Consider the following 57,671-nt stretch of genomic DNA (forward strand, 5'->3'; position numbering starts at 1 on the left):
TGGCGACCGGCCGGAAGTCGCTGATCCGGCCCACGCACGAGGTGACCCGTACCGGTGAGGAGCTGGTACTCGACGGCGTGCGGTTCGTCTTCCAGTACGTGCCCGACACCGAGGCGCCCGCCGAGATGAACTTCCACCTGCCCGAGCGCCGGGCGCTGTGCATGGCCGAGCTGATCAACCACCACATGCACAACCTGTACACCCTGCGCGGCGCCCCGGTGCGGAACGCCGTCGCGTGGAGCGCCGCGATCGACGAGGCGCTGCGCCTGTATGGGGATGCCTCGGACGTCATGTTCATCGGCCACGGCTGGCCGGTCTGGGGGCAGCAGCAGATCGCCGAGCTGCTGGGCATGCACCGAGACCTGTACCGCTACCTCCACGACGAGACGCTCCGCCTGGCCAATCACGGCTACACGCCCAACGAGATCGCCGAGCTGATCGAGCTGCCCGAACCGCTGGACGCCTATTGGGCCAATCGCGGCACCTACGGCGCCACCAGCCACAACGTCAAGGCCGTCTACCAGCACTACCTCGGCTGGTTCGACGGCAACCCGGCCAACCTGGACCCGCTGCCGCCCGCCCAGGCCGGCCGCCGCTACGTCGAGCTGATGGGCGGCATCGACACCGTCGTCGACCATGCGCGCACCGCCCACGAGACGGGCGAGGACCGGTGGGCCGCCGAGCTGCTGGGGCACGCCCTCGCCGCCGACCCCGACCACCGACCCGCACGCCTCCTCCAGGCCGATGTCTTCGAACAGCTCGGCTACCAGGCCGAGGCGGCGCCCTGGCGCAACTTCTACCTCGTCGGCGCCCAGGAACTGCGCCACGGCACCCCGAGCGGGCGGCCCGCCGGCGGCGCCAGCCCTGACCTCGTGGCCGGCATGACTCCCGAGATGCTCCTCGACTACCTGGCCATCCGCCTCAACGGCCCGCGCGCCGCGGCCGCCCGGCTCCGCCTCGAACTCGTGATCAGCGGCGACCGGCCCGGCCAGGCCGAAGACCGGTACCTGCTGATCGTCGAGAACGGCATCCTGCGGTACGCGCGGCCGCCGTTCACCGAGACGCCGACCGGCAGCCTGCGTATCCGCCACGCCGCGCTCGCCGACCTGGCGTACGGCGCGGCCACCCTCGACGAGTTGCTCGCGAAGGACACCGCACGGGTGGACGGCGACCGGACGGACCTCGACACCCTGCTCGGCCTGCTCGACACGTTCACCGGCGCGTTCGAGGTCGTCCTCCCGAACCTCCGATGAACCGGAGCGTCAGGAGGAGAGGAAGGCGCCCGCCACGCGAGCACCGCCAGAGCCCGGGCCTGGGGCGGAGGCAGTGTGTCGATCCGGTCCGAGACGGGCCACAGCAACTGGTGAGCCAGATCGGTCTGGTGGGCGGCCTGATCGGTGAACTCGTCGAGCAGGCCGGCAGCCTTCCGGCCGGCGTGCTCAACGTCTTCACCGAGTCCGGCAACGAGGGCGCCCCGCTGCTGGTCTCGTCCCCCGATGTCGACGTCCTCAGTTACACGGGCTCCACGGTGGTCGGCCGGAAGATCATGGAGTCTGCCGCGGCCACCCTCAAGCCGCTCTCCCTGGAACTCGGCGGCAAGAGCCCGATGCTCGTCTTCGACGACGCGGACCTCGACGCCACGGTGCCCGTCCTCGTCAAGGCGATCACCACCTTCGCCGGCCAGTTCTGCATGACGGGCAGCCGAGTCCTGGCCCAGCGCGGCATCGCGGACGAGCTCCGCCGACGGCTCGCCCAGGCCCTGGAGGCGGTCAAGGTCGGCCCGGGCGACGATCCGGCCAGCGATATGGGCGCGATGATCGACGAACGCAACGCGGAGCGCGTCGAGCGCATGGTCGCGGACGCCGCCGCCTACGCCGACATCGTCGTCCGGGGCGAGCGTGACAGGGCCTTCCTGCGACCCTCCCTGGTCGAGGTCACCGACCTCAGCACGCCGATCGTGCAGCAGGCCTCGCCGCGTCGGTCTGGACGCGCGATGTGGACCGCCCGCTGCGCGTCGGCCGGGAGATCAAGGCCGGCACGGTGTGGACCAACACCTGGGCCGTGGTGCACGACCAGTTCGAGGAGGGCGGCTTCAAGCAGTCCGGCCTGGGCCGCCTGAACGGCCTGCGGGGCCTGGAGGAGTTCCAGGAGACCAAGCACTTCGTCCACCCGGCTCCGCGCGCCTGATCCGACTCGTGCGACCGATACCTCGACCGATTCCGACGACGCCTCGCGCCCGTGGCGTCGCTGCCGTTCGCCGGCGGACCGGCCCCAGGCCCGGCTCCCACGGGGGATCCGCGAGGACGACACAACATCACTAAGGAGCACCCCCCATGTCCACCACCAGCGGTTTCGACACCATCATCGTCGGCGGAGGCTCGGCAGGCGCCGTGCTGGCCGCCCGGCTCAGCGAGAACGGCGCACGGCGCGTCCTGCTGCTGGAGGCCGGCCCGTCGTACGAGCCCGACGGATACCCGGCTCCGGTCCGGGACCGGAGCCTGCTCGGCGCCTTCACCGGGCACGACTGGGGCTATCAGAGCGAGCCCGGCTACATCGGCCACCCGGTCGCCGCGTACCGGGGCAAGGTGCTGGGCGGCAGCTCCGCCGTCAACGGCTCGTGCACGCTGCGTGCCCTGCCCTCGGACTTCGCCCGCTGGACGGCACACGGCCTCAAGGGATGGTCGTACGAGGACCTGCTCCCCGTCTACAAGGCCGTGGAGAGCACGGACGCGGGCGACGACGCCCTGCACGGGCGCACCGGCCCGCTGCCGATCAAGCAGCTCGGCCGCGACGACATCAGCGCCATGCAGCGCGCGTTCGTCGACGCTGCCGTCGCGCACGGCATCCCGTTCGTCGAGGACTTCAACGGCCCCGGCCCTCAAGGCGTGGGCATGTACCCGATGAACGTGAACGGCGGCGTGCGGATCAACACCGGCATGGCCTACCTGACCAAGGACGTCCGCGCCCGCGCCGAACTGGAGATCCGCGCCGAGACGCTGGTCGACCGCGTGGTCTTCGACGGGTCCCGGGCGGCGGGCGTGGTGCTGGCCGACGGCACCGAGCTGCGGGCGGGCGAGGTCATCCTCTCGGCGGGCTCGTACGGCAGCGCGGCGATCCTGCTGCGCTCGGGCATCGGTCCCGCCGACGACCTCGGCGCGCTCGGCATCCCGGTCGTCTCCGACCTGCCTGTGGGCCTGCGGCTGCAGGACCATCCCTTCTACTACAACGCCTACGCGGCCGACCCGGAGCGGATCGGCGAGGGCCTCCCGGTCATCGGCGCCAAGGTGTGGACCGCCAGCTCCCTGGCCGGCGCCGGGGAACTCGACCTCCACGTCACCGCCACCCACCTCTTCGACCACTCCACCAGCCCCACCGGCGTCGGCTTCGTCCTCGCCGTCGGCCTGGTGCGCCCCGCCTCGCAGGGCACCCTTACCCTGGTCAGCCGGGACCCGGCGGCGGCGCCCCGCATCGACCTCAACTTCCTGGCCGAGCCCGAGGACCGCCGACGCATGCTGGAGGGGATCAGGCTCGCCCGCCGCATCGGCGCCACCGCACCGCTGTCCGGCCTGATCGGCCAGGAGCTCAACCCGGGCACGGAGGCGGACACGGACGAGTCGATCGAGCGGACGATGCTCGCCACACTGGACACCTACCACCACCCCACCTCGACCGCTCCGATGGGCGCCGACGACGACCCGACCGCCGTCACCGACCACCTCGGCGCGGTACGCGGCGTGGAAGCCCTCCGTGTCGTGGACGCGTCGATCTTCCCGGACGTGCCCTCGGTGGCCACCAACCTGACGGTCATCGCCGCGGCCGAACACATCGCACGCCGGATCTGAGGCGGTCGGCCGGGCGACCGCAGCAGGTCGCCCGGCCGACCGGAGCCCTTGAGGATCAGGACTTCTGCGGCTCGATGTCGGGCAGGGACCAGGAGCGCTCGAAGTACGGCTCCAGCGGGCCGAAGAGCCGGAAATAGGTGAACCAGGACTTCCCGGGCCGGGTCGGAATCCAGTTCTGCTCCAGACCCTCGGGAGCCTTCGGACCCATCACGATGTCGATGGAGCCGTCGGCGTTCTTCTTCAGGTCCTGACGCGACGTCCGGTCCACGATCTGCTGCTCGTTCTGGATCAGGCCGCGCGTGTCGGTCTCGTACAGGGTGACCGACCAGAACAGCTTGGCCGGCACGCCGGACGGAACCCGAAGGCGATAGGTCTTCCCTCCGTCGAACGCTGCCCCCGTCTTGTCGTAGTACGCGGCGAGATAGGCGGACCCGGAGCCGGGCTCCTTGCTCAGTACGGCCGCCGACGTCCCCGTGATCTCGTAGAAGAACGCCGTCCGCTCCTCGAACATCGTGCCCCCGGGAACGTCCTGCTCGTTCGAGTACGACTGCGGGATGAGGTACTCCCAGTGCGAGTCGTCGCGGTAGCGCATGTCCGGGACGCGCTTGCGGAACGCGCCGGCCTTCGCCGTCGCCTCACCGACGACGGCGGCCTTCTCCAGGATCTTCCGCTGCCGGGCGTCAGGTTCGAAGGACTTTCCGAACCCGAGGCCGAGCGGCTGCAGCATCGCCGCGAAGAACCGGTCCCGGTCCTCGACGGACTCTCCCTCCAGCGCGCTCGCGAGCCGCTGCCAGTAGGCGAAGCCGTGTGGATGCTCCATGCTGGTGAGCCGGCCCTCGGCCTTGAACCGGAGCAGGCGGGTGCGCCCCCCGTCCGGGGTCTGGCCGACGGGGTAGATCTTCGCCGTCTCGAAGACCGCACGGACCTTCTCCGGGTCGGGGTCGAGGCCACGGGTGAACAGCAGTGCCCGCTGGGTACGGGACCGCAGCACCCGAGCGCCGGCGGGAAGATCGTCCGGCACCTTCTGCCCCGGCCCCACGAGGACGAAGACGGCACCCTCTCCCTTGTCGGGTGCGGGCGCCCCGACATCGGTGAGCGGACGGTCCCACCAGTCGATCAGCGAACCGGCCGTCGCGCCCTTCGGATACTCGAACACAAGGGGCCGGTCGGTGAGGTCGAAGTGGGCGAAGACATAAGGGGTCGTGACGTTCGAGCCCATCATCACGCTGACATCGCGGTATCCGGTGACCAGCACGAGGTCGCCGCTGCGGGCGCCGGCGTTGTCGATGAGTGTCTGCCGCGCGCTTTCCATGCCGACGATGGGGATGGCCCACAGATAGCACTGCACCGCCCGTTGGAAATCCATCGAGTCGTAGAGCCTCTGCACCGTGTCCTGCGTGGGCATTCCGAGATCGAAGCGCAGAGAACCGATCTCGGTCTCGATGACATCACCTTGCGGCTCGGCCCCGGTCTGATTCGTACAGGCGACCCCTGAACCCAGCGCCGCGGCCGACGCCGCCAGTTTGAACGTCTGCCTTCTGCTGTACGCCATGCCATGACCTCCCGGTTGTGCTGACCCCGGTCGACGCTCCGCCGCCGACAGACTCGGGGGGTTCTGCCGCGCCCTGGCTGTCGCCGACCAGAAGCCTCGAAGCGAGGTATGTCGAACGCAACCAACCTAACACCACGTTTCGAGGTAATGCGCCTCGGTCGACGCCCTCGCAGAGGTGCGCTGCGAGGCGCCGCACGTGGGCGGAGAGGTGGGCGATGCGGGCGTTTGTGGCCGCCAGGTCGGCTCGGAGCAAGGCTCGGCGGGCCCGCGGCTGCCGGGGCGTGTATCTGGCAGGGCATATCGCGGTGGCGGTAGATGCCATCCTTCATTGACGCTCGGCGCCAACCACCCAGGCAGTCATCGTCGCCACTGCAGATCAGCACCTACACGCAGTGTCACCCGTCACTGAATCCCATCTACGGACACTTTCTTGGGCCGCCGACGCAGCCGCCCGGCCCTTTCACCGCCTTCCCCGGATGGCACGGATCCCGGATGGGTGGGGTGGGTGTCGAGGCGGACGTGCGCGTCGATGGAGGGGGGCGTCGAGGAGGGGTGCACGATTCGGCCCGTGGCCGGGCCGAAGGGCCTGGCCGCAGACGGTCGCGGCCGGCGGGAGATGCGCGAATGTGATGCGGGGATGGATCGTGGAGCGCTTCAGCGACTGAGGGCGGCGGCGGGATGGTGAGTCCCGGCAGCCGAGTAACGTACGAAGCTTTCGCGATCGCGCCTGCGTCTGAGCGATCAGATGCTGACTTTTGCTGACTTTGCGGGGCTCAAATGCTGCTCGCAGGAGGAGATCGAGCAGGCGCGGCGGGACTGGATGGAAGGGACGCGGTTCGGGCACGTGAAGGGATACGACGGCGATCCGCTGCCTGCCCCCGAGCTGCCGGCGGTGCCGCTGAAACCGCGTGGAAGGGTCCGTTGACCTGCGGACATGCTGCCTGAATGCGGGTGGTTGCTGAGCGGGAGGCGGCCAGGCCCCGCCTCCTGCGCTGGTCCGTGGTGCGCGGCCGTGTTCACAGGCTCGCTTGTGGTCGGACCGATGCCGACCCCGCAGTCAGTTGCGCCACGCGTCGTCGGGGGAAAGCGCTGCTCTGCCGATCGTCTCGTGGAGAGTCGACGAGTTGCGAGGGCGCAGCCGTCGGCCCGTGGGAGTGTCGGCCCGTCGAGTGCTACATCGAGGTGGGCAGATGCGGGCTGCGGAGCACGAGCAGGGTGATCTCGCTGGGGGCGAAGACGCGGAACGGCGGGCCCCAGAAGCCGGTGCCGCGGCTGGTGTAGAGGAGGGTGCGGGTGCCGTGGTGGCTGAGGCCGGCGAGGGCGGGCTGGTCGAGGCGGACCAGGTGGTGGAAGGGCCAGATCTGGCCGCCGTGGGTGTGGCCGGAGAGCTGGAGGTCGATGCCGTCGGCTGCCGCCCGGTCGACGAACTTGGGCTGGTGGGCCAGGAGCAGGACGGGTAGGCCGGGGTCGGCGCCGTCCAGGGCTCCGGCGAGGTGGGCGCGGTGGCCTGCCAGGCCGGAGGACTCGGCGGTGACGTCGTCGACGCCGGCGACCACGAGGGTGTCGCCTCCGCGTTCCAGCAGCAGATGGCGGTTGCGCAGCGGCTCCCAGCCCAGCTCGCCCATCAGGTCGACCCAGCCCTGGGCCTCGCTGTAGTACTCGTGGTTGCCGGTGACGTACACCCGGGCCCGGGTGGCCCGCACGGTACCGAGGGGGACGGCCTGGGCGCGGCGGCGTTCGGCCGTGCCGTCCGCGATGTCGCCGGTGTGGCAGACCAGGTCGGCTTCGAGAGTGTTCACCGTCTCGCACACCCGCGCCGACCAGCGAGTGCGATCGAGCGGGCCGTAGTGGGTGTCGGTGATGAGGACGACACGCAGGCCGTCCAACCCGGCGCCCAGCCGCGGGAGTCGCACGTCGAGTCGGCGCACGCGCGGCACGCGGCGGGCTTCGGCGTACCCCCAGGCGAGCAGTACGGCGGTGGTGCCGAGGACGGCCCACGTGACGATGCGGGCCCGGTCCTGACTCTCGCCGACGCCGGCCACGGTCAGGGCGAGCCGCAGCAGGACGCCGAGCAGAACGGACCAGGTGAACAGAACCCAGCTGGTGCCCAGCAGGGTGTCACCGACGATCGCCGCCCGGTCCTGCTGGCGCCGGCCGTGGCCGCGCCCCATCGCGAGCGGCATACCGACGAGGCCGAGGGCGAACAGGGCGGTGCCGACCAGGACGACGGGCAGCGGCCAGTGCTGGCCGGTGTGCAGGAGCACCCAGCAGGGCACGACCCACAGCAGGACGGGGGCGATCAGGGGCAGGTAGCGCATCAGGCGGTGCAGTCGGCTCTGCCGCGGAGCTTGCGTCTCGCCGTCGGCGGGTCGGGTGTTGCTGGTGTCGGCCACGCTTCCCCTCCCTGACCAGGCTGCCGTCTCGCGCACTGTATCCGGTCGCCCTCGGGCCGGCCGGACCGGCAGTGCCTGGGCGCGGTCCCTCGGGGCTGAGGCTTCTCCGCGGGATGGCAGGACTCCGCTGCGGACACCTCCCTTGACATGGGCCGGGAGCAGGTTGCCACCGCCTTCCTCGGCTTCGTACCGCCGCCAGTGGCCGCGCCCCCGCGGGGGATGGGCCCACCACTTGAGGAGGGCCCGCGCCCTGTCTACGTCATCGATGACGTTGCGAACTCGCCCGTCCAGGAGGCGACCACCACACCGGCTGGAGCACTTTGCGGGCCATCCGCATTGTCGCGACCTTCAGCTGACCCACTCGCCGCGAGCCCCCGCCTGTCGGGTGACCGTCCGCAGCAGGGGGCGGCTCAGGCCGCCGGCCGCCAGGATCCCGCCGACGCCGGCGGCGGAGCACGCCGCGAGCACGATCAGGCCGTGTGCGTCGAACGACGAGCTGCCGCCGGCCAGCATCATCGATCCTCCGCACAGCAGCCCCGCGGCGACGGCCCCGCCCGCCAGCACGGTGACCGGGATGAGCGTCTCGCGGTTGCGGGCGGTGTCCAGCACACGCAGGGGAGTCCCGGCCAGGTGCAGCAGGGCGTAGGTGCGGCGGCGGTCCAGGACGGAGGAGGCCGCGGTGATCCCGGCAGAGGTGATGGCCACGGTGAACGTCACCACGAGCACCACTCGGGTGATGGTGTTGAAGTCCCGGGTGAACCGGTTCTCGGACCAGTTCACGTCGGTGCTGGTGACGGGGTACTGGTCGGGCAGCAGGCCGGTCAGCGCGGTGCGGGCGCGGTCCAGTTCGGCGGGGCCGCCGGAGACGGTGGCGGTGACCTGGCGGCTGTCGGAGGGGCCCTGGGCCACGGGGTCGTCGTCCACACCGATCACCGCGGTCACGCCGGCGGCGTGCAGGCGCTGTGCGGCCAGCGTCCGCACCTGCGTCACCTGGTGTTCCGGGACGGCGAGGGCGAGCCGGTCGGGCCGTCCGAACGGCAGAGTGCTGTCCATGGTGAGCAGGGCGAAGAACCCGGCGACGAAACCGGCCAGAGTGAGCCCGGAGACGATCCGCCAGGCGGCCTTCGGATCGTCCAGGAGCCGGCGCCCGGCCAGCAGCGTCGCCGGCCGCTTGGCCAGGGCGGTGACGACCCTGCCGAGCAGCCGGACCACCCAGGGCCCGATCACGGCCAGCGCGAGGAAGACCGCGGCGAACGCGGACAGCGCCACGACGTCGGCGCTGCCGTACTGCTTGGTGGTCCAGCCGTACACGGCGACGACGGCCACGAAGACCAGCGCCCGTACGGCGCTCGCTCCCCGGCTGCGGGAGCGGCGCGCCACGCCCAGCGGGCCGACGACCACCTGGCGCAGTCCGGCGAGCGCGCTGACCACGACCAGCGCGACCACACCGGCCATCACCGCCAGCAGTGGCGGCGCGCCGATCCACAGGTCCGCCGTGTACCAGGCGCCGCCCGCGAGCGGCAGGCTCGCCGCCACCGGCAGCAGCACCGCGTAGCCCACGGCACCGAGCAGCGCCCCGGCCGTTCCGGTGAGCAGCGCCTCGGCGGCCGTCATGCCGGCGATGCGGCCCGGCGTGGCGCCGATCAGGCGCAGCGCGGCGAGGCGCTGGTCGCGGCGGGACACCGACAGCCGCGCGGCGGAGGCTCCCAGCACCAGCAGCGGTACGACGACGAGGATGGTGGCGAGCCGGGCCAAGGACTCGTACATGCGGCCCGTGCCCTCCGCCAGCGGCCCACCGGTGAAGGACGCGACGCGGGTGGGGGAGGCTATGTCCCCGACCCGGCGCGGGTCGGGCTCGCGCGGGGTGGTGACCGCCGGGTCGGTGGAGCGGTGTCCGATCACCGCGACGAGTTCGTCGGGGTGATCCAGCGCCGCGCGACCCAGCGTTCCGGTGGGCGTGCCGGGGACCGGGTGGCGGTCGGCGGGCAGCCGGTCGAGCAGGTCGCCGAGCGCGGGGGAGACCCACAGCTCGCCCGGCGCGGGGAAGCGGTCGAGGCCGGGCGGGGCGGGAGCGGTGCGCCCGGGCAGCCGCGCGACGTCCACGACGGTGACCGGCTCACCCCGGGTGAACGTGGTCCCGACCGCCTGGACGGCCACCGGGTGGGAGGACTCCACCGGGTTGCGCCAGTCGGTACGGTCCGCGCGGTGCTGGAAGCCCAGGTTCATCGCGACGCACAGCAGGAGCAGTGTGGTGGACACGGCCGCCGCCGCGACCGCGAGACCTGTCGCGAGCAGTCCGGTGCGGCCGCCGGCCCGGGTGAGCCGCCAGGTCAGTGTCCAGGTGGTGCGGTCCAGTGCCCTCATCGCCGGTACCCCGCCTTCGCGTCGGTCTCGGTCCCGGTCTGCGCCGCAGCCTGATTCCCGGCCAGGCGGCCGTCTCGGACCTCCACCGTGCGATCGCACCAGCGGGCCACGTTCGCGTCGTGGGTGACGACGACCAGGGCGGCGCCCTGGCTGTGGCTGACCTCCACCAACAGCCGGATCACCTCCATACCGGTCGCCTGGTCCAGCGCTCCGGTCGGCTCATCCGCGAAGATCACTTTCGGATGGCCGACCAGGGCCCGGGCGATGGCCACCCGTTGCGCCTGACCTCCGGACAACTGCCCAGGACGCCGGTCCTCCAGGCCCTGCAGGCCCAGCGGACCGAACCACTGCCGGGCCTGCTCGACGGCCGCCCGGCGCGGCGTGCCGCCGAGCATCAGCGGCAGGGCCACGTTCTCGTCGGCGGGCAGTTCCGGAAGCAGCTGACCGGACTGGAAGACGAAGCCGAACGCGGTGCGGCGCAGCTCGCTGCGGGCCGGTTCGCGGAGCTGGTCGATCCGCTCGCCGTCCAGGAGCACCTCACCGGAGTCGGGCCGTTCGATACCGGCCAGGCAGTGCAGCAGGGTGGATTTGCCGGAGCCGGACGGGCCCATGACGGTCAGCGACTCGCCGGCCGGCACGTCGATGTCGACCCCGGCCAGGGCGCGGGCCATGCCGTAGGACTTGAACAGGCCGGTGCCGGTCAGGACGGCGGAAGTGGTGCTCATCGGGCGGACTCCCCGGAGGAAACGGTGATCATCAGATGCATGCCGCCCACGATCGGCGCGCACGGCACCCGCCTGGCTCGGCCGGACGGCCGGTTGTGGTGGCCGGACATCGGCCATTCGGCCGAGGCCGCCGGGAATCGCCGCTTCCGTATCCTGCCGGGTGTGTATTCCGAGGATCCGCGGCTGCGCCGCGTGCTGATCGCCGTCGGCTGGGCCCTGCTCCTCGCGGTGGGGCTGCTGGATGCGTTCGGGGGCCGGGCACTCCACTACCACTGGACGAGCTGGCTGCCGGTCGTGTCCGGCCCGCTCGCCTGCGCGGCATTGCTGTGGCCCGGCCGCCGGCCGTCCATCCAGGCACGTGCCGCGCTCGTCGCTGGCTGCTCGCTGGCTCTCACGGTCGGGATCGGCGTGTTCGCGGGTGTGAACGGTGCTGGCACCTGGGGTTTCCTGGAGGCCGTCGTCCTGCTGGTGCTGCTGTCCCGCGCGGTGGGGACGGTACCCCGCCCCGGAATCGCGGCGGCCGCCTCGGCCGCACTGGCCGTCGCGGTCATCGCGATCCCGCTGCGCTACGCGCCGACGGACAGCCAGGCCGCCATCAGCTGGTCCCTGCTGATAACGCTCGCCGTCGGCGTGTCCTTCGCCTGGGGCCTACGCGCACGCCTGCTGAAGGAGCAACGGGCCCGCGACATCACCGCCGTACGCCAACGGGAGCGCCTGGAACTCGCCCACGACCTGCACGACTTCGTCGCGCACCACGTCACCGGCATCATCGTCCAGGCCAACGCAGCGCTCACCCTCCAGCACACCGCACCGGAACAGGTCGGGCCGCTGCTGGAGAACATCACCCGGTCCGGATCGGAGGCGCTGGACTCGATGCGCCGCCTGGTGCGGGTCCTGCGCGAGGACGACCGCGACAGCATCCGGCCGGGGCAGGTGTGGAGCGAACTGGCCCGTCTGGTCTCGGCGTTCTCCGCGGACGAAGCGGACGTCCAGTTGCACCTGGCCGCGGCGGCCCGAGAGGTGCGGCTCGCCCCCGAGGTGGAGACCTCCGTGCACCGAGTCGTGCAGGAGGCACTGACCAACGTGCGCCGGCACGCTTCCGGCGCCGCGGTGGCCGTACGGGTCGACGTGGACGGGCCCCGGCTGCGGGTCGAGGTGCACAACACGGCACCCGCCGCACGCCACGCCGTCCCGGTCGGCGGACGCGGCGGCTTCGGACTGGTCGGCCTGCGGGAACGCGTCGAAGCGGTGGAGGGCACGCTGACCGCCGTCCCCACCGACGACGGCGGCTGGCGCGTGACCGCCGACTTCCCGGTGCTGGCCGCTGTGACAGGATCACGGGCGTGAACGACACGGCGATCCGCGTACTGATCGCGGACGACCAGGAACTCGTCCGCATGGGCTTCCGGCTGATCCTCGGCGCCCAGCCCGGCATCGAGGTGGTCGGCGAGGCCGCCGACGGCGCCGCCTGCGTGGAACTCGCCCGCCGGCTGCGGCCGGACGTGTGCCTGGTCGACATCCGGATGCCGAAACTGGACGGCCTGGACGTCACCCGGGCGCTGGCCGGACCCGGAGTCCACAACCCTGTGCGGGTCGTGGTGATCACCACGTTCGACCAGGACGACTACGTGCACACCGCGCTGCGCAACGGGGCGTGCGGCTTCCTGCTCAAGGACGCCCCGCCCGGTCTGCTGATCGAGGCGGTGCGGGCCGCCGCCCGCGGCGACGCGCTGGTCTCCCCGGCCGTCACCGTCCGGCTGCTGAAGCAACTGTCCGCCATGCGGCCCGAGCCGGAAGCCGCCTGCCCGCTGACCGAACGGGAACTGGACGTGGCCCGGCTCGTCGCGGTGGGCCGCACCAACCAGGAGATCTGCGACGAGCTGGTGGTGTCCCTGTCCACCGTCAAGTCGCACCTGGCCAGCATCCAGCAGAAGATCGACGCCCGTAACCGGGTCGAGATCGCCGCGTGGGCGTGGGAGTCCGGCGTCATCCGGGAGCGGTAGGGGCGGCTGCACAGCCCCTTACCGGTCGGCCAAGCCCTCTGCACGCATGACGACCACCGCACAGCCGGATCGCTCTGCCTGCTACTGCCAGACGTACCAACGGCAGTGGTACGCACCCGAGTCGTCCCACAACTCTCCGCTCGTTGTATCGCGCCGTGTGCCGCACAGTGGATGCCGTGTCGCACCGACGGCCCGGTGAGGCGGCTGCCGACATACGCCGGTTCGTGCACATGACGGTGCTCGGCGCCGTCACCTGTCTTCGCCGACCGAGAGAGTGAGCATGTCCACCGAACCCCCCGAGCCAACTGTCTCTCTCCCCGAGGGATCTTCCTCCGCTCCGTCCAGGCGCACGTTCATCGCGACCACCACCGCCGTCGGCGGCGCGGTCGTCGCGGGCGGCCTGACAGCCGGGCCGTCCGTGTTCGGCGCCGAGCCCGCGGAAGCCGCCGACGCGGCGCCCAGCAGCCGCGTCACCCTGACCGTCAACGGCGAGCGCCGCACCGTCACCGTGGACCACCGGACGTCGCTGCTGGACCTGCTGCGCGAACACCTCGGTCTGACCGGCTCGAAGAAGGGCTGCAACGCCGGTGCCTGCGGTGCCTGCACCGTCCTGGTGGACGGCCGCCGGGTCAACTCCTGCCTGACGCTGGCCGTCCGGCTGGACGGCGCCGAGGTCACCACCATCGAGGGCCTGGCGAAGGGCGAACGGCTGCACCCGTTGCAGCAGGCCTTCATCGACCAGGACGCCTTCCAGTGCGGCTACTGCACCCCGGGACAGATCATGTCCGGCGTCGGCTGCATCCAGGAGGGGCACACGGACTCACCGGAGGAGATCCGGGAGTTCATGAGCGGCAACATCTGCCGCTGCGGCTGCTACGTGAAGATCGTGCGGGCGGTCGAGCAGGCCGCGCACGGGAAATGAGGCACGGTCCCCATGCACCCCTTCTCCTACACCAGGGCCGCCACCACCCGGCAGGCCCTCGACGCCGGCCGCGACGGCGGCCGTTACATCGCCGGCGGCACCACACTCGTCGACCTGATGCGTGAGACCGTCGAACGCCCCCGCACGCTGGTCGACATCAGCGCCCTGCCCCTGCGAGAGATCATGGTCACCAGGCGCGGGGGCCTGCGCATCGGTGCCCTGGTGCGGATGTCCGAGGCCGCCGCCCACCGAGGCGTACGCGCCCTGTACCCGGTCATCTCCGAGGCGCTGGAGCTGAGCGCGTCGGCGCAGCTGCGCAACATGGCGACCATCGGCGGCAACATCATGCAGCGCACCCGCTGCACGTACTTCCGTGATGTGACCGCCGCCTGCAACAAGCGTGCGCCGGGCTCCGGTTGCGCGGCACGGGACGGCTTCAACCGCACCCACGCGATCCTCGGCACCTCCGGCGCCTGTGTGGCCACCCACCCCTCCGACGTCGCCGTGGCCTTCGCCGCACTGGAGGCGACCGTGGTCGTACTCGGCCCGGACGGCGAGCGCAGCGTGCCCTTCGCCGACTTCCTGCTCAGACCGGGCAGCACACCCGACCGCGAACAAGCCGTGCGCCGGGGCGAGTTGATCACCGCTGTCGAGATACCGGCTCTTCCGCGCCCGCTCAGGTCGGGCTATCTGAAGGTGCGTGACCGGCAGTCGTACGAGTTCGCGCTCACCTCGGCGGCCGTCGCCCTGCACATCCGCGGCGGGGTGATCCGCGAGGCCAGGGTCGCCGCCGGAGGCGTGGGCACCGTCCCCTGGAAACTGCCCGCCGTCGAGCGAGAGCTCCTCGGTCGGCGGCCGTCCGACGCCCTGTGGGCCAAGGCCGCCGAGCGGGCGGCGGACGGGGCCCGGCCACTCCACCACAACCGTTTCAAGGTCGAGTTGCTCAAACGGACCGTCGAGCGCCAACTGCGCGTCGTAGGAGGTGGCAAGTGAGCCCGCAGCCCCAGGCAGCCGTCGGAGCGCCGCTGTCCCGGGTGGACGGGCGGCTGAAGGTGACCGGCCGGGCCAAGTACGCCGCCGATCACGTCCCCGGCGGGGTGGTGCACGCCGTCGTCGTCGACAGCAGTGTGGCGCGCGGCCGTATCACCGCCATCGACACCCGTGCCGCGCACGCCCAGCCCGGCATCCTGGGCGTACTCAGCCACCTCGACAAACCCGAGCTGGCCTACCGCGACAACCCGGGCGCCTGGCTGGACCCGGCCGTCGGCGAGCGGTTGCACGTCTTCCAGGACGACAAGGTGCGCTTCTTCGGCCAGCCCGTCGCCGTGGTCGTCGCCCGCACACTGGAGGCCGCCCAGCACGCTGCCGACCTGGTGAAGGTCTCCTACGACGCCGAGCGGCCGTCGACCGACATGACAGCGCCCGGCGTCCGGGAGAACGAGCCCCAGCGCCAGCAGAACTACGTGCGCGGCAACCCCGAGGAGGCATTGGCCTCGGCGGACGTGAGGCTGGAGGGCACCTACCGGCTCACCCGCAACCACCACAACGCGATGGAGCCGCACGCCACCGTCGCCCGCTGGGACGGTGAGAAGCTCACCGTCTGGGACAAGACCCAGTGGACGCTGGGAGCGCGGGACGAACTCGCCGCCGTGTTCGGCGTTCCGGCGGAGAACGTGCGCGTGATCTCGCCGTTCGTCGGCGGCGCGTTCGGCAACGCGCTGCGCACCTGGCCGCACACCACCCTCGCGGCCCTCGCCGCCCGCCAGTTCCGTCGCCCGGTCAAACTGGTCCTGACCCGCGAGCAGCTGTACTACGGGGTGGGCTACCGGCCCGCCTACGAGTACCGGCTGCAGTTGGGCAGCACCCGCAGCGGACGCGTGACCGCGACGGACCACCGGATACGGGGCGAGACATCGACGTACGAGAACTACGGCGAGGGCGTGATGAACCCGGGGCAGGTGCTCTACGCCACGCCCCACGTACGCCAGGCGTACCGGACCGTGCCGCTGGACGTGAACACACCGACGTTCATGCGGGGCCCCGGCTGGTCCAGCGCCGCCTTCGCCGTCGAGTCGGCCATGGACGAACTCGCCCACGAGACCGGCATCGACCCGATCGAGCTGCGGCTGCGCAACGAACCACAGGAGGACCCTGCGGGCGGGCTGCCCTGGTCCACCCGGCGCCTGACGGAGTGCCTGCGGACCGGAGCCCGCGAGTTCGGCTGGCACCGGCGCAACCCCAAGCCCCGCTCCCGGCGGGACGGCGACTGGCTGATCGGCATGGGCATGGCCAGCGGTATCTACGACACCCTGCGCATGCGGTCCGAGGCACGGGTCAGGCTGGACGCCGACGGCACGGCCCTGGTCCAGGCCTCGACCAGCGACATGGGCCCCGGCACCTACACCTCCATGACCCAGCTCGCCGCCGACGCCCTCGGCCTGACCATGCGCACGGTCCGCTTCGAACTCGGCGACTCCACCTTCCCGGCGTCCCCGCCGCACGGCGGCTCACAGACCATGGCCGGCGTCGGCTCCGCCGTCCAGGACGGCTGCGACAAGCTGCGGCAGGAAGCGATCGAACTCGCCGTCGAGGACGAGCGGTCACCGCTGCACGGCGTCGACGCCGACGACATCGTGGTCCGCGGCGGCCGGCTGCACGCCAAGGGCAACCCCGCGCGCGGGGAGACCTACCGGCAACTGCTGGCCCGTAATGGCCGTACGCACCTGGAGACGCGCGGGACCTTCACCCCGAGCGGCGACGACCGGTACGCCATGAACGCCTACAGCGCGGTGTTCGCCGAGGTGGCCGTCGACCGGCGCCTTGGCCTGGTGCGGATGCGGCGGATGCTGGGCGTCTACGACGTCGGGCGGATCATCAGCCCCAAGCTCGCCGACAGCCAGGCCCTCGGCGCCATGGTGGGCGGCATCGGCCAGGCCCTCCTGGAACACACGGTCACCGACCACCGCGACGGCCGGATCGTCAACGCCAACCTCGCCGACTACCTCGTGCCCGTCAACGCCGACGTCCCCGACCTCAGGGCGATCTATCTGGACGGGGAGGACCTTCACGCCGACCCCATCGGCGTCAAAGGCCTCGGCGAAGTCGTGAAGGTCGGGGTCGCGCCGGCCATCGCGAACGCGGTCTTCAACGCGACCGGCCGCCGCGTCCGCGACCTGCCCATCACCGCCGAAGCCCTGCTCTGAACCCGGACAGGCCCTGAGGGCCCCTCCGCCACCCGGCCGGGGCCCTGAGACCCGTCCCACCGATCGGCCCGCCGCCGCGCCCACCATTCCCCCCATGCCGGCGCGGCGGCGGGCTCCCCACACCGCCCCAGGAGCGCCACTCATGCTGAACATCGCGGACACGCTGTACCGCTGGTGCCGCGAGGCCCGCCCCTTCGCCCTCGCCACCGTCGTCCAGGTCAGCGGCAGCGCACCCCTGCCACCCGGCACCTCACTGGCCGTCGACACCGACGGCGAAGCGGTCGGCAGCATCTCCGGAGGATGCGTGGAAGGCGCCGTCTACGAGCTGTGCGGGCAGGTCCTGGAATCGGGCGAACCCCCGATACGGGCCTCGTTCGGCTACTCCGACGACGACGCCTTCGCCGTGGGCCTGACCTGCGGCGGCGAACTGGAGGTCATGGTCCAGCGCATCGACCCCGCCGACCAGCCCCACCTCACCACCGCCCTGGAACAGGCGTCGGCCGGTGTGCCCCTCTCCGTGGCGCAGGTGATCGACGGCCCGCAGCGCCTCCTCGGCCGCACCCTGTCCGTCTTCGGGAACGGCAGCGCCTACGACGGGACACTGGGCAGCCAGCAGGCGGACCGGGCGGCGGCCAACCAGGTCCGCGGGCTGCTGCGGGCGGGCCGGACCGCCCGCATCGAGGTCGGCGGGGACGCCGACACCTGCCCGGAGAAGCTGACCCTCCTGGTCCACACCCGTGCGGTGCCGCCCCGCATGCTGATCTTCGGCGCCGTCGACTTCGCCGCCGCTCTCAGCCAGGCCGGACGCTTCCTCGGCTACCGGGTCACCGTCTGCGACGCCCGTCCCGTCTTCGCCACCCCCGAGCGCTTCCCGCACGCCGACGAGGTCGTCGCCGACTGGCCGCACCGCTACCTGGAGCGCACCGAGGTCGACGCCCGCACCGCGATCTGCGTCCTCACGCACGATGCCAAGTTCGACATCCCCCTGCTCCGCCTGGCCCTCGACCTCCCGGTCGGCTACATCGGCGCGATGGGCTCCCGACGCACGCACCAACACCGCCTGGAACGTCTGCGCGAGGCCGGCGTCCCCGAAGAACACCTCGCGCGGCTGCACTCACCCATCGGGCTCGACCTCGGCGCCCACACCCCCGAGGAGACAGCGATCTCCATCACCGCCGAGATCATCGCCCACACCCACAACGGCACCGGCCTGCCCCTGTCCCGCGTCCTCGGCCCCATCCACGGTTCCGTCCCCCCGGCCAAGGCGCCGTCAGCAGCCGCGCTCCTGGCGGCATGAGGCCCCACGTGCTGATCGACACCCTCAGTGCTGCGGCTCCATCTCCCAACTGGCCAGCATCCGCAGGGCTTCCTCCGAGCGGGAGCCCGGCTCGGCGTAGTAGGTGACCAGCCGCATGGGGGCGCCCCCGGGCAGTGCCATGGGTTCGTGGACGAGGTCGAACTCTCCCACCAGCGGGTGCCGCATCCGCACGATCTCGCCGACGGTCCCGCAGCTCACCTCGTGCCGCGCCCACAACCGCCGGAACTCCTCGCTCTCGCGCGACAACTCCTCGATCAGCGAAGTGAAATGTGCGTCCCCGGGGCTCTTGCCGGCGTTCATGCGCACAACGCCGGCGATTCTCTGCGCCGTACGGGCCGGTTCGGCGAACCTCTCGCGTGCCTCGGGCGAGAGGAAGATCAGCCGGGCCACGTTGCGCTCCTCGGGCGGCAACTGGCCCCAGTCCCCGAAGACGGCGGCAGCGAGCCGGTTCCAGCCCAGGATGTCCAGGCGCCGGTCGACGACGTAGGCGGGCACGCCGAGCGTGTCGAGCAGGTGCTGGACGCTGGGCCGCAGTTGCTGCTGCGGGGGCGCGGCCGGCGTCGCGCTCTGCCGCTCGGGCTGGGCCAGCCGTACCAGATGGTCGCGCTCCTCGTCGTTCAGGCGAAGGGCGCGGGCGACGGCGTCCAGCACCTCGGCCGACATGGTCTCGCCGTATCCCTGCTCCAGGCGTGCGTAATACGCGTACGACACCCCGGCCAGCTGCGCCAGCTCCTCGCGCCGCAAGCCGGGAACCCGCCGCCGCCCGTGCGAGGGCAGGCCCACGTCCTCGGGCCTGAGCCGGGCCCGGCGCGACCGCAGGAACCCCCTCAGCTCGGTACGCCGGTCCAGTCCGGACGTCACTTGGTCACCGGGCGCCACATATGAAGACATCTCTGTCCTCCCGTTCTCATACGTGCCCTCGCTGGTGCGGAGCAGCGTACAGCATCGACCCAGCGAATCATTTTGATACTCAGTCTCAGAGGGATGTAGAGTCTCCTCATAAGACTTCACTTCGAACGGGAGTGTCTCTCGTGAGCAAGATCTGGTTCATCACTGGTTCCTCGCGCGGCTTCGGCCGCCAGTTCGTCACCGCGGCCCTGGAGCGCGGCGACAAGGTCGTGGCCACTGCCCGCGACACCGACTCCCTGGCGGATCTGGTGGCCGCGCACGGCGAGGCGATCCTTCCGCTGCCCCTGGACGTCACCGACAAGGCCGCCGTCACGGAGGCCGTGAAGCGGGCGCACGACCACTTCGGCCGCTTGGACGTCGTCGTCAACAACGCCGGCTACGGACTGTTCGGCGCGGTCGAGGAGTTGACGGAGCAGCAGGTCCGCGACCAGATGGAGACCAACTTCTTCGGCGCCCTGTGGGTCACCCAGGCCGTCCTGCCCCTCCTGCGGGCCCAGGGCAGTGGTCACATCGTGCAGATCTCCAGCGTCGGCGGTGTCACCGCCTTCCCCAACCTCGGTGTCTACAACGCCTCGAAGTGGGCCCTGGAGGCCGCGAGCGAGGCCCTCGCCCAGGAGGTCGCCGGATTCGGCATCAAGGTCACCCTCGTCGAGCCCGGCGGCTTCGCCACCGACTGGTCCGGCTCCTCCGCCGCCTTCGCCGGGCAACTGCCCGCCTACGACGACCTGCGCACGGCCCTCGCCGCCTACTGGGGCAACTTCCGGCCCGGCGACCCGACCGCCACCGGCGCGGCCCTGCTGAAGATCGTGGACGCCGACAACCCACCCCTGCGGGTCTTCTTCGGCACCGCGCCGCTCCAGCAGGTCCCGCAGGTCTACGCCGAGCGGCTGAAGACCTGGGAGGAATGGGCCGACGTCGCCACGGAGGCCCAGGGCAGCGCGGCGTAACCGTATGGCGCATGCGCCGACCTGAGCCGGCGCTCGTCGCCGCAGCCACGACAACGGCCGGCGGGCAGGCGCGATCCCCCGACGGGAGACCGCACGTCCGCCGGTCGTGGTGTCGGCCTCACCGCTCCAGCAGCGCGGCCTTCGGCGCGGCGCAAGACGTCCCGCAGCCGGGCGTTGGTGCGGCCCACCGCCCACAGCTCCATCTCCGCGCCGAACGAGGGCCCGCACATGACGGACCGCCTCACGTGCAAAGAGTCCGCGCTTGATACTCGGTATCAAATTGAGCCTTGTTGTACCCTGCTGGTATGTCTGAAACCGCCAGCGCCGCCGACCAGTCCGCACGCAAGCCGCCCGGCCTGCGTGAGCGCATGCGTGCGACGGTTCAGGCGGAAGTGGTCGAGGTGGCGCACCGGCTCTTCACCGAGCAGGGTTTCGACCGGACCACCGTCGACCAGATCGCCGCCGAGGTGGGCCTGTCGCGTGCCAGCCTCTTCAGGTACTTCGGCACCAAGGAGGACATCGTCCTGGGGCGCCTGGAGGAGACCGGCCGCCAGATCGCGGCAGAGCTCGCCGCCCGTCCCGACGACGAACACCCCTGGGAGGCACTGCGCCGAGCCTTCGACGTCCTCATTCGGATCAACGAGGCAGCGCCGCCCGAGCGGGTGCTCAGCTATCTGCGCATGCTCCAGGAGACCCCGTCCCTGCGCGCCCGGCACCACGAGAAGCAACTGGGCTGGAAGAAGCTGCTGGTGCCGGAGGTCACCCGGCGCCTGGGGGCCGATGCCGACCGGCCCGAGGACACCAGGCCGAGCGCGCTGGCCGCCGCCGCGCTCGCCTGCCTGGACACGGCCTCCACGGCATGGGTGGCCTGTGAGGGTACGGTCCCGCTGGCCGTGCTGCTCGACCGGGCGATGGGCGCGTTGGCGAAGTGACCCGGCCGTGGGCTTGATCCGCCGCACGGTAACGCCTGCCGTCGCCGGGCCGCAGACCTCGGCCCGGCTGCTCCCCCCCTCGGCCGGGGCAGCCGGCAGCCCACGTCGGTCGCCCGGCCCGGCTCGCGGCCGGCGATTCCGCTGAGGGGCGGTGTCACCCGCGCCGTTCGGCGAACCGGACCCGGCGCAGGAGGACCTCACCCGACTCGCTCCACACACCGACCAGGCGCCCGGTGAACCCGCCCGCCACTTCGGTGGAGAGATAGCGTCCGTCGAGGCGGGCGAGGACATCCGTGCCGGTTCCGTCACCGATGCCCAGTTCGATGTCGTCCGGTCCGTTCCACGTGGGCTCCGTGGAGCGGACGCGGAGGGTGACAGGGGAGTCGGGCAGCGGGCGGGAGCCGAGGACCGACCGGACCTGTCCGATGCGTGCGACGGCGGTGACCTGGCCGCCGGCGACGCGCAGGCCGTACCAGTGGGCACCGTCGAGCCGTAGGGCGACGGTGAACGCACCCTCGCCCGGATCGACGACGAAGTCGGCCTCCCAGTGGTCCCCGCCGACCCGCGTGAACAGTCCCGACGGCTCACCGGACTCACTCGGTGCGTGAGCCACGACCACGCCGTCCGGCACGCCGCGGACGATGCGGTCCGGACGCTGCCCGGGTGAGACCCACCTGGGATCCAGTCCGGGCGCGACGAAGTCGTCCTCGAAGTCCCGCTGCCCCGTGGGGACATGGCGTCTCGGCGGCTCGAACCGTGGCCAGTCGTCCACCCAGGAGACATCGGCGAGGAACGTCTCACGCCCGTTGACGTGGAATCGGGGACTGCGGCCTCGTGGCCGCGTGCCGAGATACACCGCCGCCCACGCCCCGTCGGGACGCTCGACCAGATCGGCATGACCGACGTTCTGGACGGGATGAGCCGTACTGCGGTGGGTGAGGACCGGATTGTGCGCGGCGGCCTCGAACGGTCCTCGGGGGCTCCGGGAACGCGCGACCGACACCACGTGACCCCGGTCCGTGCCGCCTTCGGCGATGACCAGGTACCACCAGTCGCCGCGCCGGTACAGGTGTGGTCCCTCGGAATGCGCCAGGCCGGTGCCGTGCCAGATCCACCGCGGCTTCTCGAGGAGCAAGCCCCGCTCCGGATCGACCGCGACCTGCCGGATGCCGATCTCGGTCTCCGACCACGAGCAGTACGTGACCAGGCACGTCCCCTCGTCGTCCCAGGCCAGGTCCGGGTCTATGCCGTCGAGTCCGGTGAGGCACAGGGGCGCGGACCACGGCCCGGCCGGGTCGCTCGCGTGGTAGACCTGATGGCCGCCGCGAGCGTCGTCGATGTTCGTGGTGATCAGCCAGAACCGGCCCCCGTGGTGGCGCAGCGTAGGGGCGTAGATGCCGCGGCTCGACGGAGAACAGCCCGCGGGGAACTGCTCGTCCCTCGTCAGGGCGTTGCCGATCTGACGCCAGTGGACCAGGTCGCGGGAATGCCAGATCGGCACGCCGGGGCTGTACTCGAACGATGAATTCGCCAGGAAGTACTCCTCACCGACCCGGCACACCGAAGGATCGGGGTACAGCCCGGACAGGATCGGGGCGGTCGCCGCGTCGGCGTACCCACCGCCTTCCGGTGGCATCGAACTCATGGGGTGTCACCTCGTGTGCCGGCCGGGCGCGACGCGGCTGTAGTCGGTCATGTGGCTCTTTGGTGGAAGCTCGGGCGGTTCCCGGGCGTGACACGGGGGCTTGGAACCGCCGACGAGCAGGGTTGGTTCCACCTGCTCGGCCCAGGCGCGTGCACGTGTGGTCGTGCGGCAGAGGGAACCGTCGGTCGGGATGAGTCCGGCGCTCGCCGATGTACGCGGCGGTGCCCCGAACGTAGTGAACGGTCACCTTTGAGGTCAAGAGTTGCGTGGTGATCGTTCACTTTCACTCTGCGAGGGTCACAAGCCTTGTCGTTCCCCAGCGCGCACCAGGCCGGTCTCGTAGGCGATGACGACCAGTTGGGCCCGGTCGCGGGCGCCGAGTTTTGCCATGGCCCGGTTGGCGTGGGTCTTGACGGTGACGGGCGTGACGAAGAGGCGTTCGGCGATCTCGTCGTTGGCCAGGCCGGAGCCCACCAGTGTCAGGACCTCCCGTTCCCGGGGGGTCAGGGCGGCCAGTCGCGTGGCGTCGACGAGGTCGCCGGGGGAGGGCTGGGCGAGGACACGGGAGATGAGGCCCTTGGTGGCTGCCGGGGAGAGCAGCGCCTCACCGGCGGCCACGAGGCGGACGGCTTCGAGGAGCTGCGCCGGTTCGACGCCCTTGCCCAGGAAGCCGCTCGCGCCTGCTCGGAGGGCCTCGATGACGAGGTCGTCCTCCTCGAAGGTGGTCAGGACGAGGACCTTGACCCCGGCCAGATCCTCGTCCTGAGCGATGAGTCGCGTGGCCTCGATGCCGTTGACCTCGGGCATCCGGATGTCCATCACCACCACGTCGGCGCGCTCGGACCTGGCCAACTGGGCCGCCTCCCTCCCGTTGGAGGCCTCCGCGACCACGTCCATGTCGGGCTGTGCGTCGATGAGCAGACGGAAGGTGCCGCGGAGCAGGGCCTGGTCGTCGGCGAGCAGGACGCGAATGGTCATGGGCGGTGGTTCCTCACGGGGTGTCAGGCAGTTGCGGATGAGAGCGAGAGCGGCAGCTCGGCGACGACCTGGAAGCCGCCTTCGGGACGCGGGCCGGCGGTGACGGTGCCGCCGATGGCGGTGGCGCGCTCGCGCATGCCGATCAGTCCGTGGCCGCTGCCCGCGCCCTTCGGTGCGCCCGGGCGTCCGTCGTCCGTCACGGTGACCCGGAGTGAGTGCACGCCGTAGTCCAGGACCACCGAGGCGCGGGACGCGGACGCGTGCTTGTGCGTGTTGGTGAGGGCTTCCTGGATGATGCGGTAGGCGGTCAGGTCGGTCGCGGGCGCCAGCGGCGAAGGCCCGCCCGTGCGGGTCACCGACACCGACAGCCCGCTCGCCTCGAACCCGCTGACGAGGGTGTCGAGATCGGCCAGACGCGGGATGGGGGCCCGCGAGCCCGGCGCGTCGTCGGGCTGACGCAACAGGCCGACGGTGGCCCGCAGTTCGTCGAGGGCGGCGCGGCTGTTGTCCTTGATGTGGGCCAGTGCCTCGTAAGCCTGCTCGGGGTTGGCGCGCATGAGGTGGTGCGCCACGCCGGCCTGGGCGTTGACCAGGGTGATGTGGTGGGCGACGACGTCGTGCAGATCGCGCGCGATGCGCACGCGTTCCTCGGTGACCCGGCGCCGGGCCTCCACTTCCTGCATGCGCTCGGCACGCTCCGCGCGTGCCCTGGCCGCCGCGAGGTTCTCACGGCGGCTGCGGACGGCGCGGCCCAGCGCGGTGGCCCCGATCGCGAAGTCCAACCGCAGCAGACTGGTTCCCGCCACCAGGGACTCCGCGTGGGTGGCGGCGTAGACACCGGTGATCGCCACGGCCGCGGCCACCCCGACGGTCCACGCGGTGCGTCGGCTGCCGAGGGCGGCGAGGGTGTACAGGGCGATGAGGCTCGCCGCGGGGGTCGGCGCGATGTGCGGGGCGACGGCCATCAGCGTGAGGTCGCCCGCCACCGAGAACAGGGCGACTCCCAGCGGCCAGCGGCTGCGGAAGGCCAACGGCACGCACGACAGCGCTGTCCACACGACCTCGTGCCAACGAGGCTCCTGCCAGCCGTCCTGACCGGCGGCGGTCGCCGCCGCGGCGATCACGACCAGAGGTACCGCGGGCAGGGCGTCTGTGATCCGGTCATGACGGGCCAGCCACTGTCGCCACACCATGGGCAGTTCCATTCCCTCACTCTAAGCAGCGCCGGCCGGTGGAAGGCGAGGTCACCCCGCCTTCCACCGGCCCGCGTGCGATGTCGGTCCGTCGGGGCGACGGTCAGCGGGCCAGGCCGGCGGGTTCCGGCTCCCGCACAGCGTGCAGCGGATGCGCGGGCTCGTCGGCGGGGCCTTCCACGGACACGTTGGGCAGCGCCCGGTCCAGGCGGCGGGGCAGCCACCAGTTGGCCCGTCCGCACAGGTGCATCAGCGCCGGCACGACGACCATGCGGATCAGCAGGGCGTCCACGGCGACGGCGACGGCGAGGCTGACGCCGAACTCGGAGATGACCCGCATGCCGCCGAACACGAAGGAGCCGAAGACGCAGACCATGATGGTGGCGGCGACGGCGATCACCCTGCCGGTCTCGGCCTGCCCGACCCGGACCGCGCGGTGGCTGTCGCCGGTGTGGGCCCACTCCTCGCGCATCCGGCTGACCAGGAAGACCTGGTAGTCCATCGACAGGCCGAACATGATGCCGACGACCAGGATCGGCACGAACGACTCGATCGGTCCGGCGGCGCCGAGCCCGAGCAGTCCGGCGCCGTGGCCGTACTGGAACACGACGACGATCGCGCCGAACGCGACCCCGATGCTGAGGATGTTCAGCAGCGCGCCGACCGCCGGGATGAGCAGGCTGCGGAAGGCGACGGTCAGCAGCAGGAAGCCGAGCGCGGCGATCACCAGCACGAAGATCGGAAGCTTGCCCATCAGCACTGACGCGAAGTCGTCGTTGCTCGCGGTGACACCGCCCACGTAGACCTTCATCGACGTGCCTTGCTCCGCTTCGGGGATCACGTCGTCACGCAGGTGGTGGATGAGGTCGGAGGTGGCCGCCGACTGCGGGGAGGTGGTCGGGACGACCTGGATCACACCGACGGTCTGTCCGTCCTTCATGGGCGCGGCGTTGGCACTGGCGACACCGTCGACCCGCTCGAGAGCGGTGACCAGCTTCGCCTCGGCGGCCTGGTCGGCGGCGGTGGGAGCCTGGACGGCCAGGACGAGCGGGCCGTTGAAACCGGGGCCGAAGCCGTCCGCGATCATGTCGTACGCCTGACGGTTCGTCGAGGTCGTCGGCAGATTGCCGTCGTCGGACGCGCCCAGACGCAGCGACAGCGTCGGCAGCGCCAGCGCCGCGAGCACGGCCAGGGCGACGACACCCAGGGTCTTGGGCCGGGCCTGGACACGCTCGGCCCACCGGCCCCACAGCCCGGTACGCCCGGAGGACGGGCGGCTCGCCTGCCCGGCCATGTCGCGGCGCTCCTTCTTGCTGAGGACGCGCGGGCCGATCATGCCGAGGAGCGCGGGCAGCAGGGTGATGGCGGCCAGCACGGTCAGTACGACGGTGACGGCCGCGCCGATCGCCATGCCGTTGATGATGCCGACGTTGAGGGTGAGCATGCCGAGCAGCGCGACGACGACGGTCAGCCCGGCGAACACCACGGCCCGGCCGGAGGTGTTGAGGGCCTTGGCCGCCGACTCGGCGACACCCATGCCCGCCATGAGGTTGGCGCGGTGCCGGTTGACGATGAACAGGGCGTAGTCGATGCCCACGCCCAGACCGATCAGCGAACCGAGGGTCAGCGTGGTGTCGGAGAGCGTGATGACGTGGCTGAGCAGCATCACCGCGACCGCGGAGGTGCCCACCCCGACGATGGCCGTGATGATGGGCAGCGCCGCCACCCAGACGGCCCGGAAGACGAACAGCAGCACGATGAAGGCGAGGACGATGCCCATGGCGTCGGCGACCGCGTTCGGCTCCGGGTTGACGGTGAAGGCCTGCCCGTTCAGCGCGATATGGAGGGTCGCCGACTCCTGGGCGGTGGCGAGTTCCTTCACATGGTCGACCTGGGCGTCCTCCACATCCCGGTCGAACGCGACCGAGGCGTAGGCCGTCCGGCCGTCCTCGCTGATCTGCCCCTTGCCGACCGGCGTGTAGGGGCTGGTCACTTCGGCGACACCCGGTGCCTCGGCCATCTCCTTCAGGGTCCGGGTCATCGCCTGCTTGGCGGCGGGCTCGGTGACCTCGCCGCCGTTCACCTGCCAGACCACCCGGCCGCTCTTGCCCGCCGCACTGTTGGAGGCGCGCTGGAGCAGTGCCGTCGCCCTGGCCGAGTCGGTGTCCTGCGAGATCGGGCTGTTGCCGAAGGCGCTGCCGGCCGCACCGACTCCGGCGCCGAGAGCGAGCAACAGGCCCACCCAGACCAGGACGACGGAGAGCCGGTGCCGGTGGCACCAGCGGGCGAGAGGGGACATCGACGAGCCTTTCGAGGGGACTGCCATGTGCGTGCGGGCCGACGATCTCGGCCCACTCGAACACTCGCAGTTCACCGGTCTCTCGTCGTTGGCCGTACGCAGACTCTTTCGGCTACTGCGTTCGCAGCAGACAGGGCGGGGACAGCCTGCCGTCGACGCGTCCGCCCGCCTCAGCGGCCGGGGTGCAGACCGAGCCGGCCCGGGGACGGCGCGCCGCTCACCTCTCCCACGCAGAGGGTCAGTTGCTGCCTGAAGCGCTCGGCGAGGGCGCGGTCGGCCATGAAGCGATCGAAGCCGTCGAGGTGGGCGTCGGGGTAGTCAGATGGGCCGGTAGCCCGGGTGCGGGGCCACGTCGGTGCGTACGGACCACATGGAGAAGTCGGACTGGGTCCGCTTCGACAGCCACCAGTTCAGGTACAGCTTGGCCGCGGCCGGGTGGTGGGCGTCCTCGAAGATGGCGGCGCGCTGGGCCCAGGCCATGAACGGGTCGTGCACGGGCAGGACGAAGCGGGTCTTCGTGCCGTCATCCGCGACGAGCATGCCGTCCGTGCCGAGCGCGACGGCGGCGGTGCCCGCCTCGACCCGGTCGGCGGGTTCCTGTGTGCCGCGCTCGCCGCGGCGGGCCTGCCGCGCGAGCACGGACCGCGCGCCGCCGAGCACCGCTTCGGCGGCCGACCCCAAAAGCCGCCGCCCCTCACGTCACATCGCGGCGCGCAGGTGGCTGACGGTGACGAAGTGGTAGCCGCGGGCGGTGAGGGTGCGCAGGATCTCGGGCACGGCGGCGACCGACGTGGGGTGGATGTCGTGCATGAGGACGACGTCGTTGCGCTTCACCTTGCTGATCACCGCCTGGGCGACCTTCGAGGCGTTCGGGTACTTCCAGTCCTCCGTGTCCAGGGTCCACAGCACGGGGGAGAGGCGGGTCGCCTGGCGCACGGTGCTGTTGACGGCGCCGTAGGGCGGGCGGAAGAGAGTGGGGGCCTTGCCGGTGGCGGCCTTGATCGCGGCGCTGGTGCGGTTCAGCTGGTAGGCGACCTGCCGGCGGCTGAGCTTGGTGAGGTCGGGGTGGTTCAAGGAGTGGTTGCCCACCTCGTTGCCGGCGCGGGCCTCGGCGCGCACCAGTTCGGGGTGGGCGACGACGTTCTGGCCGACCGTGAAGAAGGTGGCCCGGGCGTCGTACCGCGCGAGGTACGTCAGCAGGGTCGCGGTGTATGCGGCGGAGGGGCCGTCGTCGAACGTCAGGGCGACGCACCGGACCCTCCTGCAGTCGGTGTCGTCGTCGCCGGAAGCCGTGTGGGTCGGCACGGCGGGGGTGGGTGTGGCGGACGCGCCGAGGTCGAGTGAGCCGGAGGGCCGTACGGTCTGCTGCTGGGCGCGCTTGCCGAAGGCGGACAGCCAGGGAGTGGCCGTCGCCTTGGAGAAGGTCACGCTGTAGGTGCCCGCGGCGGGGACGCCGACCTCGCCCCGGTCGAAGGTGATCCGCAGTCCGCCGTCGGCGGTGAAGGCCATGTCGTCGAGGACGGCGGCGCGGTTCGACCGGTCGGCGAATGCCTCGTTCACCGTGTCCGGGTCTGTGCCGTCCCGCCTCTCGATCCGGCTCTTCAGGGCGGCGAGGAAGCTGTTCCGGGAGCTGTCGGCGATGAGTCCGAGTGCGGTGCGGTACGCGCCCGCCTTGCCGTCGTACCAGTAGGTGCGCCTGGTCAGTCCGTCCCCTGCCGCGGTGCGGTCCTGGGTGGTGAGGCGGACGCCGAGAACGTCCCCGGAGGCGACCAGGAACGCGTGGCTGATGTTGAGTTCGAGACCGTCGGCGGTCGGCGCGCTGTCGTCGCACGCCGCGCGGAAGGTCGACAGGCGCTGTTCCACGTCCTTCTTCATCGCGGCCGTCATCGCCGACGCGCCGGGCACGTCCGGGTAGCCGGCCGCCCACGCGCAGGAGCGGTCCTCGCTGTTGTCGCTGACGATCCGCAGGCCCTTGATCTTCGAGGGATCCACGGTCCGCACCGGGGAGGCGGCGGAGGACGATCCGGGCCGCGCTTCGGCGGTCGTCCCGCTCGCGGTCCCGGAGGATCCGGACGAGCAGGCCGCTGTCACGGAGACCGAGCCGAGCAGCAGGAGGGAGGGGAGCAGGAGGCGTGTGCGCATGTGACCAGAACCTGGGATAGGGGGCTTACCGAAACCCGATCGTCCTGGTCAGGGGCGTTTTTCAGCGACCGTCGGAGTCACTGTGAACAAAAAAGTGCCGTTCTCCGCGCCTGCCGTTGTCACTCAGCGTGTCGCGGGGCACACCGGTCGGTACGACGCGTCGGGGACGTAGGTCTGCCACTGAGCGCGGGTGAGCCCCCCGCCGAACCGGTCGCACAGGATGCGGGCGATGTCGTCCGGGGAGACCGGGTGGCGCTGCAACAGCACGTCCGGGCCGCCGGCGTACAGGGTGGTGCCGGTGGGAGTCCCCCCGCTCGAGCGAAGTCGAGTGAGGGGGAGGGCGAAGGCGAGGGTGTCGATCTCGTCGCCGGGAGTGGGCAGGTCGGTGCCCAGCATCTGCTGTCCGGCGGTGTCCCACAGGCGCAGGGTGCCGTGCCGGCCTCCGACCGCCAGGGTGGAGCCGTCGGGGGAGAAGGCGAGCGCGCCCACTTCCTCGGGCAGGCCCCGGGAGACGGTGTCGGAGGTGCCGGTCAGGATGCCCATGCGGTGGCGCAGGTCACCGTCCCAGAGCGTCACGTGCCCGGTGGCGTCGCCGACGGCGAGCCGGGTGCCGTCGGGGCTGAAGGCCAGCGCGGTGATCTCCCGGCCGTCGGCCAGGGCACGTCCGCTCACACGGCCGGACGGCAGTTCGGCGTATTGGTCGGCGGAGTCGGCGAGCAGCCGGCCGTCGGGCCGCAGGGCGAGTGTGCCCGAGTCGAGGTTGTGCAGAGTGGCCGTGCGGTGGTGGGTGCCGGTGTCCCAGATCTCGGTCGCGCCGCTGCCGCCCATGGCCCGCGCGGCCATCAGGGTCCGGCCGCCGGGGCCGAGGGCGAGCGCGTGGACGGTGCGGTCGGCCGCGCCGGAGGTCTCGAACGACGTACGGACGCGGTGGGCGCGGACGTCCCACACACTGAAGCGCTGCCGCAGGGTGCTGTGCGCGGAGCCCGTGTCGGCGACGGCGAGGGACGTGCCGTCCGGGCTGAAGGCCAGCTGCGGGGCCCCGTCGCCGGTGTCGGTCGGCAGGGCACCGAGCGTGGCGCGGGCGAGGACGGCACCCGTGCGGGTGGCGCGCAGTTCGAAGCGGTAGTCGGAGCCGGTGCCGGAGCGAGTCGCGGTGGCCAGGACGGTTCCGTCCGGGCTGAGCGCGGTCGCGTCGGCCGGAGTGCTCTGCCAGGGAGCGTTCAGGCGGTCGGTCAGGTCGTACGTGCGGACGGTGGCGCCGTCGAGATAGCGCAGTGTCCGGCGGCTTCCGTCCCGGTCCCAGGTCAGGCCGCTCACCTCGGCGCCGGCCAGCGGGGTGTGGAAGACCTGTCCACCGCCGTTGGCCATCTGCCATACGGCGATCTCCTGATCGTCGGCCGTGGCCAGGAACCGCCCGTCCGGGGAGAGGGCGGCGTTGGTGAAGCCGGTGACGCCGCCGCTGTCGAAGTCGGCGACGGTCCGTCCGCCGGAGACGTCCCAGACCGTGGACGCGGTGCCGTGGACGGCGGCCAGGCGCCGGCCGTCCGCGCTGAACCGCAGCAGACGCGAGCCGCCGTCCGCTCCGGATCCGGTACCGCAGACGGTGCTGTCCGCCTTGTCCCAGGCGCCCGGCAGCTTCTTGCCGTGGACGGTGTCCCAGACCTGGGGTGCGCCGTCGGCCGGACAGAGGGCGAGGAGACGGCCGCTCGGGCCGACCGCGGCTGAGGCCAGGCCGCGCGAGATGTCGGTGGTGAACAGCACGCTGCCGTCATCGGTCCTGTGCACGCGCACGGGGCCTTGTCCGTCCACCGGGCCGGTGACGTAGGCGCCGCCGTCGGGCGCCGCCCAGTAGGCCGCGTCGCCGAACTCGGCAACGGGCTTCCCGGCGGCGAGGTTCCACAGCTCGTCGCCGTCCTGGCCGGTGAGGACCAGGAAGCGGGCCTCCGGGCCGGCCTCGGAGACCTCCGTGCCGCCGGGCAGGTGGTAGGTGGCGGTCACCCGGTGGTCGGCCACGTCGCGGACGGTCACCCTGCCGCCTGTGACGGTGACGAGGCCGCGGCCCTGGCCGGTGAGGAAACGCCGGGCGTCCTTGCCGGTCTGCGGGTCGGTGAAGGCGTCCCGCTCCGGGCGGGCCAGGGCACCGAGCAGGGCCGAGCGGGACTCGGTCAGCGGGGCGAGCCGCCAGGCCGCGACGGAGAGCAGGGCGGCGGTGCGGGGATCGGTGGAGCGGAGGCTGCCGGCCACGGTGGCGACGCGGCGGGCGGTCGCCTTGGCCGACTCCTCCTCGCTCAGCCGGCTCTGCCGCCAGGCCAGCAGACCCGCGGCCAGAGCCAGCACCAGGAACGCGGAGAGACCCACGGTGAGCAGGCGGGTACGACGGGCGGTCCGTGCCTCGGCCTCCCGCTCGGCGTCGCGGGCGGAGCGGGAGTCGTCCACGAAGGCCCGCTCCAGCGCGGTGAGGTCGTCCTCAAGGCGCCCGACGAACAGTTCCTCGGCCTGCGCCAGCCGCGCCCCCCGGTACAGCGCCCCGGGATCCCGGTCCAGTTCCTCCCAGGCCCGGGCAGCCTCCCCCAGCTGCCGCTGCGCGCGCAGCCGCTCCCGGCTCTCCTCGATCCAGCCGGCCAGCCGGGGCCAGCCGGTGATCAGCACCTCGTGGGCCAGCTCGACGGTGTCGCCGTCCAGGGTGACCAGGCGGGCGGCGGCGAGGCGTTCCAGGACGTCCTGCGCGGCGGGCTCCAGCTCGACCCGGGAAGCCGGGCGGCGGGTGTCGGGTGTGCCGTCTCCGGGGGCGATGAGCCGCAGCAGGATGCGGCGGGCGGTACGGGCCTGCTCCGGCGACAGCTCGCCGTAGACCCGCTCGGCACTCGCGGCGATCGCCCCGCGCACACCGCCCGCCTCCTCGTACGCGGCGAGGGTGAGGGTGCGGCCGCGGTGCCGGCGCCAGGTCTCCAGGAGGGCGTGCGAGAGCATCGGCAGGGCGCCGGGCTGGTCGCTGACCTCGTCGATGATGCGGGCGGTCAGCGCGCGTTCCACGTTCAGGCCCTCGGCGGTCGCGGGCCGCGTGATCACGTCCCGCAGCTCGTCGCGGGTCATCGGCCCGACCAGCAGGCTCGCGCTGCCGACCGCCTCGGCCAGTCCGGCGTGGGCGGCGCAGTGGCCGTAGAAGTCGCCGCGTACGGCGATGACCACGCGCAGCCGGCTCGCGGGATCGCGGGCGCGCAGCAGCAGATCGAGGAAGCGGTCGCGTTCCCGGTGGTCGTGGCAGAGGGTGAACAGCTCCTCGAACTGGTCGACGACGACCCAGGTGTCCAGGTCGCCGCCCCGGGGGGTGAGCGCGCTCTCGTGTGTGCGCGCGGGCCGGTCGCCCGGCGTGAGCACCCGCACCACCGCAGGGCGGTCGGCGCCCCCCGCCTGCCGCAGCCCGGGTATCAGCCCGGCCCGCAGCAGCGAGGACTTGCCGCTCCCCGAGGGACCGAACACGGCCGCGAACCGGTGCGCGCGCACCAGCTCCAGCAGCTCACCGACCTGCTTGTCCCGGCCGAAGAACAGGTCGCTGTCACCCGGCTCGAAGCGGGCCAGCCCCCGGTACGGCGCCCGCTCCTCGGCCGCGGGCGCCCGGACCTCCTCGTCCGCCTCCCGCCAGCGCCGCTCCCACTCCTCCGGGTCGGCGTCGAGTGCCCGCGCGTACGCCCGTACGACCGCGAGCGAGGGCAGCTGGTCGCCGGCCGCCGCCTGGGACAGCGCGGTCGTCGAGTAGCCCGCCTTCTTCGCCATCTCCCGGTACGGCGGCTTCCCCGCCTTCTCGCGCAGCAGACGCAGCTCGTGCGCGAGGCGCTGCACGGGCCCGGCATCGGGGTCCACCGGCTTCTCGCGTCGTCCCACCGGGCGGCACCTCTCGACCCTCACACACACCATCGAACGGGCGCCCAACCTACGTTTCTCCCCTGATCCGAGGCAATTCCGGACCGATCCGCGGACGCGGAGGTGCCTCCGGCCGGGCGCTACCGCACGGTGCGGTAGGCGTTGTGGATGGTGCCGGTGCCGGTGCCGGTGCCGGTGCCGGTGCCGGCGTTGCCGTCCGTGTCGGACAGGGAAGCACGGAGGGAGACGGGGGCAGGCCCCTGTCGGCGCTCAGGTCTGGCCCGGCCCGCCTGCGCGGGCGCGTGGGCGGGCCCCGGGCCACACAAGGGGGGCGTGTGGGCCCGGGGCCGCCTAGAAGGCCGTCGGCGGGGGGAGTGCCGTTGGCCGGGACCAAGTCTTGGAGCTGGGGGGAATTGGTCAGTAGCCGCTCTCGGGCACTGAAAAATCGGGGAGCCGAATCAGGACCTCATAGCGAGGCGCCAGGTCTTGAAGATCTGGACGACCGTAGGCCCGGGCCCTAGCGCAGGGCGGCGGCGACGAGGCCTTCGAGGGCCTCGCGCGGTACTTCGCCTCCGCTCACCAGACGGTCGAAGATCAGCCCGTCGATGCAGGTCAGCAGGGCGTGACTGCGATTCTCGACGTCCGTCACGCCGCGCGCGGCGAGGAACAGCCGGACAGCATCGCGGCCGGCGTTCTCGCGGGGTACGAGGATCTCGCGCAGTTCACGGTCGCGCACGCTCTCGATGGCGCAGGCGTAGCGCGCGAGCGAGCGGCGGCGGCCCTCGCCGGTGAGTCGCTGTCGGGCGAGCAGCATCATGCCGTCCACCAGTTCCTCGACGGTGCGCAGAGGTGGAAGCGATTCGGCCAGCGTTTGCAGTTCAGCCTGGTCGAGTTGGACCAGGCGGGTGACCAGTCCGGTGAGCAGCGCGGCTCGGGTGCGGAAGTAGGCCGACGTGGTGCCGGGCGGCATGGCCGCCTTGCGGTCGACCGCGCGGTGGGTCAGGCCGCGGACCCCTTCGTCGGCGAGTACGTCGAGAGCCGCGTCCGCGAGGAGGGTGCGCCGATCCGATGCCATGACTCCTTTCTACACCTGTAGAGCCTCAGATAGAGTCACTCTTCTACAGGTGTAGAAGAGTGAGGGTTTCGGCATGGGCAACACGGCAGTGGTGGTCGGAGGCGGCATCGGCGGGCTGGCCGCCGCGATCGGACTGCGCCGCATCGGATGGGAAGTAACGGTCGTCGAGCGTGCCTCCAGGCTCGAGGACGCGGGGGCGGGCATCTCACTGGCCGCCAACGGCCTGCGGGCACTGGATGAACTCGGCGTCGGCGACGCGGTACGGGATGCCTCGCGAGGCCAGTACAACGGCGGCACTCGCACACCACAGGGCGGTTGGCTGGCCCGGATGGACGGCTCGGCGCTGGAGAAGGCGGTGGGCACACCGATCATGGGCATCCCCCGCTCCACCTTGCACCGACTGCTCCGGGACTCCCTGCCCGCCGAGGCGCTGCTGATCGGCTCCGAGGCGGACTCCGTCGAGCAGCCCGACCCCGGGACGGTCCGAGTCGGCTGCGGCAAGACCGTCCTGGACGCCGATCTGGTAGTGGCGGCCGACGGCATCGGCAGCAAAGTGCGCAGCCGGCTCTTCCCGGCCCACCCCGGTCAGGTCTACAGCGGCTCGACGGTGCTGCGCGCCATCACCGAGCAGGCTGTCGACCTGCGCACCGACTTCGAGCTGACGTGGGGGCGCGGCGCCGAGTTCGGGCACATCGCCTTCCACGACGGGAGTGCCGAGTGGCACGCCGTCCTCAGCCTCCCCGCCGGGACGCGGTTCGCCGACCCGCTGGACGAACTGCGCAGACGGTTCCATACGTGGCACGACCCGATCTCCGCCCTGCTCGACGCGACCCGGCCCGCCGCCGTGCTGCACCACGACGTCAACGAACTCCGCACACCGCTTCCCTCGTACACGATCGGCCGGATCGCGCTGCTCGGCGACGCGGCACACGCGATGACACCCCACCTCGGACAGGGTGCCTGCCAGGCGCTGGAGGACGCGGTCACCCTGGCCGCCGCGCTGGCCACCGAGCCCACCGTGGACGTCGCGCTCGCTCGCTACGACGCCGAGCGCCGACCACGCAGCCAGGCCGTCGCGAGGGCCGCCCGGCAGGCCGGGCGGATGGGCCAGCAGCTCTCCCACCCACTGGCCGTCGCCGTGCGGAACACGGTGATGCGGCTGACACCCTCCCGCGCCGCAACGCACATGATCCTTCGGCACCACGCCTGGGTCCCACCACGATTGAGCTGAGGGGGGAGCCGGCGCATCGACTCGACCCGGCCTGGCGCGCCGTGCCCGCGGCGAACAGCAGCCGCTCTTCCTGGGCGGCTTCTTCGCCGCCGTGCAGGGGTTGTCGGTGGCTCCCCATGCGGCCGGGGCAAGTTGCCGCAACGCGAGGCAGCGGCTGGTCGTCCGGATGTTGGCGTGGCGCAGGATGGCCTCCACTTCTGCCCCGCCCGCACCGGGTCGCAGCGACTGTGCTGAACGGGACCGGTCCCCGGGCGGCGTCGATAACGTCCGCGACATGTCTTCGGATGGGATGAACAGGCCCCCGGCGCCGGTCGTCGCAGCGGTTGTGATCTATGCGCTGTTCGCCGCCGTCCTTCTGATCTCTGCTGTGCTCATTGCGATCACAGGCGCGCCGGCGCTCGCACTGCTCGGCCTCGTCGCGCTCCTGCCGGGCTCGGTGGCTCTCGGGCTGTGGCAAGGCAACCGCGGTGCCAGGGTCGGCGCGATCATGTTCGGGATCCCTTCCCTTGTGGTCCCGATCGTGATGCTCCTTCTCCTTGCGGCACCTGAGTCGTCCCGGGCTTGGTTCACCCCCGACGACGATGAGAATGATGAGCGGGTGGCTGGCCGAGGGTGATGCCGTAGCTGCTTCACCAGGTCCAGCTGATCCGTCCCAGCCTCCGGCTGTGTCGCGGTCCTCACACTCGGCCATCACTCGCGCCGCCTCTCCCGGACTCACCGGCCGGTGCGTCCCGGCCCGGCGCCTGTCACTCGCCCGGGTGGGAGAGCTCGATGTCGTGGTCGTCCACACCTGAGCCGTGCACGGTCAGGTGGGCCGCCTTCGGCGGGTAGCCGGTCGCCATGACCGTGTACTCGCCCCTGTCCAGGTCGCTGAAGGCGTAGCCGCCGTCCTCGCCGGTGGTGGCGGTGGCCACCACGTTCCCGGCCGCGTCGACGAGCGTGACCCGCGCGTCGTCCAGCGGTCGGCCCGCGGCCTTGACGACGCCCCGCACGTGCGAGCCGTAGCACAGCTCGACCTGGATCCTCGTGACGCCCTGCGCGGCGACCTCGACGGGCAGCGCGGCGGGCCGGTACCCGGCGGCGGTCACCGCGAGGGTCACCTGGCCGGGCACCAGCTCGGCGAAGTCGAACGCGCCGTCCGCGCCGGTCAGTCCGGTGGCGAGTACCTCGCCGCGCACATCGGCCGCGATCACCATCGCCTCGACGACCGGCTCCTTGCTGTCGGCCGACGTGACGTTGCCGACCAGGCCACTCGTGCCGGAGAGCAGGAAGTCGAACGAGACCGGCTCGTCGCCGACCACGATCGTGGACGCCCGCGGCTGGTAGCCGTCGGCGGAGGCGATGAGCACGTAAGTGCCCACGCCCGGCGCTTCCAACCGGTACGAGCCGTCCTGGTGGGCCGTCGCGCGGCCCAACTGCCGCCCGCCCAGCGAGATCAGGGTGACGGCGGCCCACGGCACGGGCGCCGACTCGGCGCCGAGGACGTGTCCGTCGACCGGTATGCCGCCCGAGGGCGGGACCTCGGCCGCGCGGAGCGTCGTCGCCGCCGGGGAGGTAGCGGTGAGCGGCTGGGCGGTGGTGTCGCCGGCCTGGGTGGCGGCGGAAACGGCCTGGGTGGCGGAGGGGACGGCCTCCGGCGCCTGCTCTGCCCGCCGGGCACGCAGGCCGATCACTGCGAGGGCCGCCCCGATGAGGGCGAGGATGCCGGTGACCAGGACGGCGGTGTGGACGCCGTTCATGAAGGCGGTGTGGCTGCCCTCCGTCACGGCCGCCCTGAGCTGTGCGGGCATCTTGTCGGAGACCGGCGCGACACCCATCGCGACGGCGTCCTTGGCCTCGTCGAGGCGAGCGGCGACCGGTCCGGGCACGCCCGCGTCCGTCAGCGAGCCGGTGAGCGTGGAACCGACCCGGCTGCTGATGAGCGAGACGAGCACCGACGTGCCGAGCGCGCCGCCGACCTGCAGCGAGGTGGCCTGCAGCCCGCCCGCGACACCGCCGTCCTGGACGGGGGCGTTGCCGACGATCGCGTCGGAGGACGCGGACATCACCATGCCGATGCCGAGGCCGAGCGCGATGAACGGCGGCCACATGGTGGCGTACGACGAGTCGCTGCTCCACGAGAGCATCACGAACGAGGCGCCGGCCTGCAGCACCATCCCGAGCGGCATGGTCAGACGCGGGCCGAACTTCTGGGTGAGCTGCGCGCCGAGCGGCGAGGCCAGCATGGAGGCGATGCTGAGCGGCAGGGTGCGCACCCCGGCCTCGACGGGCGTGAAGCCACGGACGTTCTGCAGGTACAGCATCACGAAGAAGATCACACCGAGCAGGACGAAGAAGTTCAGCGCGGTGACGAACGTACCGATGGTCAGGGCCGGGTTGCGGAACAGGCGCATCGGCAGCAGGGGGTGCGCGACGCGGGTCTCGTACCAGCCGAAGAGGACCAGGACGACGAGGCCCCCGCCGATCGCGCCGAGTGTGCCGCCCGAGGTCCAGCCCCACGTCTCGCCCTTGACGACGCCGAAGACGACGGCGAGCAGTCCGCCCGCGAGCAGCACGACGCCGGGCAGGTCGAACTTCTCGCCCGCGGCTGCCTCGTTCCTGGACTGCGGCAGCACCAGCAGGCCGAAGGCGATGGCGATGACGCCGATGGGGGCGTTGATGTAGAAGACGGACTCCCAGTCGACGTGCTCGACGAGCAGTCCGCCGACGATCGGGCCGAGTGCGGTGGAGACGGACGAGATCATCGCCCAGATGCCGACGGCCATGCCGAACTTCTTCGGCGGGAACACGGCTCGCAGCAGCGCGAGGGTGTTGGGCATCAGCATCGCGCCGAACAGGCCTTGGACGGCGCGGAAGGCGATGACGCCCTCGATCGAGCCGACGAGGCCGATCGCGACGGACGCGGCGGTGAATCCGGCGGTGCCGACCAGGTAGAGGGTGCGGCGGCCGAAGCGGTCGCCGAGCTTGCCGGAGAGGATGAGGGTGGCGGCCATGGCGAGCAGGTAGGCGTTGGTGACCCACTGCAGTTCGGCCGTGGTGGCGTTGAGATCGCGGCCGATCTCGGGGTTGGCGATCGAGACGACGGAGCCGTCGAGGCCGACCATGAACAGGCCGAACGCCACGGCGATCAGCGTCAGCCACGGTTTGGCGCGCGGACCGCGGGGCTGGTGGGCGGACGCTACGGGAGTGGGCGCTGTGGAGACAGCGGTGACAGACATGGTGAGCTGTCCTCTGGACGTGCGGACATGTGTGTTCGGGGAAAAACGCGCAGCCTGCCGCACAGCGGCGAGAGCAGGGGCGTGGAGGAAGGTGAGAGCGCTCAGCTGACGCGGTCGCGCAACTGCCGGGTGAGAGCCTCGAGGGCGCCGAGCGCGGAGCCGAGGGCGTCGAGGTCGCCGTCGGTCAGGGTGCGCAACGCGGACATGAGCTGCCGGGCCGCGATGTCCTCGACCTCGCCGATGCGCTGACGGGCCTTGGCGGTGATGCGCAGGTGGGCGACGCGCTTGTCGGCTTCGTCCTGATGCCGCTCCAGGAGCCCCGCCTCGGTGAGGCGGGTGACCAGGGCGCTGACGTTGTTCGGCTTCATCCGCAGCGCGTCGGCGGCCTTGTGGACAGTGGCGCCGTCGTGTTCGGCGACGTACCGCAGGAGCGCCAGCTGTCGCTCGGGGGGCTTGGGGTAGGGCAGTTGCCCCTCGACGCTCCGTTCGATGTACCGGTTCAGCGCGGGCAGGCATGCCACGAGGCTCGCGGCCACGTGGTCGATGCGCTGGCTCGGGCTCTGGCGAGCCTCGCTGATTCCGGACACGCCGGCAGGTTACCTATGACGAGAAACCTATGTCAACATACCAATTACCGCCGGGTCGGCTTGAGCGCGTGTAATGGTTGTCTTGCACGGTGATGTGACATCAGGCTGACCGCATGCACGACACGACGATCGTCTGCGCGCCGGACGGGATCCCGGCGTGATCGCACTGACCGTACGGGCGCTGATCCCTGTCGTCCTGCTGATCGCGCTGGGCTGCGCGCTCAAGCGGTCGATGTTCACGGACGAGGGCTTCTGGTCCGAAGCCGAGCGCATCAGCTACCGCGTCCTGCTGCCGGCGCTGTTCCTGCACAGCCTGGCGACCGCGGACATCGACGACCTTCCGGTGGGTGCCCTCGCGGGCGCACTGATCGCCTCCACCCTGGTGGTGGCCGTGCTGGTCATCTGTTTGAAGCCGTTGATGCGACTGCGGGGCGACGCCTTCACCTCGGTCTTCCAGGGCAGTGTCCGCTTCAACAACTACATCGGCGTGACCATCGCGTCCGGCCTGCTCGGCACCCAGGGCGTCGCGTTCGCCGCGGTCTGCAACGCCGCGATCGTGCCCACGGTCAACGTGCTGTGCGTGCTGGTCTTCGCGTGGTTCGGCAGCGCGCGCCTGAGTCTGTCGGGCATCGGACGGCAACTCGTGACCAATCCGCTCATCCTCGCCTGCGCAGGGGGCATCCTCCTGCAGGCACTCGGTCTGCATCTGCCGCCGGCCATCGAACCGGCGCTCGGGGCGCTGGGAGCCGCCTCGATGCCGTTGGGCCTGCTCTGCATCGGTGCCGCTCTGCGCTTCGGCGCGGCACGGTCGTGGGCGGCGCCGATCTTCACGTCCTCGGTGGCCAAGTTCGCGCTCATGCCGACCGCCACCTTCGTGGCGGCACAGGCTTTCGGCCTGGGCTCCCACGCACTGATCATCGCCGTGCTCTTCCAGGCGCTGCCGACGGCGACATCGTCGTACATCCTGTCGAGGCAGCTCGGTGGCGACGCCCCGCTGATGGCCGGGATCACCGCGACGCAGACGCTGCTCGGGATCGCCGCCGTCCCGATCGTCGTGGCACTGGTCCCGGCATAGTCCTGCCCCGGCCCGGCCGCCCCGTGCTACTTCCTGCGGTGACGGCGTACGGCATCGGTGTTGGCGCAGCGGGCGGAGCAGTAGGCACGGCGGCCGTTGCGGCTGGTGTCGACGAAGGCTGTCCGGCAGGAGTCCAGCGCGCACACGCCCAGCCGCCCTCCCTCGGCCTCCATGGTGAAGATGGCCAGGCCGCCGGCCGTCACGGCTTTCACGCGGCTGTGCAGGTCCTGGCCGTCCGGGGTGAAGTGCAGGTGCGGCCGCAGACCGTTGTGCGTGGTCAGGTAGACACTGCGCGCGCCGTCCGCCAGCAGCGTGTTGATGGATGCGCACCGGTCGGCCTCGGAAGGCGCCTCGAAGACCGGCCTGAGCCGCCGCGTCCACGCTCTGATCCCCTCGCACGTGGAGCCGGTGACCAGCGGATCGCGGATCTCATGGTCCCGCAGCGCCTGTTCCAGCGCCTCAGGCGCCCAGGCACCACTCGATTCGAGGTTCACCAGCGCCACGGCCAAGCGAACCCCGACCATGTTGTCATGCTCAAACCGCACATGACCATTGCATCACCGGACCTGCGCTGAGGCCAGCCCGGACCGCGCCCCGGCGGTGAGGAAGCCCCGCCGGGGCAGCCCGGGCCTGTGCGGTGTCATCCCTCAGGTCGTTCGCGATGGGTCGGGTGGAAAGCGCGCAGGAAACCGCACATGCCGAGCGTCTGCTGACGCGGCTGCGCGATACGCGAGACCTCCGCGTCGAACAGGTGGCCGAAGTCGTCGCGCCGCAGGGCGTCGATCTGCCGCAGTGCCGTCCGCGCGTCGGCCAGCGCACCGTCGTTGACCGTCTTCTCCCAGGTGTCCAGGCGAGGTCGGACGAGTCGTACCGCCGCCGCGCAGAAGTCCTCGTACGCCGAGCGGTTTCCGCGCCGCCACTGCCGCTTCAGCTCGGTGAATCCCTCGACGGCCAGATCCCTGCGAGCCCGCGCGCGCTCGGGGCTGGGGCTGCCGTCGGAGTCAAGGAGCGAGGCCGCGTCCGGGTAGGTGTCGAGGGAGAGGTACTCGGGCGGGAAGGTCATGACCGCGTCGCCTGCCTCGGGCAGGCCGCTGTTCTGCATGACGACGATCACGCGGAGGTCCTCGTCGTTGACGGCGCGGTGGATCGTGCCGGGGGTGAACCAGACGACGTCTCCGGGGTGCAGTTCGGTCGTCGTGTGCCCTTGGTCGTTGAGGGTTTCCAGCCGGCCGCGGCCACCGACGACGACGTAGCACTCCGAGCAGGTGAGGTGCATGTGGGGCGAGCCGCCGTGTTCGTCGTCCGCCGCGGGCCAGGGATACACCTGGAGCTGGCTGAGTCCCACGGCTCCGGGGAAGCCGGGCACGGAGGTCACAGCGCGAACTCCCCTGCGATCGCCTCGACTTCGCGGCGGTCCATCCTGCGGTCGAGGAACACGAAGCGGTGGCTCAGGGACAGGGTCTCACCGGGTTCCAGCTTGATCTCCGTGTCGAAGGCGGGCGACGGGTTGAGGCAGGCGAAGGCGCTGCTGCGAGCGAACCACGTCAGCGGGGTGGCGGCGCTGGTGGTGCCGGCGTAGGCGAGGACCGTGGCGCCGCCGTCGAGCTCGTCGTGCTCGCCGGTGATGGCCACCCAGGCACCCCGCGTGCCCATCACGGCGTCGCCTTCCTCGCCCCCTTCGGCGATGACGTCCGCACCGGTCCAGGCCCGCGGCCCGCGCCAGAACAGCCCGGTGTAGCCGGCGTTGGGGCGGCCGTGGGTGGTGGGGCTGCCCATCTCCAGCGGCTCGCGGTGCACGTTGGTCAGGGCGGTGGTGAAGTCCAGCGCCCAGACACCCTCGTCGGCGTCGGCGCTGTGGAAGCGCAGGGTGCGGGTCTCGTCGATCCACACCTCGTCGCTGGAGGCGAACCAGTCCAGGCCCTGGACGACCGACACCTCGCTGCCGCCGTCGTCCTGCCGCTCGAAGGCGCGGTGCACCTGTTGGCCGTGGTTCTCCCGCCAGACGTAGCCGTGGCCGGGCGCGCCCTGTTCGAAAGTGGGCCCGCCCCAGAAGTTGTCGCCGGACAGATGCGACCAGGTCATCTGCAGGCCCTTGTGCCAGCGGTGGTCCCAGGGCCGGTAGACACCCACGGGCGCGCCGGAGAGGGTCCTCAGCGGATAGAGGTAGGGCTTGGGGGATTCCTCGAGCGGGGTGTCCGGCCGGTACACGTACGTGGCGAGGCCGGTACCGGCGGCCGACACCACGAACTGGGTCCCGGCGTCGTCGTGGTCGATCGTGAAACGGGTGTCAGACACCGGTCTTCTCCTTGACGTCGTTGCCCTGGGCGGCGCCGGGGCGACCGCTCATGGAGTGGTAGAAGGGGTTGGCCGGGTTGATCATGTCCGGGGTGACGGGGCGCCCGGTCGTCGCCGACTCGTACAGGGCCGCGATGAAGGCCAGGACGCGGCGGCCGTCGTCGCCACTGGCCTCGGGGCGTTCCCCGGCGCGCAGCGACCGCAGCAGCGCACGCAACTGGGCGGCGTGCGAACTTGCTTCGTCGTCGAGCGGTGCTCCCAGCTCCGTGGCCGTGGCGCCGGCCCGGTGGGGTGCGGGGGTCCACGTCCAGTGGGAGTTGTCGTAGCCGTAGAGGTGGGACAGCTCGACCGTGGCCTCGGGGAAGTCGAAGCGCAGGTAGCTGGTCTCGCGGGGGGAGAGGAGGCTGTTGACCATGGACACCATGGCGCCACCGGCGAAGCGGACCATCGCCATGGAGACGTCCTCGGTCTCCACGTCCCGGGCCAACGTGCCCATGGCCGCGCGGACTTCGGTCCATTCCCCCATCAGGGACAGCATGAGGTCCATCTGGTGGATGCCGTGGCCCATGGTGGGACCGCCGCCCTCGGTCTCCCACTTGCCGCGCCAGGGGACCTCGAAGTAGGCGTCGTCCCGGTACCACAGGGTGTGGCAGACGCCGACCAGGGGAGCGCCGAGGCGGCCGGTGCGGATGTGCTCGCGCAGGGCTCGGGCGGCGGACCCGAAGCGGTGCTGGAAGACGTAGGAGACGTACGGGCCGCCCTCGCGCTCGTGGGCACCGATGGCGTCGTACTCGGCCACCGAGAGGGTGGGGGGCTTCTCGCACCACACCCACACACCGGCGTCCAGGCAGGCGGTGATGGCCGCGCCGTGGGCGATCGGGGGCGTGCAGACGACGGCCAGGTCGGGGCGCTGCTCCTGGAGCATCCGATCGAGGCTGGTGTAGGCGGCGGGGACGTTCCAGCGGGCGGCGAAGGCCTCGGCGCGCTGCTGGTCGACGTCGACGACCGCGACGACGGTGGCCTCGCCGCTCTGGGCCTGGACGGCGGGCATGTGGCAGCCGTCGGCGATGTTTCCGGCGCCGACGATCGCCACCCTCACGGGCTGGCTGTACTCGGTCATGTGGCTCTTTCGTGGAAGCTCGGGCGGTGCCGTGGGCGCGACACCGGGTCTGGGAACCGCTGACGAAGAAGGTCGGTTCGACGCGCCCGGCCCAGGGCGTGCACGCGTGGTCGTGCGGTCGAAGAGGGAAACGGCACTGATCGGATGACCCCGGCGCTCGCCGTGTGACGCGGCGGCAGCCTGAACGTAGTGAACGATCACCTTTGGGGTCAAGGGGTGATGCAGTGATCGTTCACATTTCACGGTGCGCGTCCTGCGGACAGGCCCGACGCGGGCCTGTCCAGGGGCGCCTAGCGAGGGGCCGGGCCGCTCGACTCTCGCGGAACGATGTGGAACAGCTCGGCTACGTCGGCCACCGGCGCGGGCTCGTCGCGCAGGAGGGCGAGCAGCGACAGCATCGCCCGGCGGCCGACCTCTTCCTTGTCCATGTGCACCGTCGAGATGGTCGGCGAGAAGTACCGGGTGAACTCCTCGTCATCCCAGCCGAAGACGCTCATGTCCTCGGGCACGCGCGTGCCGCGGTCCTGGAACCCGCGGATCACGCCCATGGCGACGTAGTCGTTGGCGGCCAGCACGGCCGTCACACCGGAGTCGGCGGGCAGGTCCCGGGCGGCCTCGTATCCGGAGCGCATCGACCAGTCCCCGTCGACGACGCCGTAGGACTCGAGGCCCAGTCGCTCGATCGCCTCCACGTAGACCGCCCGGCGGTTGCGCGCCGAGGCCCACTCCTGCGAGCCGGCGACGTGGAGGAACCGGCGGTGTCCCTGGTCGGCGAGGTGACGCAGGATCTGCTCGGCGGGCCGTCCGTCGGCCAGCCGCCCCCGGGCGTGCAGATCGTCGTCGTACTCGCCCAGCACCACGACGGGCCGCTGCCCGGCGTCCGGCCCGCCGGTCAGCTTCCCCAGCGGCACCAGTGACAGCACGCCGTCCGCCTGCCGGGTGTCCAGCAGGGACAGCACGCTCCGCGCACGCCGCGACTCCCCGCCCTCCAGACCTATGACGTCCGTCAGGTAGCCGGCCTCGTGCGCGGCGGCCGAAGCGCCCCGCAACAGGGGGATGGGAACGAAGCCGCTCAGTTCGGGCAGCACGATCGTGATCCGGTGGGACCGCCGGGTGCGCATCGAGCGCGCCACGAGGTTGGGCCGGTAGTCCAGCTCGGCCACGGCCCGCTCGATCCTCGCCCGCGTCGTCGGCCGCATGCCGCTGTCGTTCTTCAGGTAGCGGGAAACGGTCTGATGCGACACGCCGGCCCGCTCGGCGACCTCCCAGATGGTCGGCCGCTTCCCCTGCGAGCCGGCTGTCCTGGTGGCGGCCCGGGCGGCCTTCCTCGCGCGCAGGGGGCGTCCCGCCCGATCGCACAGGAACTCCAGCAGCTCCGCACCGGACGCCTCCGCGGGCAGGCCGTAGGCACCGGCGAAGGCCCCGACCCGCGCCGCCAGGTCGTCGACACGCGCCAGGCCGCGGGAGACGGCTTCGGCGAGGACCGTGCCCACGCGGGCGGCGTCGGCACGGGCATCGAGCAGGTCGACGACGGTCCGCGGCACCGTGGTGACGGGCAGGCCGTCGACGACGGTGATGTCGTCGGCATCCACGCGCCCGCGGTGCAGCACGACGGTCTCGTCACGCGTGGTACGGCGTGCCGAGACCGTCAGCTCCACAGGATCGGCGGGCCGGCCGCCCAGGCCGTGCACCGCACACGCGGAGGTGTGGGAGACGACGCCCGCCCCGGGGCCCTCGGTGTCGCGGTCCCGCGCCGGCGTCCCGGGATCCAGCCGCAGCCACGCGACCTTGATCCCGAGGTGCTCCGGCGGGGGAGAGGCGAGGACGCGGTACACGCCGTGGCCGACGCTCTCCAGCAGCCCGGCCCGCTCCAGCCTCAGGAGCTGCACGCCCTGCACGCCGTCCAGCTTCGCCTGGGCGGTGGTCACCAGGCCCCACTGGGCGGCGGCCCGCGCCTCCAGCACCTTCAACACGTCGGCCCGACCCATCCAGCAATCATTACACAGACGGCGTGCGTCGAATATTTCAGTGCGCGAGGGCGTGGGACCCGCCGCCGAAGTCGCCAGGAGGGCGTGGGACCCGCGAGACGCCAGGAGGGCGTGCCGCCTCCCTGTGACGGACGAGGAAGCGTCACGCCCTCCTGACCGGATGCCCCCGCCACGCAGGGGCCGCCGACTACCTCGGCTGGAATTCCCAGACCGTGCTCGCGTCCTGCGTTCCCGTGTTCCACTTCGCCTCATCCGCGGAGTTCCCGTACAGGTACGCCCTTCCCGTGTGGGTGTTCCTGACGCGGAGCCCGCCTGCCCCGACCCCTTCCAGGTTCCAGAGCGAGGCGTCCGAGACAGCGCCGGTGTTCCAGATGACGTTGTTGTCGGTGGCGCTGGTCTCCAGATAGAAGCGTCCCGTTCGCACGTTCCTGATGGTCCAGGAACCGGAGGAGTCCTTGGCGACGATCCAGTCCTGGTCGTCGTAGGTGGTCGCGGCCGCGACGATGACCGCACCGTTCGCGTCGGTGTCGAGGTACTCGCCCGAGGACGTGTTCCTCAGCTTGTACCGCGCGCCGCTGACCAGGTACGAGACCCGCACGCACTCCTCGGTCGCCAGGGTGATCTCAGTGTTCCCGGACACGGTGCTGTACGCCTTCGTGCCGGACTTCACCCAGGTGTCGTTCGCGTCGTAGTGGCCCACCTCGACGGACCGTACGACACCGATGGTTCCCGGCAGCGTGAACGTGGCCTCCGTCGTGGTGGCGAAGGCGAACTCGGCCGGACCGCGCCGGACGCCGAATGCCTGCGCACCGGTGGACGTCGTGAAGGTGATGTCGACGCCGCCCAGGGGCTTGGTGGTCGTGGCGCTCGCGGTCGCGTTCCGGTTGAAGGTCTGCAGGGTGGTTCCCCCGCGTTCCACCGGAGTCCTGCTGGCGAGGTCCCGGTGGATCTTCTTCAGCGCGCGGTTGAGGCGGGCGACCTTGAGGGAGGGGGTCTTGCGGGTGACGACCTTGGTGTCGGGCCTCCAGTTGTACAGGCCGTGGTCGCTGATGCCGGTGCTGGAGTCCGGGTCCAGGGCGGCGTACAGATTGTGGACGGCGTTGCCGGCGATGGCGTTGAACTTCTCGATGTCCACCGTCGAGGATCCCCCGTAGTTCTCCATGACCATGGGGAAGTTCTTCCCCCGGGCCCAGGTGCCGTCCTGCCCGTAGTTGTAGAGCGTGTCGAAATCCTTGGTGTACGGGTCCTTTCCGAAGAAGTCGATGGTCGCCGTTCCCTGGCTCCTGAGGACCTCGTTCTCGGCGACCGGCACCGTGTCCCCGCTGCCGGCGATATTGGTCCGGGTGTACACCGAGTAGTCCGACTGCTTGATCACCTGCCCCAGCTGGGTCAGGTAGTCCAGCAGCACGTCCTTGCGGAACTTCGACGCGTCGGTGTACCCGCCGCTGATCCACCGGTCGGTGCTGTAGGTGCTGTAGCTCCGGTCGATGGACGAGCCGCCCTGCTGCTTCGCCACATTCGGTTCGTTCAGCACCTGGATGCCGACGACGGTGTGAGCGGTGTCGGCGGACGCGAGGTGCGCCATGAGCCGGCCGAGCACGAACTTCTCCCTGGCGAGCAGGTTCGGATCGGTCTTGTCCAGGAGGGGGTTGCCGTTCAGGGTCAGCCTGGTGCCGTCGGACCTCACCACGAACTGGTAGTCGTTCATCACGTAGGCCGGCATTCGGGCCGGCATGGACGAACCGGTCGATTCGTGGCCGAACCACAACAGTTCCAGCTTGAGGCCGTACTCCTCGCACCAGGCCAGGTACCGGTCGATGTCGGTCCAGTCGAAGACGTCCTTCGAGGTCTCGACCTTCGACCACCAGATCGGGATGTTGACCACGTTGAACCCGTCGTCGCGGATCATTCCGAGCACCGGCTTCAACTGGGCGTCCGTCCAGCCGTACGTGTACTTGTGCTTCTCGTACCGGAACTGGACGCCGCTGTGGTAGAAGGGCTTCCCGTCGACCATCAGCACGATCTTGTCGTAGGTGGACCTCGACGTGTCGACGGAGGACACCACGGTGCCGGCCGCGGCGGCCCGCGGGAGGCCGCCGACGAGGTTCAGTGCCATGCCCCCGAGGGCTGCCGCCCCGCTCGTGGCGAGGAATCGACGGCGCGACCAAGGGCCGGTGTTCGACTTCATTGCACTACCTCCGTGTCAGGTGAACGTGTGCCGGATAGTGAACGATCACGATTAAGGGCTTCGATGGCGCCCGTCAGGAACCTTCGAGGCAGGGGTGTCGGGCGCAGCGCGATCAATTCGACAGGCGACGGCGCGGCCCTGGCGATCAGCGGTTGACTGAAGCCGGGTGGCGCACATAAGACTGGCTGAGACGCGTGTGTGTCAATGGTGTGAACGAGATGAGTTCCGCAGCGTCCGTCGCAGGTCGGCTCGTCTCGACAGGGTTTCGGCGCAGCGGGTGAACGAGCGCGCGCAGACATCTTGACCGCCATGGTGAACGATCACTATCTTGCCCGTGCAGTCGTCGGAACCTCACCTTCCCGGTGGTTCGTGGCTTTCTGTGACGCCTTCGGGCTGACGCCACGGCCTGGGACCTCTCTCCCCGCCGGGCACCGGTCGGCATCACCAGAGATCAAGGGAGATCACGTGTATACGGTCATGCGCAGATGGGGCATACGGCCCCGAAGATGGGCCGGCGCCCTGGTCGCCGGGTTCCTGGTGGTCCCGGCCCTCCTCGTGCCTCCGGCCGCCTCGGCCGCCGAAACCCCGGGTGCGACGCTGATCAACGAGACGTTCGACGCGCAGACGGACCCGGCGAACTTCGGTTTCCCGACCGGGGCCGCCATCGGCAACGGCGTACTGAGCATCACGAAGGGCATGCCCAATTACTCGACGTCCGTGCGGCCCTTCGCGTCGTCCGTCACGCAGGAGAAGACGCTCGACCTGCGCTTCGACTGGAAGACGGACATCGCCAGCACCGGAATGAAGACCGGCCTGGAACTGCGTGACAACGCCGGACACCTCGTCTTCGGGCTGGCCGCGACGGCGGCGGAACTCCGCTACGCCGTGACCGGCCCCGACTCGGACTCCACCGCCGCCCCGGACACGCTCAATCCCACCTGGACCAGGATCGGCTTCGACCGGACCAAGTGGTACACGGTCGATCTGCACATGGACTTCACCCTCCGCAAGGTCCAGTACACGATCACCAGCAAGGAGTCCGCGCCGGTCGTCCTGGCTTCCGCCACGGGCAGCATCACGGGAACCGGCCTGGCGAAGCTCGTCGCCTGCAACTACTACGGAACCGGCGTGCAGTCGATCGACAACTTCCGGCTGACCCGCCCCGCGAACTCCGCCTACGGAAGCCTCGCCGGCTCCTCCGTCTACGCCTTCGGCGACAGCATCGTCTACGGGCACAAGTACTCCCGCGGCTTCATGAACTTCCTCGCCGAACGTGAGGGCATGACGCTGACGAAGTACGCGGTGAACGGCGCGACCGTGGGGCCGACCAGCAACCAGATCCTCACCCAGGTGCAGAACGCCAACGCACAGGCGCCCGACTACGTCGTCTTCGACGGCGGCACGAACGACGCCATCCAGATCCACGACAACCACACCTACGCGGTCGGCACCGTCAGCGCCTCCCAGGACCCCGCCACGTTCGACACCGGCACGTACGCCGGATCGCTCGAGACCACCATCCGCACGATGCGGCAGAAGTGGCCGTCCGCCCAGCTCGTGTACGTGGCCGCCCACAAGATGGGCTCGCGGGACTGGGACACCCAGCTCGCCCTGCGCCAGGTGTACCTGCAGGCAGCCCAGAAGTGGGGCGTGGCGGTGGCCGACGTCTTCGCGGACGCCTCCCTCGACACACGCGTCGACGCGCAGCGGGTGGCGTACACGTTCGACGACCTCGTCAACACCTTCCCGGGCAGTGGCGGCACCGGTACGCACCCGAACATCGCCGGCATCAACTCCTTCTTCCTGCCGGTCGTCACATCGGCACTGTCCCAGCTCGCCGACACGACCACGCTCAAGGCGCGGCACTCGGGCAAGTGCGCCGATGTGGCCGGCTCTTCGACCGCCGCCGGAGCCGAGGTGCAGCAGTGGAGCTGCTCGGGCGGCGACAGCCAGAAGTGGCAGCTGCACTCCGTCGGCGGGGGCTACTACCAGATCCTCAACGGCAACTCCGGCCGGTGCCTGGACGTGGCCGGCTCCTCCACGGCGGACCAGGCCGGGATCGTCCAGCAGACCTGCGACGGCCGCACCAGCCAGCAGTGGCGGCTGAGCGACACCGGCACCGGCTACTTCGAGATCGTCGCCCGTCACTCCGGGAAGTGCCTCGACGTGGAGTCGGCCTTCACCGCGGACGGCACTCGCCTGCTCCAGTACACCTGCTGGGACAGCGAGTTGCACAAGAACCAGCACTGGAGTCTCCAGCTGTGACACACGGGACCCGCACCGCCGGGCGATCACCGGAACAGCGGTGCTCGCTCCGGCGGGGCGGGAAAGCGCCGACGGGACGACCAGAGCTCAGGAAAAAGGCTGCCTCGGCCTGCCCGGCACTAAAGTACTGGGCATGCGGGGCGGAGAGAGGCGGCGGGGGCAGACTGTGGACACAGAGAAGATGCCGGAGCGATCTGATCCGGACGCGCGGCCGTCGAAGCCTCCGAACAGGAAGCGTCCCACCATCCTCGACGTCGCGGCGCACGCGGGTGTGTCGCATCAGACCGTCTCCCGCTTCCTGCGGGGCAACGGCGGGATGAAGCCGCAGACGGTGGCCCGCATCGAGCAGGCGGTCGCCGAGCTGGACTACCGGCCCAATCTGGTGGCGCGGTCGATGCGCACCCGCAAGTCGAACCGCATCACCGTGGTCCTGCCGACCATGACGACCTTCGTGCCCTCGCAGATCCTGCGCGGAGCGTCCGCGGAGGCACAGGCGGCCGGTTACATGCTGGACATCGTCGGTCTGGAAGGCGACGAACAAGTCCGGGGAGACCGTGTCCGTGCGCTGCTCGACTCCGGTCAGGCCGATGGAGTGCTGACCTTCACGCCCATCGGCGATGTCCAGAAACTCGGGCTCGAGCACACGCCCACCGTGGTCATCGGCGAGTACGACGACCAGATGCGCTCCCACGGCATCACGGCTGACGGTGAACCGGCCGCCAAGATCATCGACTATCTCGCCTCCATAGGCCATCGGCGCTTCGTCCATGTCGCCGGCAGCACGGACTGGATGTCGGCACGCAAGCGACGCGAGGTCTACCTGCGGACCATCGCCGAGCGCGGCCTGGAGAACTACGCCGTCATCGACGGCGACTGGTCCGTGCGGTCCGGATACGACGCGGCCCAGAGCCTGTCGGCGGATTCCGGCGTCACCGCGGTTCTCGCCGCGAACGACGACGTCGCCATGGGCGTGATCCGCGGGTTCCAGGACCGCGGCTGGCGTGTCCCGGACGATGTGAGTGTCTTCGGCTGGGACAACCACGAGTTCACCGCGTACTTCAACCCGTCCATCTCCACCGTGGACCTCGACCGCGAAGCCATGGGCCGGCAGGCCATGAAGGCCCTGCTCGCCCGCATCCGCCAGGAGGCGGAGCCGGAGATCCACATCGACCTCAACTCCCGCCTGGTGCTGCGCGAGTCGAGCGGACCGGCGAGGAACGGCCACTCCGTCCGCTAGGACGGCCCACCCAACCCGCACCAGAAGACCCCGGCGTTCGCCGAACGGGCACCCCTGTGTCCCGTCCGCACCCGCTCCCGACGCGGTCACGGCGGCGTGCTCGCGCGCCCGTCACCTCGCTGTACGGGCCGGAACCGGTGAACTGCCACCAAGTGCTCAAGCGTTACGTACAGAGCCTTGACCGAAATCTCGTCCGTTACTACGCTCACCACAGTGAACGTTCACTATCGCTGACGTCACCCGGATCCCAACTCGGCGCGAAGCTGGCGGTCAACCCGGCGCAGCAACTCGGCACACCGAGAACAAGGTTCAAGCGCACGTTCACAGCAATCCATGTCAGAGCCGCAGTAGTCCGCCCGAAGTCCGACGACTCGGAGCGGGCGCCCCCGGACCGCGGATGCCTCTCGCGGGCCGGAGAACAGCCGAGTTGTGCAGCCCCCTCGCCGCGTGGCGAGACGGACCGCGTCGGAAGCCGGCTTCCTGACACGACGGATCCCCAGTCTGGGCGCACCGCCCACATACGGCAGCAGAGGAGCCCTCAACATGAACCACTCTTCCCGCCTGACCAGACGTACGCTCCGTGCGGTCGGGCTGACCTGTTCGGTCTTCGCCCTCACCCTGTCCGCGGGCTGCGCCGGAGACTCCTCCGGGAGCGACGGCGGCAAGACCGTCATCCGGTTCAACTGGTGGGGGTCCGACTCCCGGCACGAGATGACCAAGCAGATCATCGTGGCGTTCGAGAAGAAGCACCCGAACATCGACGTCCAGCCCGAGTACTCCAACTGGGACGACTACTGGAAGAAGCTGTCGACCGGTGCCGCCGCCGGTGACATGCCCGACGTCCTGCAGATCACCGACCCGTTCATGTACTCCTACATCGACAACGGGCAGCTGATGGACCTGAAGAAGGTCAAGGACGTCCTGCACACGGACAAGCTGCCCGCGAACTCGATGGCGATGACGACCGTGAAGGGCGGCCTGTACGGCGTCCCGGCCGGCGACAGCGCGTTCGGCATCGTGGCCGATCCGGTGGCGTTCAAGAAGGCCGGTGTGCCCCTTCCGGACGACACCAAGTGGTCGTGGGACGACTACATCAAGATCTCCAAGGCCATCTCCAAGACGAAGGGCCTGGTCGGCACCGCGATGCCGCTCTACCCCAACGACCTGGGGACCTGGCTGCGGCAGCACGGCGAGGACTACTGGACCAAGGACGGCAGCAAGATCGGTTTCACCGAGGGCACCATGGCCGCCTACTGGGAATGGGTCGTCAAGCTGCGTGACAGCGGCGGCACGACCAGCCCGGACGCCGCGATCGAGCAGCTGTCGTCGGGAGCCGGTGTCGAGCAGGGCCTGGTCGCCCAGCACAAGGCCGCCATGAGCGACCTGTCCGTCACCCAGCTCGGCGCGATCGAAGGCGCCAGCGGACGCGAGGCCAAGCTGCTCCTCTTCCCCGGGGAGAAGGGGGCCACCCAGGTCGGCGCCTACACCAAGCCCGGCATCTTCTACGGCGCCTCCGCGCGGACCGAGCACCCCAAGGAGGCCGCGGAGCTGCTCGACTTCCTGGTCAACTCGCCCGAGGCGGCCAAGATCCAGAAGTTCGACCGCGGCGTTCCCAACAACCCGGACGTGCTGAAGGCGATCATGCCCGAGCTGTCCCCCTCGGAGAAGCGGATCGCCGACTACCTGTCCCGGGTCAACGCCCTGAAGCCGACCCCCCTGCACATCCCCAACGCGAAGGCCGGACCCGCTGTCCCGGAGATCTTCCAGCGACTCAACGAGGACGTGCTGTTCAACCGTGTGTCGCCGCAGGAGGCAGCCAAGAAGTTCATCTCCGAGATCAAGTCCCAGCTCTGAGCCGCTCCTTGCAGTAGCGCTTCCGGAAGGAATCCCCGCCGTGTCCGATCCGCGCATCAACGATCCGCGCATGCACGAACCGCGTACGAACGATCCGCGCATGACCACCTTTCGCCGTCGACTCCCGGGAATCGTCTACGGCGGGGACTACAACCCGGAGCAGTGGCCGAAGGAGGTGTGGCAGGAGGACGTCCGGCTCATGCGGGCCGCGGGCGTGCGGCTCGTGAGCCTGGGCATCTTCTCCTGGGCCATGCTGGAGCCGGCCGACGGCCGGTTCGACTTCTCCTGGCTCGACGAGATCATGGACCTGCTGTGGGCGAACGGCATCCAGGTCAACCTCGCGACGCCGAACGCCGCACCCCCGCCGTGGCTCGCCACGGACTTCCCGGAGATCCTGTCGGCCGACCGGCAGGGGGTGCGGCACGGCATCGGCAGCAGAGGACACTTCTGCCCCTCCTCCCCGGTCTACCGGGACCGCAGCCGGCGTATCGCCGGGGCGCTGGCCGAGCGGTACGGGAAGCATCCCGCCCTGGCCATGTGGCACATCGGCAACGAGTACCACTCCGACTGCTTCTGCGAGCTGTGCGGCGACCGCTTCCGCGCCTGGCTGCGGCAGCGGTACGGCACGCTGGACGAGCTGAACCACCGGTGGGGGACGGCGTTCTGGAGCCAGCGCTACAGCGACTGGTCCCAGGTGCACCTCCCCGGGCCCGTGCGCGGCTCGGTCAACCCCACCCGCGAGCTGGACTTCTCCCGCTTCACCTCCGACAACCTGCTGGAACTCGTCACGGCCGAGCGTGACCTGCTCCACGCGATCACACCGGACGTGCCGGCGACCACCAACTTCTTCCAGTGCCGGCTGACCGACAGCCACCGGTGGGCGAAGGAACTCGACGTCGTCGCCTTCGACTGCTACCCCGACCCGGGCAAGCCCCACTCGATGGCCGTCGCCGCCTTCCAGTACGACCTGATGCGCTCACTGGGCGGCGGCCGGCCCTGGATGCTGATGGAACAGGCGGCCGGCGCGGTCAGCCAGTGGAAGATCAACCAGGTCAAGCAGCCGGGCCGGATGCGCCTGGGCTCCTACCAGGCCGTCGCGCACGGCTCCGACGCGGTGATGTTCTTCCAGTGGCGGGCCTCCCGCCAGGGGCAGGAGAAGTTCCACTCGGCGATGCTCCCGCACGGCGGTGAGAAGACCCGGACCTGGCAGGAGGTCAAGGCACTCGGCAACGAACTGCGGACCCTCGACGAGGTCGCCACGGCCCGGAGCGCCGCCCAGGTCGCGATCGTGTGGGACTGGCAGAACTGGTGGGCCGTCGAAGGCTGCGCCCACCCCGACAACACCTTCGACTACCGGGACACCGTCGCCCGGCACCACCGGGCCCTGTGGAACAGCCAGGTCACCGTCGACGTCGTCACCCTCGACGACGACCTGTCGCCCTACCGGGTCCTGGTCATCCCCAACCAGTACCTGATGACACGTCAACAAAGCGCCGCGTTGCGGCAGTTCGTGGAGAACGGCGGTCAGCTCGTCGTCTCGTACTTCTCCGGGATCGTCGACGAGGACGACCGGATCGTCGAAGGCGGGTATCCGGGGGCGCTGCGCCAGATCATCGGCGCGCACGTCCAGGAGTTCTCCCCGCTGCCCGCCGAAGGCACGGTGCCCCTCCAGGCGGCAGCCGACCAGGCCGCGCTGAACGGTTTCCGCGCGACCGCCTCCGGGTGGCAGGACGACCTCGACCTCGACACCGCCCGACCGCTCGCCGTCTACCGCGAGGGCCATCTCGCCGGCAAGGCCGCGGTGGTGGAGAACGAACTCGGCCGGGGCCGTGCCGTGTACATCGGCACACGCCTGGACGACGACGCTCTTGAGGCCTTGGTGCGGCACGTCCTGGACACCGCCGGGGTGCGACCGGTGCACGCCGCACCGCGGGGCGTCGAGGTCACCGAGCGGCGGACGGACACGAGCGCGTACCTGTTCCTGCTCAACCACCGGCAGGACAAGGCGACCGTCACCCTCGACCGCTCCGGCACCGACCTGCTCACCGGACGCCGCCTCCACGCCGGGGAGACGCTCGTCCTCGACGCGGCGGACGTCGCCGTCGTGCGCAGCCCCCTGGCCGCTTCGCAGCACGCCGAGCCGTCGCCGAGCGACTCCTGAATCCCGCACCCGATCCAAGAACCCGAGGACGATGACTGTGCTCCGCAGACCCCTCAGCCAGGCGGCCAGAAAAGAAGAACGCACCGCTTGGGTCTTCCTGCTGCCGTGGTTCGTCGGCATGGCCGGCGTCACGCTCGGTCCGATGATCGCCTCGCTGTACTTCTCCATGACGGACTACAACCTGCTGAGTTCTCCGAAGTGGGTGGGTTTCGAGAACTACAGCAAGATGCTGGACGATCCCCGGTTGCGTCAGTCCCTGAGCGTGACCTTCATCTACGTCGTCCTGAGCGTGCCGTTGCTGCTGGCGGTCGCCCTCGCCCTGGCGATGGTCCTCAACCGGGGCATCAAGGGGCTGGCGTTCTACCGGTCCGTCTACTACCTGCCCTCGCTCCTCGGTGCCTCCGTCGCGGTGGGCATCCTGTGGCGGCAGGTCTTCGGCACCGACGGCCTGGTCAACAAGTTCCTCGGACTGTTCGGCATCCACGGGCCCGGCTGGATCTCCAACCCGGACACCGCGCTGTACAGCCTCGTCGTCCTGCACGTGTGGACCTTCGGCTCCTCCATGGTGATCTTCCTGGCGGGCCTGCGGCAGATCCCCGAGCAGTACTACGAAGCCGCCGCGCTCGACGGCGCCGGCCGCTGGCACCAGTTCCGGCACGTCACCGTGCCGCTGCTCACCCCGATCATCTTCTTCAACCTCGTTCTGCAGATCATCAGTTCCTTCCAGTCCTTCACCCAGGCGTTCGTCGTCAGCGGGGGGACGGGAGGCCCCTCGGACTCGACCCTCTTCTACTCGCTGTACCTGTACGACGAGGGCTTCGGCCGGCTCCACATGGGCTACGCCTCCGCCATGGCCTGGCTCCTCGTGGTGATCGTCGGCGTCCTGACCGCAATCAACTTCTACTTCAGCAAGAGATGGGTGTTCTACGGTGACGGTAAGTGAGATGACACTCCTGAAGGCCGAAGACACTCCTTCGCCTCTCCCTGCCCCTTCACCTGCGGCGCAACGCCGCAAGCGGGCGGCCCGCGTCCGTGCGTTCCTCAAGCACGCCGTGCTGATCGCCTTCGGGCTCGTGATGATCTACCCGCTGCTGTGGATGATCGCCAGCTCGATCAAACCCGACGCCCTGATCTTCCGCGAACCCTCCCTGCTGCCCACGGACACCGACTTCGGCCACTACGCCGACGGCTGGAACGCGCTGTCGCACCCGTTCGGTGTCTACCTGCTGAACTCGGCGATCGTCGTGCTGGGGGCGCTGCTCGGCAACCTGGTCAGCTGCTCCATGGCGGCCTACGCCTTCGCGCGGCTCAAGTTCCGCGGGCGGGCGTTCTTCTTCGGCATGATGATGGTGACCCTGATGGTGCCGATCTACGTCCTCATCATTCCGCAGTACGTGATGTTCTCGAAGATCGAATGGGTCAACACGTTCCTGCCGCTGATCGTCCCCAAGTTCCTGGCCACGGACGCCTTCTTCATCTTCCTGATGGTCCAGTTCTTCCGGGGTCTGCCCAGCGAGCTGGACGAGGCGGCCAAGATCGACGGAGCCGGTTACTGGCGCATCTACTTCCGCATCCTCCTGCCGATCTCGTTGCCGGCCCTGGCCACCACCGCGATCTTCACCTTCATCTGGACGTGGAACGACTTCCTGAGCCAGTTGATCTACCTGACCAAACCGGAACTCCAGACGGCGCCCGTGGCCCTGCGCAACTACGTGGACGCCACCAGCGGAGCCTCATGGGGATCTCTGTTCGCGATGTCCGTCGTCACGCTGATCCCGGTCTTCATCGTCTTCCTCGTCGGCCAGCGCTACCTCGTCAAGGGAATCGCCACCACGGGAATGAAGTAGCCCTCGGCCCGGCCCCGGCTTGCCCGGTCGCGCCCCTGCTGGTACCAGGGGCCATGACCACCGAACGACGCGTCCTCATCGTTGCCTACGACGATGCCCAGATCCTCGACATCGCCTGTCCCAGCGGCGCGTTGGACATCGCCAACCGGTACGGCGCGCAGCCGCCGTACTCCATCGAGCTGGGGACTCTGGGCCGTCGGGCTGCCCGCAGCTCGGCGGGGATCGTGCTGGGGGCGGCGCAGGGGCTGGAGACGGTGGCGGGACGCCTGGACACGCTGATCGTGGTGGGCGGTATCGGCTGC

40 protein-coding genes and 4 pseudogenes (2 of these 44 cut by a window edge) are annotated in these 57,671 nt (G+C 70.8%); 22 read left to right on the plus strand and 22 right to left on the minus strand.

Features of this window, described 5'->3' with window-relative positions:
• The 3 genes and pseudogenes from ABZ386_RS19630 to ABZ386_RS19640 all read left to right on the plus strand — a co-directional run.
• Positions 1 to 1,253 carry the 3' portion of an alkyl sulfatase dimerization domain-containing protein gene (locus tag ABZ386_RS19630; protein ID WP_351336094.1) on the plus strand. Its footprint begins 694 nt before the window's first position, so the window shows 1,253 of its 1,947 coding nt (coding positions 695-1,947); its start codon lies off the left edge, out of view; its stop codon occupies positions 1,251 to 1,253.
• A pseudogene (locus tag ABZ386_RS19635) lies at positions 1,250 to 2,187 on the plus strand (aldehyde dehydrogenase family protein). The gene ABZ386_RS19630 and the pseudogene ABZ386_RS19635 overlap by 4 nt, the downstream one beginning before the upstream one ends.
• 146 nt (positions 2,188 to 2,333) lie before the next feature.
• Positions 2,334 to 3,842, plus strand: coding sequence for a GMC oxidoreductase (locus ABZ386_RS19640; RefSeq protein ID WP_358965345.1), 1,509 nt, complete (start codon positions 2,334 to 2,336; stop codon positions 3,840 to 3,842).
• Positions 3,843 to 3,897: 55 nt separating this feature from the next.
• On the opposite strand, the gene ABZ386_RS19645 is transcribed toward ABZ386_RS19640, so the two are convergent.
• Complete coding sequence (locus ABZ386_RS19645; RefSeq protein WP_358965347.1) at positions 3,898 to 5,247, minus strand: DUF1254 domain-containing protein; 1,350 nt, start codon at positions 5,245 to 5,247, stop codon at positions 3,898 to 3,900.
• Between the two features lie 886 nt (positions 5,248 to 6,133).
• On the opposite strand from ABZ386_RS19645, the pseudogene ABZ386_RS19650 reads away from it, so the two are divergent.
• Positions 6,134 to 6,319: pseudogene (locus ABZ386_RS19650) on the plus strand (pirin family protein); the annotation flags it as partial.
• A 247-nt stretch (positions 6,320 to 6,566) separates the two neighbouring features.
• On the opposite strand, the gene ABZ386_RS19655 reads toward ABZ386_RS19650, so the two are convergent.
• From ABZ386_RS19655 to ABZ386_RS19665, 3 genes are all read right to left on the minus strand, one after another.
• Positions 6,567 to 7,787 (minus strand): metallophosphoesterase, encoded by a 1,221-nt coding sequence (locus tag ABZ386_RS19655; protein WP_351336085.1) that lies wholly within the window; start codon positions 7,785 to 7,787, stop codon positions 6,567 to 6,569.
• A gap of 348 nt (positions 7,788 to 8,135) precedes the next feature.
• Positions 8,136 to 10,151 (minus strand): FtsX-like permease family protein, encoded by a 2,016-nt coding sequence (locus tag ABZ386_RS19660; protein WP_358965348.1) that lies wholly within the window; start codon positions 10,149 to 10,151, stop codon positions 8,136 to 8,138.
• Positions 10,148 to 10,876, minus strand: coding sequence for an ABC transporter ATP-binding protein (locus ABZ386_RS19665; protein ID WP_358965350.1), 729 nt, complete (start codon positions 10,874 to 10,876; stop codon positions 10,148 to 10,150). The genes ABZ386_RS19660 and ABZ386_RS19665 overlap by 4 nt, the downstream gene beginning before the upstream one ends.
• Positions 10,877 to 10,915: 39 nt before the next feature.
• On the opposite strand from ABZ386_RS19665, the gene ABZ386_RS19670 reads away from it, so the two are divergent.
• The 6 genes from ABZ386_RS19670 (at position 10,916) to ABZ386_RS19695 (ending at position 18,301) form a co-directional block, all read left to right on the plus strand.
• Positions 10,916 to 12,223: a histidine kinase gene (locus tag ABZ386_RS19670; protein WP_356504951.1), complete on the plus strand. Its 1,308-nt coding sequence runs from the start codon at positions 10,916 to 10,918 to the stop codon at positions 12,221 to 12,223.
• On the plus strand, positions 12,220 to 12,879 hold the full coding sequence (locus ABZ386_RS19675; protein WP_356617545.1) for a response regulator transcription factor: 660 nt from the start codon (positions 12,220 to 12,222) through the stop codon (positions 12,877 to 12,879). Before ABZ386_RS19670 ends, ABZ386_RS19675 begins: the two co-directional genes overlap by 4 nt.
• A gap of 280 nt (positions 12,880 to 13,159) precedes the next feature.
• Positions 13,160 to 13,801, plus strand: coding sequence for a (2Fe-2S)-binding protein (locus ABZ386_RS19680; protein ID WP_358965352.1), 642 nt, complete (start codon positions 13,160 to 13,162; stop codon positions 13,799 to 13,801).
• A 12-nt stretch (positions 13,802 to 13,813) separates the two neighbouring features.
• Complete coding sequence (locus tag ABZ386_RS19685; RefSeq protein WP_358965353.1) at positions 13,814 to 14,794, plus strand: xanthine dehydrogenase family protein subunit M; 981 nt, start codon at positions 13,814 to 13,816, stop codon at positions 14,792 to 14,794.
• The gene (locus tag ABZ386_RS19690) at positions 14,791 to 17,004 is read left to right on the plus strand and encodes a xanthine dehydrogenase family protein molybdopterin-binding subunit (protein ID WP_358965355.1); all 2,214 of its coding nucleotides are present in this window, start codon (positions 14,791 to 14,793) and stop codon (positions 17,002 to 17,004) included. Before ABZ386_RS19685 ends, ABZ386_RS19690 begins: the two co-directional genes overlap by 4 nt.
• Positions 17,005 to 17,146: 142 nt before the next feature.
• A complete protein-coding gene (locus ABZ386_RS19695; protein ID WP_358965357.1) occupies positions 17,147 to 18,301 on the plus strand; it encodes an XdhC/CoxI family protein in 1,155 nt (384 codons plus the stop codon).
• A 24-nt stretch (positions 18,302 to 18,325) separates the two neighbouring features.
• Here the strand turns inward: ABZ386_RS19695 and ABZ386_RS19700 are convergent, their stop codons facing one another.
• A complete protein-coding gene (locus tag ABZ386_RS19700; protein WP_358965359.1) occupies positions 18,326 to 19,213 on the minus strand; it encodes a helix-turn-helix transcriptional regulator in 888 nt (295 codons plus the stop codon).
• 140 nt (positions 19,214 to 19,353) lie between these two features.
• On the opposite strand from ABZ386_RS19700, the gene ABZ386_RS19705 reads away from it, so the two are divergent.
• Together ABZ386_RS19705 and ABZ386_RS19710 are read left to right on the plus strand one after the other, a co-directional pair.
• Entirely contained in the window at positions 19,354 to 20,178 is an 825-nt protein-coding gene (locus ABZ386_RS19705; RefSeq protein WP_356504959.1) for an SDR family oxidoreductase, read from the plus strand.
• Between the two features lie 305 nt (positions 20,179 to 20,483).
• Positions 20,484 to 21,110, plus strand: coding sequence for a TetR family transcriptional regulator (locus ABZ386_RS19710; RefSeq protein WP_356524346.1), 627 nt, complete (start codon positions 20,484 to 20,486; stop codon positions 21,108 to 21,110).
• Positions 21,111 to 21,264: 154 nt separating this feature from the next.
• On the opposite strand, the gene ABZ386_RS19715 is transcribed toward ABZ386_RS19710, so the two are convergent.
• The 8 genes and pseudogenes from ABZ386_RS19715 to ABZ386_RS19750 all read right to left on the minus strand — a co-directional run bounded on the left by ABZ386_RS19715 (position 21,265) and on the right by ABZ386_RS19750 (position 34,303).
• Entirely contained in the window at positions 21,265 to 22,755 is a 1,491-nt protein-coding gene (locus ABZ386_RS19715) for a family 43 glycosylhydrolase (protein ID WP_358965361.1), read from the minus strand.
• 297 nt (positions 22,756 to 23,052) lie between these two features.
• On the minus strand, positions 23,053 to 23,733 hold the full coding sequence (locus ABZ386_RS19720) for a response regulator transcription factor (RefSeq protein WP_351336048.1): 681 nt from the start codon (positions 23,731 to 23,733) through the stop codon (positions 23,053 to 23,055).
• A 23-nt stretch (positions 23,734 to 23,756) separates the two neighbouring features.
• Entirely contained in the window at positions 23,757 to 24,938 is a 1,182-nt protein-coding gene (locus ABZ386_RS19725) for a sensor histidine kinase (protein WP_358965363.1), read from the minus strand.
• A gap of 91 nt (positions 24,939 to 25,029) precedes the next feature.
• Complete coding sequence (locus ABZ386_RS19730) at positions 25,030 to 27,225, minus strand: MMPL family transporter (protein WP_351336043.1); 2,196 nt, start codon at positions 27,223 to 27,225, stop codon at positions 25,030 to 25,032.
• 170 nt (positions 27,226 to 27,395) lie between these two features.
• A pseudogene (locus ABZ386_RS19735) lies at positions 27,396 to 27,834 on the minus strand (ABC transporter substrate-binding protein); the annotation flags it as partial.
• Positions 27,835 to 27,924: 90 nt separating this feature from the next.
• Entirely contained in the window at positions 27,925 to 29,367 is a 1,443-nt protein-coding gene (locus ABZ386_RS19740; RefSeq protein ID WP_358965365.1) for a polysaccharide deacetylase family protein, read from the minus strand.
• Positions 29,368 to 29,490: 123 nt separating this feature from the next.
• The gene (locus ABZ386_RS19745; RefSeq protein ID WP_358965367.1) at positions 29,491 to 33,249 is read right to left on the minus strand and encodes a helix-turn-helix domain-containing protein; all 3,759 of its coding nucleotides are present in this window, start codon (positions 33,247 to 33,249) and stop codon (positions 29,491 to 29,493) included.
• 496 nt (positions 33,250 to 33,745) lie between these two features.
• Positions 33,746 to 34,303 carry a TetR family transcriptional regulator gene (locus ABZ386_RS19750; RefSeq protein WP_355725928.1) on the minus strand — a complete coding sequence of 186 codons (558 nt, stop codon included), beginning with the start codon at positions 34,301 to 34,303 and terminating at the stop codon, positions 33,746 to 33,748.
• A 73-nt stretch (positions 34,304 to 34,376) separates the two neighbouring features.
• On the opposite strand from ABZ386_RS19750, the gene ABZ386_RS19755 reads away from it, so the two are divergent.
• A complete protein-coding gene (locus ABZ386_RS19755) occupies positions 34,377 to 35,534 on the plus strand; it encodes an FAD-dependent monooxygenase (protein ID WP_358965368.1) in 1,158 nt (385 codons plus the stop codon).
• Between the two features lie 274 nt (positions 35,535 to 35,808).
• Positions 35,809 to 36,150 carry a hypothetical protein gene (locus tag ABZ386_RS19760; protein WP_351336026.1) on the plus strand — a complete coding sequence of 114 codons (342 nt, stop codon included), beginning with the start codon at positions 35,809 to 35,811 and terminating at the stop codon, positions 36,148 to 36,150.
• 130 nt (positions 36,151 to 36,280) lie between these two features.
• On the opposite strand, the gene ABZ386_RS19765 is transcribed toward ABZ386_RS19760, so the two are convergent.
• From ABZ386_RS19765 to ABZ386_RS19775, 3 genes and pseudogenes are all read right to left on the minus strand, one after another.
• Entirely contained in the window at positions 36,281 to 37,207 is a 927-nt protein-coding gene (locus tag ABZ386_RS19765) for a carboxypeptidase-like regulatory domain-containing protein (protein WP_356505021.1), read from the minus strand.
• Positions 37,187 to 38,752: pseudogene (locus ABZ386_RS19770) on the minus strand (MFS transporter); the annotation flags it as partial. The gene ABZ386_RS19765 and the pseudogene ABZ386_RS19770, both read right to left, overlap by 21 nt.
• Before the next feature lie 101 nt (positions 38,753 to 38,853).
• Positions 38,854 to 39,339, minus strand: a complete 486-nt coding sequence (locus tag ABZ386_RS19775; RefSeq protein ID WP_356524328.1) for a MarR family transcriptional regulator — start codon at positions 39,337 to 39,339, stop codon at positions 38,854 to 38,856.
• A 157-nt stretch (positions 39,340 to 39,496) separates the two neighbouring features.
• Here ABZ386_RS19775 and ABZ386_RS19780 point away from each other — a divergent pair, with 157 nt between their 5' ends.
• The gene (locus ABZ386_RS19780; protein ID WP_358965370.1) at positions 39,497 to 40,414 is read left to right on the plus strand and encodes an AEC family transporter; all 918 of its coding nucleotides are present in this window, start codon (positions 39,497 to 39,499) and stop codon (positions 40,412 to 40,414) included.
• A 26-nt stretch (positions 40,415 to 40,440) separates the two neighbouring features.
• On the opposite strand, the gene ABZ386_RS19785 is transcribed toward ABZ386_RS19780, so the two are convergent.
• The 6 genes from ABZ386_RS19785 to ABZ386_RS19810 all read right to left on the minus strand — a co-directional run bounded on the left by ABZ386_RS19785 (position 40,441) and on the right by ABZ386_RS19810 (position 47,933).
• Positions 40,441 to 40,938 carry a CGNR zinc finger domain-containing protein gene (locus ABZ386_RS19785; RefSeq protein ID WP_351336020.1) on the minus strand — a complete coding sequence of 166 codons (498 nt, stop codon included), beginning with the start codon at positions 40,936 to 40,938 and terminating at the stop codon, positions 40,441 to 40,443.
• Between the two features lie 116 nt (positions 40,939 to 41,054).
• The gene (locus ABZ386_RS19790; RefSeq protein ID WP_358965372.1) at positions 41,055 to 41,789 is read right to left on the minus strand and encodes a cupin domain-containing protein; all 735 of its coding nucleotides are present in this window, start codon (positions 41,787 to 41,789) and stop codon (positions 41,055 to 41,057) included.
• Positions 41,786 to 42,709, minus strand: a complete 924-nt coding sequence (locus tag ABZ386_RS19795) for a PmoA family protein (protein ID WP_355717702.1) — start codon at positions 42,707 to 42,709, stop codon at positions 41,786 to 41,788. The genes ABZ386_RS19790 and ABZ386_RS19795 overlap by 4 nt, the downstream gene beginning before the upstream one ends.
• A complete protein-coding gene (locus ABZ386_RS19800; protein WP_351336012.1) occupies positions 42,702 to 43,829 on the minus strand; it encodes a Gfo/Idh/MocA family oxidoreductase in 1,128 nt (375 codons plus the stop codon). Before ABZ386_RS19800 ends, ABZ386_RS19795 begins: the two co-directional genes overlap by 8 nt.
• A 290-nt stretch (positions 43,830 to 44,119) precedes the next feature.
• A complete protein-coding gene (locus tag ABZ386_RS19805) occupies positions 44,120 to 45,817 on the minus strand; it encodes a substrate-binding domain-containing protein (RefSeq protein ID WP_356524322.1) in 1,698 nt (565 codons plus the stop codon).
• A gap of 187 nt (positions 45,818 to 46,004) precedes the next feature.
• The gene (locus ABZ386_RS19810) at positions 46,005 to 47,933 is read right to left on the minus strand and encodes a DUF4978 domain-containing protein (RefSeq protein ID WP_358965374.1); all 1,929 of its coding nucleotides are present in this window, start codon (positions 47,931 to 47,933) and stop codon (positions 46,005 to 46,007) included.
• Between the two features lie 549 nt (positions 47,934 to 48,482).
• On the opposite strand from ABZ386_RS19810, the gene ABZ386_RS19815 reads away from it, so the two are divergent.
• The 7 genes from ABZ386_RS19815 to ABZ386_RS19845 form a co-directional block, all read left to right on the plus strand.
• Positions 48,483 to 50,270 carry an RICIN domain-containing protein gene (locus ABZ386_RS19815; protein ID WP_355717714.1) on the plus strand — a complete coding sequence of 596 codons (1,788 nt, stop codon included), beginning with the start codon at positions 48,483 to 48,485 and terminating at the stop codon, positions 50,268 to 50,270.
• 181 nt (positions 50,271 to 50,451) lie between these two features.
• A complete protein-coding gene (locus ABZ386_RS19820) occupies positions 50,452 to 51,507 on the plus strand; it encodes a LacI family DNA-binding transcriptional regulator (RefSeq protein ID WP_356524316.1) in 1,056 nt (351 codons plus the stop codon).
• A 543-nt stretch (positions 51,508 to 52,050) separates the two neighbouring features.
• Positions 52,051 to 53,361, plus strand: coding sequence for an extracellular solute-binding protein (locus tag ABZ386_RS19825; RefSeq protein WP_358965377.1), 1,311 nt, complete (start codon positions 52,051 to 52,053; stop codon positions 53,359 to 53,361).
• A gap of 100 nt (positions 53,362 to 53,461) precedes the next feature.
• Positions 53,462 to 55,522: a beta-galactosidase gene (locus ABZ386_RS19830; protein WP_358965379.1), complete on the plus strand. Its 2,061-nt coding sequence runs from the start codon at positions 53,462 to 53,464 to the stop codon at positions 55,520 to 55,522.
• Between the two features lie 31 nt (positions 55,523 to 55,553).
• Entirely contained in the window at positions 55,554 to 56,465 is a 912-nt protein-coding gene (locus tag ABZ386_RS19835) for a sugar ABC transporter permease (protein ID WP_351335995.1), read from the plus strand.
• Position 56,466: 1 nt separating this feature from the next.
• The gene (locus tag ABZ386_RS19840; RefSeq protein WP_351335992.1) at positions 56,467 to 57,369 is read left to right on the plus strand and encodes a carbohydrate ABC transporter permease; all 903 of its coding nucleotides are present in this window, start codon (positions 56,467 to 56,469) and stop codon (positions 57,367 to 57,369) included.
• A 53-nt stretch (positions 57,370 to 57,422) separates the two neighbouring features.
• Positions 57,423 to 57,671, plus strand: partial view of a DJ-1/PfpI family protein gene (locus tag ABZ386_RS19845; protein ID WP_351335989.1) — the beginning only. The gene runs 756 nt beyond the window's last position; 249 of the gene's 1,005 nt are visible here — the first part of the coding sequence; it begins with the start codon at positions 57,423 to 57,425; its stop codon lies off the right edge, out of view.

This window comes from Streptomyces sp. NPDC006140 (genome assembly GCF_040628815.1).
Lineage (GTDB): Bacteria > Actinomycetota > Actinomycetes > Streptomycetales > Streptomycetaceae > Streptomyces.

Excerpts from the sequence above, each read along its gene's own strand:
- ABZ386_RS19815 (WP_355717714.1), top strand. The coding sequence starts at position 48,483 with ATGCGCAGATGGGGCATACGGCCCCGAAGATGGGCCGGCGCCCTGGTC.
- ABZ386_RS19840 (WP_351335992.1), top strand. The coding sequence starts at position 56,467 with ATGACACTCCTGAAGGCCGAAGACACTCCTTCGCCTCTCCCTGCCCCT.
- ABZ386_RS19665 (WP_358965350.1), bottom strand. The coding sequence starts at position 10,876 with ATGAGCACCACTTCCGCCGTCCTGACCGGCACCGGCCTGTTCAAGTCC.
- ABZ386_RS19805 (WP_356524322.1), bottom strand. The coding sequence starts at position 45,817 with ATGGGTCGGGCCGACGTGTTGAAGGTGCTGGAGGCGCGGGCCGCCGCC.
- ABZ386_RS19825 (WP_358965377.1), top strand. The coding sequence starts at position 52,051 with ATGAACCACTCTTCCCGCCTGACCAGACGTACGCTCCGTGCGGTCGGG.
- ABZ386_RS19755 (WP_358965368.1), top strand. The coding sequence starts at position 34,377 with ATGGGCAACACGGCAGTGGTGGTCGGAGGCGGCATCGGCGGGCTGGCC.
- ABZ386_RS19835 (WP_351335995.1), top strand. The coding sequence starts at position 55,554 with ATGACTGTGCTCCGCAGACCCCTCAGCCAGGCGGCCAGAAAAGAAGAA.
- ABZ386_RS19830 (WP_358965379.1), top strand. The coding sequence starts at position 53,462 with ATGACCACCTTTCGCCGTCGACTCCCGGGAATCGTCTACGGCGGGGAC.
- ABZ386_RS19710 (WP_356524346.1), top strand. The coding sequence starts at position 20,484 with ATGTCTGAAACCGCCAGCGCCGCCGACCAGTCCGCACGCAAGCCGCCC.
- ABZ386_RS19715 (WP_358965361.1), bottom strand. The coding sequence starts at position 22,755 with ATGAGTTCGATGCCACCGGAAGGCGGTGGGTACGCCGACGCGGCGACC.
- ABZ386_RS19680 (WP_358965352.1), top strand. The coding sequence starts at position 13,160 with ATGTCCACCGAACCCCCCGAGCCAACTGTCTCTCTCCCCGAGGGATCT.
- ABZ386_RS19810 (WP_358965374.1), bottom strand. The coding sequence starts at position 47,933 with ATGGCACTGAACCTCGTCGGCGGCCTCCCGCGGGCCGCCGCGGCCGGC.
- ABZ386_RS19700 (WP_358965359.1), bottom strand. The coding sequence starts at position 19,213 with ATGTCTTCATATGTGGCGCCCGGTGACCAAGTGACGTCCGGACTGGAC.
- ABZ386_RS19685 (WP_358965353.1), top strand. The coding sequence starts at position 13,814 with ATGCACCCCTTCTCCTACACCAGGGCCGCCACCACCCGGCAGGCCCTC.
- ABZ386_RS19740 (WP_358965365.1), bottom strand. The coding sequence starts at position 29,367 with ATGCGCACACGCCTCCTGCTCCCCTCCCTCCTGCTGCTCGGCTCGGTC.
- ABZ386_RS19645 (WP_358965347.1), bottom strand. The coding sequence starts at position 5,247 with ATGCCCACGCAGGACACGGTGCAGAGGCTCTACGACTCGATGGATTTC.
- ABZ386_RS19660 (WP_358965348.1), bottom strand. The coding sequence starts at position 10,151 with ATGAGGGCACTGGACCGCACCACCTGGACACTGACCTGGCGGCTCACC.
- ABZ386_RS19730 (WP_351336043.1), bottom strand. The coding sequence starts at position 27,225 with ATGTCCCCTCTCGCCCGCTGGTGCCACCGGCACCGGCTCTCCGTCGTC.
- ABZ386_RS19695 (WP_358965357.1), top strand. The coding sequence starts at position 17,147 with ATGCTGAACATCGCGGACACGCTGTACCGCTGGTGCCGCGAGGCCCGC.
- ABZ386_RS19640 (WP_358965345.1), top strand. The coding sequence starts at position 2,334 with ATGTCCACCACCAGCGGTTTCGACACCATCATCGTCGGCGGAGGCTCG.
- ABZ386_RS19760 (WP_351336026.1), top strand. The coding sequence starts at position 35,809 with ATGTCTTCGGATGGGATGAACAGGCCCCCGGCGCCGGTCGTCGCAGCG.
- ABZ386_RS19785 (WP_351336020.1), bottom strand. The coding sequence starts at position 40,938 with ATGGTCGGGGTTCGCTTGGCCGTGGCGCTGGTGAACCTCGAATCGAGT.
- ABZ386_RS19750 (WP_355725928.1), bottom strand. The coding sequence starts at position 34,303 with ATGGCATCGGATCGGCGCACCCTCCTCGCGGACGCGGCTCTCGACGTA.
- ABZ386_RS19670 (WP_356504951.1), top strand. The coding sequence starts at position 10,916 with ATGCCGCCCACGATCGGCGCGCACGGCACCCGCCTGGCTCGGCCGGAC.
- ABZ386_RS19725 (WP_358965363.1), bottom strand. The coding sequence starts at position 24,938 with ATGGAACTGCCCATGGTGTGGCGACAGTGGCTGGCCCGTCATGACCGG.
- ABZ386_RS19720 (WP_351336048.1), bottom strand. The coding sequence starts at position 23,733 with ATGACCATTCGCGTCCTGCTCGCCGACGACCAGGCCCTGCTCCGCGGC.
- ABZ386_RS19820 (WP_356524316.1), top strand. The coding sequence starts at position 50,452 with ATGCCGGAGCGATCTGATCCGGACGCGCGGCCGTCGAAGCCTCCGAAC.
- ABZ386_RS19800 (WP_351336012.1), bottom strand. The coding sequence starts at position 43,829 with ATGACCGAGTACAGCCAGCCCGTGAGGGTGGCGATCGTCGGCGCCGGA.